This window comes from Anaerolineales bacterium (assembly GCA_003105035.1).
In the GTDB taxonomy this organism is placed as follows: domain Bacteria; phylum Chloroflexota; class Anaerolineae; order Anaerolineales; family UBA4823; genus FEB-25.
In genome coordinates this window covers 1-57671 of the sequence record PQAL01000006.1, presented here as the reverse complement: position 1 = coordinate 57671, position 57671 = coordinate 1, and the positions used below count along the sequence as shown (strand labels likewise).

Sequence of the window (57671 nt, the reverse complement as noted above, 5' to 3'; positions counted from 1 at the left end):
GGGGAAATGACTTTCGTGTGGATGCATTGAATGCAGATCCTCCTGGCCTTCATTCCCCTGGTTGCATACCTACTCATCTTTATATATCTCTATAACCGGCACCCCACTGACCTTGCCCGACGGAGTTGGATCGAAGCTGCCATCTGCTGGGGTGTCTACCTGGCCATGATGATGGAAGTCCTGAGTATCATCAAATGGATCACCGTGGCGGGGTTGGTGCTCGCCTGGATGATCCCGATCCTGCTGTTCGCCGCCTGGGCCTGGCGTAAAAAAAACCGTTCAGAGAAGATCAGCCTGCCGTCTCTCCAGCTGCCAGGTAGCTGGTGGGACCGGCTTATCCTGCTGTTGATATGCTTCGTATTAATTGCCACCGGGGTGGTCGCCTGGGTAACTCCACCGCAAACCTGGGATTCATTGACTTACCACCTCAGCCGGGTCGCGCATTGGGCACAAGACCAATCTATCTGGCATTATCCCACCGGTATCGACCGGCAGACCAGCATGCCCCCTGGGGCGGAAGAACAGATCCTGAATTTTTATGTGCTGACGCAGAGTGACCGGCTGTCCAACCTGCCTGAGTGGCTGGCGATGTTGGGCAGCGTGGTAGGAGTATCGTTAATTGCTTATTACCTGGGTGCAAAATCGAGTGGCCAATGGCTGGCAGCCGGTTTTGCGGCCACGATACCCATGGGCATCGTGGAAGCCTCCAGCACGATCAATGATTATGTAGCCACTTTTTGGGTGGTGTGCCTGGTGGTGGAAGTCCTGGCTTACCTGCGCGTGGATAATAACCGCTCCCTGGTGTTCGCCAGTCTGGCAGGTGGGCTGGCTTTACTCACCAAGCCCGTCGCTGTCCCTTTCATGGTTCCATTCATTGTCTGGCTGGCATACCTGATCATCAAGCGCCATGGGGTGTTAGGCGCTTTGAAATGGGCCGGGATTGCCATCCTGATTATCGGGCTGATCAATGCCGGATACCTGGAGCGCAACGTGGTCACCTATGGTAGCCTATCCAACCCGGTGGATTTTCAAAATCATTACAACCAGCTGCATAGCCTGCCAGGGTTCATTGCCACCACGCTTAAAAATATCGGCATGCACCTGGGGTTACCCGGCCTGGATGAGCTTAATCGGGCCTGGTTCCTGGTGATCTTGAAGATCGTGGTCAAGCTCGGACTGGACATCAACGACCCGCGCATGACCGCTCTCGGCTATTTCCAGGTGGTTGCCCCCACTACCCACGAGGATGTGACTTCCAACCCATACCATGCCTACCTGATTTTCGCCCTGTTCATCATCATGTTCTTTTTAGTCCGCAAGCATGGGCGATCATTGCTGGTGTATGGTTTGTTGGCGGCATTAACCTTCCTGCTGTTCAGCTTCATCTATAAGTGGAATGCCTTTGGTACACGTTATGACCTGGCATTTTTTGTCATATTCGCGCCAGTGGCAGGGGTGATCCTGGGGGGGTTCGAGAAGGTGAAAATCGGTCACCTGGTGACCGTGCTGCTATTTGTCGGCGCGGTGCCCTGGCTGCTGAGTATCTACTCTCGTCCTTTGGTAGGCCTTGCAGGATATTCCGAAAATAAAGGCAGTATCCTCAACACTTCTCGTATCGACTTATATTTTGCCAACGCAGCCAGTGAGCAGGCGGTTTACACGCAATTCACTGATGTGATTAAAAGCAAGGGCTGCAACCAGGTGGGGGTGATGCTGAATGGCGATGATCCTGAGTACCTGCTGTGGGTGCTCATGGGAGCCCCGCGCAGCCAGGCCAGGCTTGAGTGGATCGTCAGCGGCCCGACCGACAAATATAGCCCGGCAGATTTTCAACCCTGCGCCATCATCTGTCACGGATGCACCTTGGACCAATCCCCCTTGCGCGGGCTGGAGATTGCCCAGCAGGTGAGTGATTTATGGCTTTTCTTGCCGCCCGGGGAATAGGGTTGGAACCTGACCCTGACCAAAGATAATTCGCATGGGGGCTGATCGATTAAGGCACACAGAATGAGTGCATCGTTAAGCTATCCAGGTTAGAGCTTTCTCATCTCTCAGCAGCGAAGAGACGATGGAGGTTGGTTATAATCACCGTGTAGCGGATAATTTGCAGGCAATTTAAGGTGAATTGTCAGGAATGGATCAATCAACATAATTCGATCAAAAGGTGGGATTTGGGTAAATTTTGCAGTAATGGCACATTGGGGGAAGGGTGAAGATCATGGATACAATTCCATATACGATCGGGACGGGTACCGAAGGGGAAACATGCGATTCGTGGCAGGAGATGCTGCAATCCAGGCAACTGGTGATCGCCTCCAACCATGGGCCGGTAACTTTTCATAAGGACGAGAACGACGTTCTCCAGCCCCAGCGCAGTGGCGGAGGTGGCCTGGTAACAGCCCTCTCAGGGATAGCCCAGCATGTGGATGCCTGCTGGATCTCCAGTGCCCTGTCGGAGGAAGACAAAGCCTGGCAGGGAGGCAGCGTACCGATTGGGGATGACGGTGGCTCGATCCAGGTGCAGTTCGTCACCTCCGAGGATAGTGCCTATGATGGCTATTACAAGGTGATTGCCAACCCCCTGCTGTGGTTTTTACAACATTCCATGTGGGATATATTCCGCTCACCCACCATTGACCGCACCACCTGGCAAAACTGGCAGAATGGTTACGTGGTGGTTAACCGCTTGTTCGCCGAAGCGGTAGTCAGGCAGATCAGGGCCAGCCATCAACCTTCGCTGGTGATGCTCCAGGATTATCACCTGTACCTCGCGCCATTTTTTATCCGCCGGGTACTACGCCCGCATGCCAGCTATACGCTCACCCATTTTGTCCACATTCCCTGGCCGGGAGCGGAAGAATGGGGTTTTCTGCCACCCCGTATGCGACAGGGTATCCTGGAAGGTCTGCTCGCCGTGGACTTGTTGGGGTTCCAGACCCGGGAAGATGGCTTGAACTTTATTCGTACCTGTGAGTCACACCTGTCAAATGCGCATGTCAATTTTAAACAAGGCAGGGTGTGGTATCACAACCACACCACGCATGTGCGCGACTTCCCCATCTCGATTGATGTTGTTGCGCTTAAGCGGCTGGCTGAGTCTGACGAGGTGACCGAACAGCGAAATATGCTGTTAAACCAATATGGGGCAGTCCAGCTGATCCTGCGCATTGACCGAATCGAGCCAAGTAAAAACATCGTGCGCGGCTTCCAGGCGTTTTACGAGATGCTTGAGATGCACCCTGAGCACCGGGGTAAGGTCCAGTTCCTGGCCTTGCTGGTCCCTTCCCGCATGGAGGTGGAGGAGTATCAGACCTACCTGAATGAGCTCATGGGTGCTGCCGGGCAAGTTAATGCCAGTTTTGGAGACAGCACATGGGAGCCGGTGCGGGTACTGGTGGGAGAGAACTATCCCCGGGCGATAGCCGCCATGCAGCTGTACCACGTGCTACTGGTCAATTCCATTGCGGATGGCATGAACCTGGTAGCTAAAGAAGGCCCGGTGGTTAACCAGCAGGATGGCGTTTTGGTGCTTTCAGAACGTACCGGGGCTCGCCAGCAGCTTGAAGCGGGTGCGCTGGTCATCCCGCCACTCGACATCTCGGCGACAGCCGATGCCATGCACCACGCCCTGATCCTACCCCCGGAGGAACGCAAGCAGAAGGCAGAACGCTTGCGCACCTTGATCGAGCGGGAGGATATCGTGGATTGGCTGTGCAAACAGCTGGATACTGTGGTCAGGTTGGCTTTATGAATATTGCAATCTTGCATTATTCAGTTGCCCCGGTGGTAGGCGGGGTTGAAGCGGTCATCCAGGCTCACACCAGGCTGCTCCTGGGAGCTGGTTATCATGTCACCCTGATTGCTGGGGCCGGAGAAAAAGCCGCCCTGCCGGAAGGTGCCAGATTCATCCATATCCCGCAGATGGATTCACGCCATGCGGAGGTCCTCCGAATCAGCCAAAAGCTGGAGGCTGGTGAGGTACCAGAAAATTTTCAGGAATTATCAGCCAGCTTGCAAGCATCGCTAGAAGATGCCTTGCAAGATCAGGATGTGATCATTGCCCACAACTTGTTTACCAAGCACTTCAACCTGCCATTGACCGCTGCATTAGTGCGCTTGCAGGAACAGGAAAAGCTTAAACGCAATATCGCCTGGTGCCACGACCTCAGCTGGACCAGCCCGCATTCAAGGCGGAGCGTCCATCCGGGTTACCCGTGGGAATTGCTGCGTACGTACCTGGAGGATAGCCTATACGTGACTGTTTCAGAACACCGCCGGATGGAGCTCGCCGGGTTGTTCAACCGCCCCCCGTCACTGATCAAGGTGGTGTATGATGGAGTCGACCCAGCTGACCTGTATAGTCTCTCGCCTGAAGGGCTGGCACTGGTCAGCCAGCTAGGCTTGCTGGAGGCAGACCTGGTTTTACTGATGGCGGTACGCATCACCCAGGCAAAGAATTTTGAGCTGGCCTGGCAGGTGGTGGCTGAGCTGAAAGCCAGGGGCATCCATCTCAGGTTGGTGGTCACCGGCCCACCAGACCCACATGACCCTGGAAACATGGCTTATTACCAGAGCCTGCTGGATTTACGGCACAAGCTGGGTGTGGAGGCAGAGGTGCGCTTCGTTTATGAATCAGGTCCGCATGCCGGCAGTGGCTATATCATTGGATCATCCCTGGTAAATGAGCTCTTCCGTGTTTGTGATGTGCTGTTCATGCCCAGCCACCGCGAGGGTTTTGGCATGCCCATCCTGGAAGCGGGGCTGCTCGGCAAGCCCATCTTCACCACGGAGATCCCGGCAGCCAGTGAAATTGGCGGGCGTGATCTCACTTGCTTCCGGGCAGACGATCCACCGGAGGTGGTGGCGGGAATGATCCTGGATTGGACTAAATCCAACCCAAGCCAACACCTGCGCCAGCGTGTGCGCCAGCAATTCACCTGGCAGGCTATCTTCAATAAAGATTTCCTGCCTTTACTCACCGGAGGGGATCCAGCTTGAGGTTTACGTCGGAAAAAGAACTGAACGAATGGGTATCTGAGGCCGAACGTGTTTGGTTATTCCTGGATTATGATGGGACCCTGGCGGATTTCAACCGCACACCCGATATTATTAAGCCGGATCCGCAGCTGATCGACCTCATCCGGCGTCTGGCAGCGAAAATCAGCCTGCGTCTGGCGATTATATCGGGGAGAAGCTTGCATGATATACAGGTGTTGTTGCCAATTAAAGGGATATACCTGGCAGGCACTTATGGGATCGAAGTGCAGACCGCTGACGGAGAACGCATCCAGCGGGATGATTATGCCCTGGTGCGGCCTTATCTTGAACAGCTCAAACCGCTCTGGCAGGAGATCATCTCCGGTCGCAAGGGTTATTACCTGGAAGATAAAGGCTGGTCACTGGCCCTGCACGCCCGCTTTGCCCCTGACAAAGAATCAACCCGGATCATCTCCAGCATACAGCAGACACTGAATCAAGAATTGATCACAGATGAATACCGTTTGATCAAGCAAAAGAAGTTCCTGGAAGTATGCTCCGCCAAGGCGCATAAAGGAAAGGCAGTATCATTTTTGTTAAATAGCTTCCCGCTGCCTGGTGCACGCCTGGTTTATATCGGGGATGATGCCAATGATGGGGAAGCCTTTCAGACCATCCACGCCAAGGAAGGTGTGGCGATTGCTGTCGCACACTATTTCGGTTACATCCGTCCAACAGGTGGAGATTATGCGCTCAAATCGCCCAAGGCCGTACGCAGGTGGCTGGAAAATCTGACCCACTGGTTTTAATCAGCAAGGTCTATAAAACAGGATCCATTCACAACTTTCAAACCAGGTGCATGGCGGTAGGGGCAAAGCATTCAGATGGTACTGGTTGATGGCAGAGCATCACACCTGAATGCTTCTCCCCTACATCTTGGTCATTTCGCCGAAAGGTAGGCAATTTTGCCTATACGCGCACCCGTCAGATAGCGCTCTGATTGGGCTGCCCCTCCCCGTATAATCTGCCCACGAATCCATATGCGGAGGGTAAATCATTGAAATATCCTGCTTTCAGCCGGATGATCCCAATACTGGTGATGATGGCTTTATTATCCATTGGTTCAAGCGGCTGTGGCAGCCCATCAGCCAGCCAGTCGGGTTTGGCAATGGCCTCCATGGAAGGCATGCCTGCAGAAGTCCAATCGGCTCCAATTGTGGTACAGCAGGCTTACCAGTTCGCCGCGGCTAACCCTGAAGTATTGAAGAAGATTCCCTGCTACTGTGGCTGTGATGATCTTGGACATACCTCCAACTATGCATGCTACGTCTCAGGCGTGGATGACAGTGGCAAGATCACCTACGATTCACATGCCCTGGGTTGCTCGATCTGCGTGGACATCACCCAGGATGTGATGCGCCAGCTGAAACAGGGCCAACCTGTGTCGAAAATCAAGGCGTATATAGACCAAACTTATGCACAATACGGCCCGTCCAATATGCCGTGATCTCGGCGATGCGAGCGAATGAATTCTGATCGTTGGTGGCATTGGGTAGTATTGTTTAGCTTCGGGCTGGGGATCGCGTTTATCTCGGTTCCGGCAGGGGCTTCCACACCGGTTGAGCGGGCTTTTCATGTAGAAGCCAGCCGGTTTGAATACAGCCCGGCAGTCCTGCGAGTCAATCCCGGTGACCGGGTAACGATTGAATTGACTGCCACCGATGTGGTGCACGGGCTCGCCATTGACGGGTATAACCTGGAAACCACCGCAGACCCCGGACAGACTGCCCGGATCAGCTTCACGGCTGACAAGAGTGGTACGTTTCGCTTTCATTGCACGGTGACCTGTGGGAACATGCATCCCTTCATGACCGGCAAACTGGAAGTGGGGCGCAATACCTTCTTGTGGCGGTCGATCGGCCTGGTCAGCCTGGCATTAGTCGCTGCAGTGTGGAAGGGGCGGAAATGACCCGCCTGCAAGAGATCCGATGGCTGGGAGACCTGGAGGTTGAACGACCCGTAGCGCAGACTGCTGAACCCGCCAGCCTGACCCGCAAGGTTAACCTTTATCAGGTGCCCTGGTTGAGGGCTGTACTGCAAAGCCGCTTGCCACAGTTCACCCTGCGGATGCTCACTTTGATGGGTTTTTTAATCACCATTGTCAGCGCACTCCTCGGCCCACGCGTGGGCAGCCACAATTTTGCCATCATCATGGTATGGATTGCCTGGTGGACCACCCTGAAGCTGGTTTTCATCCCCCTGGGAGGGCGCTCGTGGTGCAGCATCTGCCCCATTGCCATGCCGGGTGACTGGCTACAGCAAGGCGGTATCTTGATTAAGGGGAAACGTAGGTATGGCTTGGGGTTACGCTGGCCAAGGCGCTTGCGCGGTTCCTGGCTTCAATCGGGTGGGTTCCTGCTGATCGGACTGTTCAGCGCGCTCACGCTGACCGACCCGCATGTCACCGGGTGGTTGCTCCTGGCAATCTTCGTTCTGGCAATTGGCATGAGCCTGGTCTTTGAAAAGCGAGCCTTCTGCAGCTACCTCTGTCCCATTGGAGGTTTCAGCGGGATGTATGCCAAGGTTGCCCCGCTCGAAGTGCAGGTGATCGATAAGCAAGTATGCCGCCAGCACGGAGATAAATCCTGCTACCAGGCATGCCCGTGGGGGATTTACCCGGTAGCGATGCAGGATGCTTCCGCCTGTGGATTGTGCATGGAATGCCTGCGGGCCTGCCCGCAGGATAACCTGGCCTTGAACCTGCGCCCATATGGCACTGACCTGGTGAAGCCAGTCCGCAATGCCCACCTGGACGAAACCTTGCTGGCGCTGGTGATGCTGGGCAGTGTGCTGGTTTTCTCGGCTGTATACCTCGGCCCATGGGGCTGGCTCAAACTGAGTGCCTTCAATATTGGCAGTCTCCCGTGGGCTATGTTTGCCTTGGGTTTCTTGATACTTAACCTGGTGGTGTTGCCAGCTGCGTTCTTTTCAGCCGTGTGGATCGAAAAGAAGATTTCCCGTTCAAGCCTGCCGATCACTAGTTTGGTTGCCAGCCAGGCACAGGCCCTGCTTCCATTGGGCCTGATGGCATGGATCGCCTTCACCGTATCATTTGCCTTGCCCAAATTAAACTATATCCTTGGGGTGCTGAATGACCCCTTCGGGTGGGGCTGGCGTCTCCTTGACCTGGTCAACCTCCCCAAGACGTTGGATGTCTCAGGTTTCAGCCCCATCCTGCAGGTGCTTCTGCTGGGGGTTGGCCTGGTTTGGGCAGCCAGGGTTGCCCAGGCGCGTTCAGGTTTGGCGAAAGCCACAAGTACTCCTATTAACCTGCCAGTTTTATTATTTTGCCTGGTCTTCAGCCTGGCCATGCTGTGGCTTTTAGTGGGTTAATCGATGAACAGGGAATGGATCGCACGCGGAGCAATCTTGGTGGGGCTGGGGTTAATCATCGCCATCCCGCTATTTCATCAGGCCCAGGGCTCGGAGGCTGTGGTATTGCATGCCCGCATGGCAGAGGCCGGGGGTTGGACCCCTGAAGACCTGGTTGTTTCAGTGGGTGAACCACTGCATTTGAAGCTGACCTCAGATGATGTGACCCACGGATTTGCGGTAGGCCAGCTCGACCAGCCCGCCGTAGACGTACGCCCAGGGGAAATGACGGATGTCACCCTGGAATTTTCGAAACCCGGGAAATACACGTTTTATTGTACACGCTGGTGCAGCCTGAACCACTGGCGCATGCGTGGCACCATCGAGGTGATTGACACGCATGCTCAACCCGAGCCTGCCTTATCACCGCTGTACGTGCAGCTTGGATTGGATATTGATGCCGATCACGCAACCAGCACGATCCCCGGGGAGATCCCCTCTGCCTGGCGGGGGGCACTGCTTCAGCGGGAAATCCCGGCAGGCTACACCAATCGCAATTATTATCTCTCGCACACCCCATTGGATTTATGGTCTGCGTTGCGGAATGAACCTGTCAATCGTGACCTATCGGACCAGCAGGTGTGGGACCTGGTAGCCTGGGTTTGGCAGACCAACACTACCCCCGCTGAGGTCCAGGCTGGCAAGCAGCTTTTCACCGCTGACTGTGCTGCCTGCCATGGGGAGGCTGGGGCAGGGGATGGGGTATTTGCCTCCCAGCTGGCGGAGGGTGCGAGCAGCCAGGCAAACAGCCAGATTGTAGGCGAGCATACCCAGCCGCCAGCAGACTTCACCGACCCGGTGAAGATGCTTTCTGCTAGCCCGGCACACCTGCAGGGCAAGCTCATCCGGGGTGGAATGGGGACTGGCATGCCTTCGTGGGGGGCGATCTTCACCAATGACCAGACCTGGGAAATTATCTCGTATTTATGGACATTTCAATTTATTCAGGAGGTTCAACCGTGAAAAAGGACAAACCAAAGATGTCTCACCGGCATCAAAAACGCACCAACCCATGGCCATTTATCTTATTGGCAGTAGGTGGCTTGTTGGTCATTGGTGCATTGATCGCCTTTAAAAAACCTGCCCCCTCCCTGGCAGCCATTAATGTTAAGGGATCACCAAGCTTGACGGTGGACCAGGAGAAGATCGACCTGGGTGACATTAAGCTGGGGAAAACTGTGAAGGTCACATTTAAGCTTACCAACGTGGGTGACCAACCCCTGCGTTTCAGTAAAGCCCCATATATAGAAGTCGCAGAAGGGTGCTGACCGCCCACACCTGCCATCGGTTCGATGGTTCTGAAACCCGGCGCAACGACAACGCTTAGCATGAGCTTCATGATGCATGAAGGTATGGATGGGCAGCATGATTTCCGTGTGCACCTGCCCAACAATGATCCTGCTTGGGGTGAGAAGACCCTGACGGTGCTGTCTAATTGGGTGCCGTGAGTTTCCGATTGAGGTCGGAATGAATAATAATCCCTGCAGCACGATCTAGTCTGGAGAGGTCATGGATGCTAATCAAACTCTGCTGGTTGTGGACCGGGACTGCGCTGAAGCAGTGGGCTGGCTGACCAACAAGATGAGCCTAGCAGGCCTGGCGGTGGTTCGCACCTTTGATTTGCAGGCCACGCGACACGTCAAAGCTGCTTGCCCCTGCCATGAGGATGGGACCGAGAAATGTGACTGCCAGATGGTGGTGCTATTTGTCTACCAGGCTAGCTGCCCGCCTGGTTGCCAGCCTCTCAGCCTGGTTGCCCACGGATATCACGGCCAGACCTGGTTTTCGTTGGTCGATAATCCTGCGCAGCGACCTGACCCTGCCCTGGAGAAAACCATTCGCAGGCTGTTCTCTATTCACTTCCAAAACGTTACTTAGCTGATCAACTCCGGCGTTAATTTTTAAGAATCTGCTTAGAGAAAAGGGGGAAACCCGCCGTAATGTTATACTTCTCCTGCTAAATATAAATGCGTAGAGATATTGTGATGACATCCACTGAAAAAAACATCCGCCTCCTGCTTGCAGATGACCATGCCATGGTGCGGGCAGGCATCCGCCAGTTCCTTGAGCGCGGAGGTGATATCCAGGTGATTGCTGAAGCAGACGATGGCGAAATGGCGAAAGAGATGATTCGCCGTGATCCACCCGATGTGGCCGTGCTGGATATCCGCATGCCCAAATCCAGCGGTATCGATGTGACCCGCTGGCTGAGGGTCAATTTTCCCAGTGTGGGTGTCCTGATCCTGACTGCCTATGATGATGACCCTTACGTGGTGGCGGTTCTTCAAGCGGGTGCCAATGGATATGTGATGAAGACGGCCTCCCCCGATGATCTCGTTGAAGCGGTGCGGGATGTGTATGCTGGGAAGTCGGTCCTCGACCCCGTGGTTACACACAAGCTCCTGGCGCACATCAGCCACCCTGGTGATGCCATGCAATTTGAGCAGCTCACCGAACGGGAGCTGGAGGTGCTTTCCTTGGTAGCGCGTGGCTATACCAATAAAGCCATTGGATTGCAGCTGGATATCAGCGATCGCACGGTTCAGGGACACCTGGCACATATCTTTAATAAGCTGCAAGCCGGAAGCCGCACCGAAGCCGTGATGCGAGCAGTCTCACTGGGCTGGATATCGCAGGCGATCGGCAATATTATTGAAGAATGACCTGGTCATGACACCCAGGGATCACAACAGAAAAAGAACCAGATTACCGGCCATGGGATTGGTGCTTCAGCTGTTTGCCATCATCCTGCTGCCTCTCACGCTTCTGCTGATCGTGATCACATTCGGCAGCCTCACCATCCATAACCAGGCGATGCGCAACATGGTGGGCGAGCGGGATGAAGCCATGGTCCGCGCAGCAGCCGCCGCATTGAACGCTCAGCTTGAAAACAGGATGAGCACAGTGGACACTCTGGCTAGCGTGTTTGCTGCCGATACCTCCCCATCCATCACCGGGACGAATACCAGCCTCACCAGCCGTGCATCAGGTTTCGACTTCGGGCTGGTAGCAATTGACCAGGCAGGGGTACCTACGACCCTGAATGGTGATTCCCAGGCCTGGCAGTCTCTAACCAGCGCATCGAGTTGGGTAGGGGTATTGAGGCAGTTAATGGAGCAGCCCGGTGAGCTCGTGATCGCTCGCCTCCCCACCAATGGAGAGCTGGTGGGTCTCGTCTCTGCCAAAACGACAGCGGACGGCTTGTTGGTTGGGGCCTTCTCCATCGACCAGCTAGCTGGCACAACCCTGGGAACAAGCCTGCCCAATAACAGTGAGCGGTCCATCCTTTTGGTAGGTACTGATTCCCAGGTGCTCTATCATACCGGTGACCTACCCGACCAGAGCCCGGATCATCCCGGTATTGCCCAGGCCTTGCAAGGCCGGAGCGGCATTGTGTACGTCAAGGTGGGTGGGGATGAGCATGTAACTGCTTATAGCCCGGTCAGTAAGGTAGGCTGGGGGCTGATCACTGAAGAATCATGGCAGGCACTTTCCACACCAACCTTACGAGCTTCACAGATAACTCCACTTGTGCTGGTTCCAATCGTGCTGATCATGTTGATTGCCCTATGGTTTGGCCTCAGCCAGGTGGTGAGACCCCTGCAAGCCCTTGAAGCACAGACAGCCACCCTGGCGGATGGCGATTTCCTATCCATTCGCCAGCCGGTTGGGGGCATTTCCGAAGTACGCCAGCTGCAAGATGAGCTGATCCAGATGGCTGACAAGGTGGATGAAGCCCAGCGCAGCTTACACGGTTATATAGGGGCGATCACCGAAGCCCAGGAAGATGAGCGGCAGCGCCTGGCACGTGAGCTGCATGACGATACGCTGCAGGCTTTGATTGCCTTAAAGCAGCGTGTGCAGCTTGCCCGTCTGGAGCAGGCACCGGAAATGGTATCCGCCAGGCCCGATATTGCTGAACTGGACGAGATCGCTACCCTCACCGAACAAACGATCGAAAACCTGCGCCGCCTCACCCGGGCGATGCGCCCAGCTTATCTGGAAGACCTGGGATTGGTGCCTGCCCTGGAAGTGCTGGCACGTGAAGCCGGCCAGGGTATGGGTTTCACGGTGGAGTTCAAGCATGTGGGTAACGAAATCCGCCTGGATGCATCTAAAGAATTAGCACTTTACAGGATAGCACAGGAAGCATTGAGCAATATCTGCCGGCACTCCCAGGCTAAGCGAGCCAGCCTCTGGATCTCCTACCTGCCGAACTCAATCAGGTTGCAGGTCGAGGATGATGGGGTGGGTTTCAACCTGCCGAGCAACCTTGCGGAGTATACCGCCAAGGGGCATTATGGTCTCCTGGGTATGCATGAACGAGCCGAGCTGGTTGGGGCGATGCTGCAAATTCGATCCACGCCTGGCAAGGGCACGAACCTATCTGTGACGATCCCTGTAGAGATAGACAGCATTGGAGAACAGGAGAATTAAGCGATGGCTGGTTACGGGATGAGCACGAAATTGAGTGGCACATTGGAAGAAGTAAAGGCTAAGGTGGTAGAAGCTCTCAAAACGCAGGGCTTCGGGGTATTGACGGAGATCGATGTGCAGAAGACGATGCAAGTTAAGTTGGGTGTGGAGTTTAAGCCCTATCTGATCCTCGGGGCTTGCAACCCACGCTTCGCTTACCGGGCACTGACCGCCGATGAATCAATCGGCTTATTGCTGCCCTGCAATGTGATCCTACGGCAGGATGCCGATGGGGTTGCTGTAGCAATCCAGGATCCGGAGGTAATGTTCAGCGTGGTGGATGAGGACATGAAACAATCCATGGCAGGTTTTCCCCAGGAAGTGAAGCAAAGCCTGCAATCGGTTTTAAGTGCATTGAGGTGAACAGTTCAATTCTGGCGCGGGAAGGAGCTGCAATCCTGCATCTGGCTGTCTGCGGAATCACTGGCCCAGTTTCATGACCGTGCAATTATTCGATAAACTATTCGGCTGATATTAAAATATATTATTAAAGGAGATGATTGTGATGGAAAAAGATCCTGTATGTGGCATGATGGTTGACCCCAAGGATGCTGCCGGAAAATCGGAATACCAGGGCAAAACGTACTATTTCTGTGGACTCGGCTGCAAGAAATCCTTCGACAAGGAACCGCAGAAATATGTCTCGGGCCAGGCAGATAAACCCAAAATGCATGCCGCCTGAAATAACCCTGTACATATCATCAGTAGTTGTAAACCATAAAACGGGCTGTCACCTAAGAAATTGTAACAGCTCGTTTCATTGGGTACCATTCCACTTGACCTGATCCTGAAAAATCCACAATTGTCCAACCACCACCTGCCCTTTTTGGACTGCCCTCTCTTTATCGTTGAAATTTCCCACAATTAATAATTGCTAAGGCTGCGTGCCTGTCTCAATTCGATAGATCGCCACTTCAGCAGCGGATTTTAAGCTGTCTAATGCAGCCAGATAGCTTGATGTATCGCCTTCGCATGAGCTGAACATGATTTGGACCAGGTATTTACCATTCACCATTTCTGTTCCATAACCCTTGCCAAGCTTACAGCCCTGTACGTTAGCATCCTTCGTTATCATGAATACATATCCATCACTATCATCGCGAAGCATGTCGATCACATCCATCGCCTCCGCTGGGAGATCCGGTTGCGCGTTCCATTCATTGGATTGGTCGACATAACCACTGAGATTGTCTTTCAAGTCCATGTAAAACCCATCTAGCATATCAGCTTTATAGGCAATAATACTGATGTAGGCAGTTTCAGACAGCCCATGAGCTCCAGTGGTGGAATAATTGCAGTTTATGTAAGGACCGTCATATATCTCATCGACGCTATTGCCAGTAGTGATCGAGTCAAATGTGATTCCGCTTGCATAGCAATCCGATTCCGTGAAGCCAGCAGGTGAATTCTGCTTGCTAGTTGGGCTTGCCGCGACTGATGGCTTGACAGGTAGGCTTGCCACGACTGCTGGTTTCCCCACCTGGCTTGGGGGTATTCCAGGCGGGTTAGTGGGAGTGGGGGTTGGAGTGAATTGGCATGCCAGACTTATCAGCAGGGGGATACTTAACAAAAAAAGAAAAATCAGGCGTTTGTTCTTCATATAGCACCTTTTAATACGGCCTTTTATGAATTCGATGGTGGTTGTTTAATTATATAGGGGGAGCGAAACCAGTCAATCGATAATGGCAGCAAATTTGCTAATCATAATTCTAAAGGAACAAATCTCTGAAGATTCTAAATGACCATACGCATCAATAAGATATGTACCTACAAACCAGAGCTGTGATTACATGGTAAATGCTCCGAGCGAGTATTTTCATACTGGCTGCACTATTTTCCCATTGAGGACAGCACCTTTTTTAAGCTTAATGGCGCATATCATAGCAAGCAATATAGCGCTTATGCCGCGATGTCTAAATGGTAAACTGTATTCGGAACCAGGAGGTGACGTATGATGTACGGTATGTTTGGTTTCGGTTGGTTGATGATGCTGTTGGTGATGGTTGTCCCCGTGCTGTTAATCATCCTTATGATTGGTTGGGCTACTGGCGGCTTTCAAAACCTGGGGAAAAACCTGAGCAGTGCCACGAATCCCATCCCAGAGCACTATTCGGCAACAAAGGAGGCATTACCTTTACAAAAAGCTGAGCGTTACTGTTCGCACTGTGGTACTGGGCTACAGTCTGATTGGAGTCACTGCCCGCAGTGTGGCGCACCGGTCGGATGAATTTCATAGGCTACTACTAGAATTTTGCCGCGCAAGGCGTAACGTCGGTGATGGACCGGCATCCAATAGCATATGAACACGACTGAACACTATATCCCTGCCATGGGCGTCCATTGGCTTACTCCTTTATATGATCCCTTGGTCAGAGGGTTCATGCGGGAGGAAGTCATCCGCAACCAGCTCATCCTTCAGGCTGATATCCTGCCAGGAATGAAAGTTCTGGACCTGGGTTGTGGCACTGCCTCCCTGACGACCCTGATCAAGCAAAGTCATGTCATGGCAAGTGTGTACGGATTGGATGCTGACTTGCAGATATTGGAGATCGCCCGTCGAAAAGCGAGCCATGCTGAGGTTGACATCCAGCTGGACCAGGGGATGGCCTATCAGCTGCCTTACCAGACTGCGATGTTTGATCGCGTGGTGAGCAGCCTGGTCTTCCATCACCTGGACACACATGAAAAGCAGCTGGCTATGGGTGAAGTGTTCCGGGTTTTAAGACCGGGTGGTAAATTCTGTTTGTTTGATATCGGCCAACCCCATAGTTTATCTACCCGTTTGGCATCGCAGGTGTTGCGCCGGATGGAGCGCGCTTCTGATAACGTGTACGGCTTATTACCTGGGATGATGGAGCGGGCTGGATTTCAGAACGTGGTTGAGATCGAACGTTTCTCCATGTTCATGGAAAGCATTTCGCTTATGCAGGGAGAAAAGCACTGACCCATACGCTCCTGAGCCAGGTTTTATAATTCCAGTTTCATCTGGCTGTGATTTTCGTCCAGTATCTCGTAACGTAGCTTTCCCCCGCAGAATTCCTCCACCAATCCCATCAACTGGCTGGCAATGGCATGCACCTCCTCCATCTCCACCGGAGGCAGGCGGTCGATGTTAATTTCAATGCTGCGCGTCTCCGGTAGGGTGAGGGTGTGATTAGCTTGCCGCCAGGTCCAGCGACGGGTGAGCACGGTGTTCCCTTCAGCAAAAATGACTTCACCAGCAGATGGGTGCTCTACTTCGGTTGACCCGAAGGGCACGAAATTCTCATTTCCAGTGGCCAGGCGTAGGCTGATATCCGCAGCCAGGTCGTCCATGGAGTGCCCACCGACCGGAACCAGGTGCTGGAGTGAGATAATGTTGCCGATATCGACCAGGGCGTTGATACTGGGTAGCTGGTCGCCTCGCAAGGCCCGCCGCGCCATGGCTTCCACAGATGGACGGAATTCACTCGGCTTGGCGCCAAATGACTTGTAAGCCTCCCGCCAGGCTTTGAAGCGTGGGTACTCCGAGACAGTCTCGATCGAGATTCTCGATCTCACCGTAGCTTCTGCATCCCGCAGCATTTGGACCAGTTCTTGCGGTGAGGCCCCATTTTGCACATCGAATGCCAGGACAACTCCCCGGGCATACCCCGGATATTTCTCAAATATCTCCGGGGCAATCGTGTATGTATAAGTAGACATGAAAATCTCCTTCACCAATAATTGAGATAGACTTCTACAAGCTCAGCGTTCTCTGGAAATCAGTGTTGGAAAGAATAACAGTCACAAATTCACTGTTTTTACACTATTCACAGTAAGTCAGCGATAAGAGCGTACAGCTCCCCAGAAAAATTTATAAGCCTGCCAGGCTAGAACCGACTTGAGCAGGGATCCCTTTCATACGTAAAAACTCCTCGACAGCGAACAGGAAGTCCACCAGGTATTCACGCGAGGCAGCCTTGCCCAGGTGCCCTACCCGGAACATCTTGCCCGATAACTCACCAAGTCCACCACCAATGGCTATACTCCGTTCAGCTACCAGCCACTGGCTCATCTCAGCAAGCTCGAATTCACTTCGCCTGCACACGCCAGTAACAATTGGCGAGGCAAAGCTATCCTCCACGAACATCTCGAAACCCAGGCTGCGCAAGCCGCTACGGATTGCGTGGCTGGCTCGGCGATACTTCTCAAAGTGCGTCTCGAGACCCTGCTCAACAATCTTTTGTAAGCTGGTCCTCGCCCCCAGGATGACATTGGTGGGGAGGGTGACCGGGGTGGGATGCCAGCTACCCCACTCAGTGGCGTAATAACGCCAGGTCTTCAAGTCGAGGTACCAGCCATGGTTGTTGTGGGGATGAGCGTCAACCAGCTGCCAGGCAGCGGGCGAGATCGTAATGAAGCCAATACCGGGCACTGCTTCCAGGCACTTGTTGGGTGTGGTCACACAGATGTCAATCCCCCACTCATCCACACGCAGGTCAGTTCCACCCAATGAGGAGACTGCATCCACGACCACGACCCTACCGGCTTGCTTGGCCACCATGGCAAGCTCGCGCAGCGGGTTGAGCACCGTCGTGCCGGTTTCGTGGTGCACCAATGCCACCACCTTCGCCTCAGGGTGAGCATTGAGCAATCTTTGCAAACCATCGGGGTCAAGCGGTTTTCCCAACGGGGCATTCAGCAATATGGTCTCCAGGCCATAACCATTAGCGATTTGCGCCAGGCGTTCTCCGAAGAAGCCGTTATTTCCAACGATGATCTTCTCACCGGTTGCCTGTAAGCTGCCAATGGCCATATCCATTAGGCTGGAAGCAGCCCCAGGGACGAAATAGATCTCATTTTTAGTTTTGAAGATCTGTTGTAGCAGCCCTTTGGTTTCGTTATAGATTTCCATCCACTGCGGTCCGTAATGGCGGATGACCGGTGTGGAGAGGCTTGCCAGCACATCTTCATCCACGTCTCCCGGTCCGGGGGTATATAGCTTAAGGTGCTTGATCATCTATTTCCTCTCCATTCACCCGTACCAGCTCTACATTTGCCAACCGTAAGAAATCCAGCGTGTTCTCATCGATGCGATATTCCTGGTCGTAAACGATCCTGACGACACCAGCATTGATCAGCATTTTTGCGCATTGGATACACGGGAAGTGGGTCACATAGCAGGTGGCACCCTTGGTGCTCACCCCGTGCAGGGCAGCCTGGATGATGGCGTTGGCTTCTGCATGAATTGTGCGTACACAGTGACCATCCACCATCAGGTGCCCGGTCTCGTCGCAGTGGGGTAAACCTGCCGGGCTGCCATTAAAGCCAGTAGTCAGGATGCGTTTCTCCAGCACCATCACCGTGCCGACGAATGCCCGGTCACAGGTACTGCGCAGGGCCACCACATGCGCAATTTTCATAAAGTAGATATCCCATTCAGGTCGCATACCGCTCTCCCATTACCAGATTAGATATCAGCAAGTGATTAATTGTAAGATGGCTGGCAGTGAATTGCAAGCCCGCATAGATACTATTATAATCATCTCACCACACCACTATGCACATCCCCTTCCGTCCCATCGCCCGTCTGCTCACCCGCACCCTGCACCCCTCACCGGAATTTCACTTATCAGCTGCACTGCCTTTGCTTCAAAAAATGCAGGGAGAGACTGACTGGCAAGGCGTGCTCGTCACTTGCAACCATTATTCCGCCTCAGATTTTCGTATATGGTGGATGGTGATAACCGTGAGTGCCATCTTCCCGGTTGACATTAACTGGTTGGTCACCTCCGGTTGGACCAATTCCGGCTGGCTTACCGGGTTCACCCACTGGCTATTTCCGCGGGGTGCCAGGCTTCTCGGTTTTACCGCCATGCCTGCCATGCCGCCCGACCCGCATCAAGCTGAACAGAGAGCCCAAGCTGTCAGGCAAGTGCTCCGCTATGCCAACCGAGATCCACACCCGGTGATTGGAATCTCCCCGGAGGGGGGCGATCAGCCTGGTGGTGTACTGGGTGAGCTACCCGCGGGGGTGGGGCGTTTCATGCTCCTAATCTCACATAAATGCCCGGTGATTCTCCCGGTGGGCGTTTGGAAAGAGGCGGGCGCCATCCAGATCGCCTTTGGCAGCCCCTTCCAGCTGGAGGTTCCGCCTGGTTTGCCCTCTGGAGAGCTGGATACGTATGTGGGCACTACCGTGATGCAGCATATCGCCACCCTCTTACCAGAGAGGCTGCGCGGTAAGTATGGTTAATTTTCAGCAATTGGTCCTTTTTTTATTTCTACCTTGCCTGCTTAGTGCGGGCGATAGCAAACAGTGGGTAATATCCCCCCATTGATAAAAAACACCCTGGCTCTGATGTGACCAGGGTGTTCCGATTTCTTCTGATTGGTGATTTGATGGAGATACTAAAGAGATCGCCTATTTAATAAATACTTGAAAAATGCTCGAGATAATGCTCATAAGTATTGCTGGCAATTACCAGCCAGGGTTTCCAATCTACCGGCATATCCTTGAAACAATGGGGGTCTTCAAGTTCTTCGTCCGTCAGGGTTTGAAGCTGGGCCAGCAGGTCGGTGAAGGCTTGTTCTTCAACCCGCCAAGCCTGGAGCAGCGAGATGGTCTGGCCTTCGGTTTTGATCAGGGCGTTCCGTTCGTCAACAGGGAGATCCCACCAGGCTGAGCCAGCCAGGGTACGTAGCTTACACATATTCACCATTTCGCGCTCGTACCAGGCCACGTGGAAGAGGGTATCGCGCAGGCTCATTTCACCAGGTTTGCGCGGGCTGGAGGTTCCAAACAGGTCAATACCCCTCCATACCTGGTGCCACTGTCTCCTTCCATTTTGAAGATTGAGTAGAAATTCAGTCTTAGTCATAGTGTAGGATTCTACTACAGACTCCTGTCATAAATGAGCCTTATTTAAGTTTTTCTTTATCTGTCTGTGGAACTTGTTCTTTTGATGCATATCAGCCTTCGTGGTTACATCTTGGATTGACAGGATCGCACATACAGGAAGCTGCTGATCAGGCACCAAAGGAATAACGCCAGGAACAGCCCAAGGCAGCTCAAGGCATAAGCATCTACGCTTGAATTGACGGTATAAAACAGGATGATTGAACCCACAGCACTGCCCAGCCCCACTACTAACAGGCGCCAGCCAGCATAAGTGTTGACCTGATACCACAGCGCTGGGTTATTCATGGTTGATGGCAGGCGGAAACCGTACAGGCCATTGGGCGGAATCTTACGGAAGATCAGTGGGACGGATAGACCTGCCAGGAGCAGGCCCCCAACAGCATACAGGGCGAGTAATATCTCCATGGGTTCTCTCGTGGATGGAAAATGAATGTCTTGCTGTCCAGCCCGATTCTATCAGTTTTCCACGAAGTCTGGCCTCACTCCATCAACACTGGCATATGTGGATGTCGAAGAAGCTATAATATGACTGCAATCCGAAGCCCATACCTTTAGGAGTAAGCCATGCCTGGTTCGCCTTCCACTTCTCCTGCTTCCTTCATCGATGAATTAGCCACATTCCGTGATGCTTTCGCCATTAGCGATCCTGATTTAATTTACCTGGATGGGAATTCGCTTGGCCGGCTGCCAAAAGCAACCCTTGAGAGCCTGGCCCAGGTGGTCAGCCAGGAGTGGGGCGAAGGTCTCATTCGGGGCTGGAACCTTAACTGGTACGCGGCCGCCTCTCGAATCGGCGATAAGATCGCCCCCTTACTCGGGGCAGCCTCCGGGCAGGTGGTGGTCACAGATACCACTTCGATAAACCTGTATAAACTGGCGATGGCAGCCCTGGCCAGGCTACCCGAGCGAAAGAAGATTGTCACCGATGAGTTAAATTTCCCCTCCGACCTGTACATCCTGCAGTCCTGCATTAACCAGCTGGGTGAAGGATACACGCTACAGCTGGTACGCTCGCATGACGGGATGACCATTGCGTTAGACGACCTGGCCGGGGCAGTGGATGAGGATACTGCTTTAGTCAGCCTCTCGCATGTAGCGTTTAAATCGGGCTTTATGTACGATGCTGAGCAGGTGACCCGGCTCGCTCACCAGGCAGGGGCACTGATGCTCTGGGATATATGCCATGCGGTGGGAGCCGTTCCGCTCGAGCTGGATGCCTGGGGAGCGGACCTGTCGGTGGGCTGTACCTATAAATATCTCAACGGGGGGCCGGGTGCCCCGGCATTCCTGTATGTGCGCCGCGACCTGCAAGACGAGCTGCAACAGCCGATCTGGGGCTGGTTCGCTGAGCGCCAGCCGTTTGCTTTCGAGCTTGACTTCACGCCTGCGCAGGGGATGCGGCGTTTCCTGGTCAGCAGCCCGCCCATCCTATCCACCCTGGCGATGGAAGCCGCGCTGGATATCGTGCTCCAGGCTGGCATTGAGCGCATCCGCCGGAAATCGATTGCCCAGACCAGTTACCTGATCGAGCTATTCGATACCCGATTAGTGCAATTGGGATTCAAGCTTGGCACCCCACGTAACCCCACCTTGCGCGGCTCCCACGTCTCCATCCGCCACCCCGAAGGGTATCGTATTAACCGGGCCCTGATCGATGAAATGAAGGTGATTCCCGATTTTCGCGAGCCCGATAACATCCGTCTGGGGATTGCCCCGTTGTACACCAGCTTTGACGAGATCCATGAAGCTGTGGAGCGGATTTGCCAGGTTGTGACCGAGAAGCGCTACCTGAAATACCCACTTCAGCGCCAGGCAGTCACCTAAGTTTTTAGGTTTTTCTGGCCAGCAGGATTTCTACGGGCAGCCCCCACATTAATTTAACCGTTTGCTTCTCAACGAATAATCCCGCCGCACGGGCCCATTCAGCTGCGTTGATCGGGCGGCAATCCACGTAAGCGGGCAGGTGAGCATGAAACCATTCGTATAGTCGAACAATCCAGTTGGGATGCCCGGTGCTGTACAGGCTCACCACTCCCAGGTGCCCACCTGTACGTAACACCCGCAGACATTCTGCTAAAACCAGTGGGATTTCTGGTGTATCGAACAGCTCCAGTGTGAAGCTCAGGAAAATGGCATCGAGACAATTATCGGGATAGGGGAGGCGTGCACCATCTCCTTCGAGTAGGCTGACCTGACCAGCCAACTTTTTATTGACCAGGTGTCGCCTGGCCTGGTGCAGCATGCCCGAAGATAAGTCGATGCCGTGCGCCCATCCCACATCGCCAGCCTGCTCAGCCAGGATGGCCAGGGCATGACCCGTGCCACAGCCAAGTTCCAGCACCCGCTCACCCCGGCGCACAGCCAGCATCTGTAGTCCCAGTTTCGTCAGGGGCAATTCACTGGAGCCTGCCAGCAGGTCATACACACCACTCAGGCGGTTATAGGTCTGCCTGGCAGCTGATTTCGATCTTGTCACCGGGCTGGTCGGCATAATACTACGCTCCCAGGCGTATTTTAACCGCTAAAACGCGGATAGATAATAGTTTCGTAAAACAAGTCGCTCGGATAGCTAACGTAAATGGCTGATGTTGGCATTTATCCAGGCATACTTCATCATTCTGGGTTGCCCGGATTCTGTTGATAGGAGAAAACTATGCTGTTGCTGGCCCTCCAGCTCTGGTTGCTAATTGCTATTGGCTGGCCTTTGCACTTCCACCTTGTTGCGCCCGCCCCGCTTGGCCCGGTACATCGCTGCGTCAGCCCGCTCAACGAAACTTACCGGTGTATCCCCCTCGTGATATTGGCTGGCACCCAGGCTGATGGTCAGGTGCATATCGCGCAGGAAGGTGTGCGCTTCCACCCGCTGGCGCAACTTCTCGGCCAGTTTGGCCGCCCCAGGCAGGTCGGTCTCAGTGAGCAGCATGACCAGCTCATCACCACCCCAGCGCCCCAGGTAGTCGGTGGAGCGTTTATTGCCACTCAGCACATTAATCAGCTGCTTTAAGGCTTCATCGCCGGCGTTATGCCCCAGATTGTCGTTGATGTGCTTGAAGTGATCCGCATCGATCATGAGCAGTGAAAGGGGAGTGTTGGACCGGCGGGTGCGGTTGATCGCATCACCGACCAGCCCCTCCATAAATGCATGGTTGAACAAGCCAGTTTGCCCGTCATGGATGGCCTGGCGCTGCAACTTTTCGGTGGCTTTCTTTACATTTTGCTCCTGTTGCAGGGTGAAGTGTTGCATATACAGGATACAACCAGCCAGCGTCACATATTGAATGAGCGAGAGGCTCGCGAAAAGCCCGTGGGCCAGGCCAAATATCTCTTCGTTCTCAAACGCCCCCAGGCGCATGCTGCCAACCTCGTAGATCAGTAAGGTCAAAACGCATAGGCCGGCAATCCCCAGTACTTTTTGGCGGTCCTCGAAGCCGTAGATCAGGATGGGTAGAAGCAAGGCAAAGCCCAACCCCTGGCGGGAGAGGATCAGCAGCAGGGCATGTTCCGCACCTACCGTATTCAGCTCGAGAAAGGTGAATATCACCATCAACACGGCCGGTGAGAATGCAAAGAGTGTTTTTGACCATTCGACTCGCCGGGCAGCATTCAAGCCCAGCACCAGGCAGGCCACCAGCATCCCACCCATCAGCTGGCTATATGGGTGGGTGAAGCCCAGCAGCATGAGCAGGAACGTCCCTGGGAATGATAGCAGCAGGCTGGCGAACGCGATGCGGTTCATCAATGCCAGGTTGAAGCGTTGATAGAACGGCATGCTGGTCTCGATGCCAAGTGAGAATATCCAGCCTAAGCCCTCGCGCATGATTGCTTGCGTGGAGGCTACAGACAGGGAGATTTTCTCCACCCAGGCTTGGCTGGCAAAATCATCAGTTGGGTTGTAGCTCGTTATGCTGTTCCTGGCTTCCATGATTGGCATATTCCTCTGTCGATCGGACCACAGGACGCCCCAGGAATCCCCTGGGGTTCAGGGGGCAGTCCCATGTTCCAAGCGGGAGGATGCAAGTTATGTGCTAGGAACAGCTTCCCAGCGGTGATTCGCTGTATCGGGGGTAAAAGGAAGACAGATAGTACCTGGAAAGCTAGGTTTTACCTTCAATCAAGGCCTGGCGCCGCCGCCGATATTCGATCACCGGGCCATCGCCAGGGATGAGCTTTTCGCCGATACGTAGGTCGGAGCGAAAGGGGCGCTGGGTGACAACCACGCGCTTGTCTTGATTGGCAATTAGGATATTGCTGCGGTTGCTGAAGAAATTCGTGATCTGGCGTGCGATAGGGAATTTGACGCTGTGATACGATCGAAAATATAGCTTGGTATTTTCGCCATCGATGGGGACAAAAGCCAGGATAAGGTGGAAGGTATCGCTGATCCAGTTGTGCCACAGGTTCGGGAAGATGAACTGTAGCTGAGGGTGCCTTTCAATGGGGGCGATATCACCTGCCTTCAGTGGAACCTGGCCAGTGTCCACTTCATTCTTGACCCAGATATTGAGGATGGCATCTCCTTCTTTCTGGTCTTCCATTGTGTAGCGTGGTCCATTGACGACGGTCTTATTGCCCCGCCCGATGGTGTTGTAATGAACAAACGGTACATGAACCACATCCAGCTGATTCTCGATGACCCGCGAATAGTGGGTATTCCACACGTCCGTGGTGGCGGCGTAAACCAGGTTGGGGTCATTCATGAAGTCGAAGTCAGGTAGGGCCGGGTATTCGCCGCGTGGTTCACCCCACCAGAGATAGACCAGGCCGTGTAGCTCGCGCACCGGGTAAGCCTTCGCCTTGAATACCTTGGGTACTTCGGCAGAGCGTCCATTGGCGGGGATGAGCGTGCAGCGACCGGTGGTGTCAAACTCAAACCCGTGGAAGGGGCACTGAACGCAGTCACGCATGAGCTTGCCAGCACTGAACGCTACACCGCGGTGGGGGCATTGGTCCACCAGGCAGCCTATCTTTCCCTGGCTATCGCGCCAGAATACCATTTTCTCACCCATGCGGGTGACACCGACTAACTTGCCAGGACTGATTTCCTTGGATGCGAGCACGATATACCACTGGTTAGGTATCATTAGTGACCTCTGCGTGAATTGATATCGTTGGGTTTAGAAGAAATGTGACGCGGCTTCCGGATAATAACGATACTATTATTTTATCAAATTACTTCAGGGTAATGCATGTCAACCTGGAGGAGATCTTACAGATTCGTGACCTCAATTCGGTTTGCAACGGTCTCAATGGATGCCGGGGCGCGGTACAGGGTGAGCCCAAATTCTCATCAAATCCATCCTTTAGCCCGTAGCCTAATAATCCCCTGTTTTCATTATCCACAACCAGACTTAACGGTAAACTAATAGCTTTGCCCTCCGCTTGTTGGTTAATAAAAATATTCGAGACAATTTCACCCACGGAGACAAGGCTCTCAGGATGGATAAAAGGTAAAATATCAAGTGAAACAGGATATGGAAAGCGATGCGGAGGTACAAATGATTCGCCATGATTTCTCGGCTGCCAGTTTAATTGCTGCCAATGAGGAGAACCTGGCATCCTGGCTTCTGGTGTTTAGTAAATTGGAAGGCGCTTGCTTGAACGATGTTGATGGTGTGCGGAGATCGATCACGAACATCCGTATGTCATTATTTAACAGCATCATGGATTCCCGCCTGGCAACTGAGCAGGTTGATGCGACCATCCAATACCTGCAGGCGGATGCGGAAAAACGCCAGGTGCCAATTTTGTGGTGGGTGGGTCCTTCGTCACGACCGGCTGACCTGGCAGACCGGCTGGTGAAGCGTGGTTTTACCATCGATGAGGATGGACCAGGCATGGCAGTCGAGCTGGAAAAGCTGAATGAGAGCCTGCCTCGGCCGGAGGGTCTGGCTATCAAGCCTGCCCAGGATGATGATGGTTGGCAGGCATGGTGCCGCGCACTAGCAGCCGGGTTCCAAATTCCTTCTGAACGGGTGGAATTTGTGGAAAGCTCCTGGTGCCACCTGTTCAGCATTGCAGATCCAGCTGTCACCCAGGCGTACACGGCCTGGTTGGACGGTGTGCCAGTCGCGACATCCCTGTTACAGCTGGGTGGAGGTGTTGCTGGGATTTACGCAGTCGCCACTGCCCCTGAAGCCCGCCGGCAGGGGATTGGCGCACAGGTGACGCTCTACCCCCTGTTGCAGGCCCGGGCACTGGGCTATCGGATCGGCATCCTGCAGGCCTCCGAGATGGGCCTGCCGGTATACCGCTCATTGGGCTTCCGGGAATGCTGCCGGATTACTTCCTACAGCTGGGCAGCAGGTAAACCCAAGAGCATTGAAGGTTAACAAGGAGCAAGGATCTACCAAATCATCTGATCAATCATAAGGAGGTGTCTATGAACAGGCAATTCCGAAAAATCGGTTTGGTATTTGCGGGGCTCACCAGCCTGGCAGCGGGGGGTTATGCCTACTTGCGTCACACGTTCCTGCCTCAGACCAGCGGAACCGCACAGATCAAGGGGATTGAAGACCCGGTGGAGGTGATCCGTGACCGTTGGGGAATCCCCCATATTTACGCAAAAAATGAAATGGACCTGGTGTTCGCCCAGGGATTCGTCCACGCCCAAGACCGACTGTGGCAGATGGATTTTCAGCGACGCCTGGTGGCTGGACGGCTGGCTGAAATCCTGGGCGAGGTGGCCTTGCCGCTCGACCGCTGGATGCGCATCCTGGGGATGCGCAGGGCTGCCACCAGAGATGAACAGATAATTCCAGATAAAATCCGGGGTCTCATCGATGCCTACACGGCTGGGGTCAATGCCTGGATCAACCGCGGACATTACCCAATCGAGTTTACACTATTACGCTACCAGCCCGAACCCTGGACGGTGGCCGATTCGCTCGCCTGGGGTAAGATGATGGCCTGGACGCTCTCCGTCAATTGGGAAAGCGAGCTCTTGCGGGCGCAGCTGATCGCACGCTTGGGACCTGAAAAGGCTGCTGAGCTGGAACCGGAGCCTGATTCGAATGAACCCTATGTTATCCCCCCTGGGGTGGATTACTCCACAGTCGGTCATCTCGCTTCCGATCGGGCGAAGGCAGCCCGGCGGTTCACCGGGCCAGCTGGTGAACATGGTTTAGGCAGCAACAACTGGGTGCTGTCAGGTTTGCATACCGCCTCCGGTAAACCCCTGCTGGCCAACGATATGCACCTGCAAATGGGTATCCCGGCCATTTGGTACGAGAACCACCTGGTAGGCGGCGAGCTGGAGCTGGCGGGGGTCTCTTTGCCCGGGGTGCTGGGGATTATCGCCGGGCACAACCAGCACGTCGCCTGGGGGTTCACCAACGGCTTCCCCGATGTTCAGGACTTGTATCTTGAACATCTCAACCGCACCGAGCAAGGTCAGGTGCAATATGAATATCAGGGCCAGTGGCTGGATGCTGAGGTATTGCAGGAGCCTATCCGGATCAAAGGAGGGCAAACGGTCACCCAGGAAGTGATCATCACCCGCCACGGACCTATCATCAACCAGCTGGCGCCTGATCTGGTTGGTGAGACTCCCCTGGCCTTACGCTGGACTGCCTTGGATGCTGAGCAGTTATTCACTGCCTTGTTTGGGATGAATCGGGCCAAAAATTGCCTCGAATTTCGTGAAGCGCTGCGTTCCTGGGGCACCCCGTCTCAGAATACGGTGTACGCCGACACCCAGGGCAACATCGCCTATAACCTGACCGGCAGGGTGCCTATCCGTATGCGGGGCGATGGGCGGGTGCCTGTCCCCGGCTGGACCGGTGAATACGAATGGAGCGGCTTTATCCCCTTCGATGAGCTGCCCCAGCTTTATAACCCTCCCCAGGGCTATATCGTTACCGCTAACAACCGCCAGGTGGATCACAGCTACCCGAATTTCCTGGGTAGCGACTACATCTCCGCCAACCGTGCCCGGCGAATCAAGGAGCTAATCGAAGCCAATCCGAAGATCGATATCGCTTACATCCAGCGCATGCATTTTGACCAGGTTTCGCCTCATGCCCGGACGGTCGGAGCCTTGCTGGGTGGGCTCACCACTAATGACCCCGAGCTAAAAATCGTGGTTGAGGCGATGAAGAAGTGGGATGGCAACCTATCCCCTGCCAGCCCTGAAGCCAGCGTATATGAGGTGTTTTATCGCCGCCTGGTCCTGCTGCTGACCTCGCCCAGGCTGGGTGACCTGGCCATCTGCTACCTGGGCAAGGGTCCCACTCCAATATTGGCAGAAACCAGCATTTTCGGAGAGCGTGCCTTTGAATGGCTGCTCCATGAAGCCAGCGCACAGGATTCGGTCTGGTTCGGGAAAATGGATGGAGAAAGTCGGGACGAGCTGCTGCGCATGGCTTTGCGAGAGGCTGTGGATGAGCTGAAAGGTCGCTTTGGTGCCTCGATGGAAAATTGGTCCTGGGGCAAGCAGCATAAGCTACGCTTTGCCCACACCCTGGGTAGCGTGAAACCGCTTAACTTGCTCTTGAACCGCGGTCCCTACCCGGTGGGTGGTGATGGCAATACTATCTGGAATACATTCACGGGGTACCATGACCTGGCATCCGATGCCGTGGTTGGCCCGCCGTTCCGTTTCATCGCCGACCTGGGAGACCTGGAGCACTGCCAGGGGTTGCTTGCCCCGGGCCAGTCGGGCCATCCGTTCAGCAAGCATTACGCCGACCAGATCAAAGCCTGGTTCAACCGCGGCTACCATCCGATGATCTTCAATCGCCAGGAAGTGGATAAGGCTACTGAAGCTAAACTGACCCTGCTACCCAGCTAAGCTTGCGATGAATCCATCACGAATGTACAGGTAATGCTTGACAAATATTGTGCAGGGGCTCAGCGTCGCTGAGCCCTTGTGATTACGGCCCTATGAGCCTACGATACCCAACCCAAAATGAGGTAACCTCAACCATCAAAGCACTACATTAGCACTCCCATTTCATCAGGTCTATGGGTTTTGTTTCTTCGCCAGCTCAATCGCGTCTTCCAGGGTCAAAGTGCGCCCGTCTGCCCACAATTTTTCGAACTCGGTTTCACCGAGCCGCTCACGGACTGTAGCAATGAGCGGTTCATATACCTTGCGGGAGAATTCAGTCATTACCACATTGAGCTTCTCGGCTGCAGCTTTAGACGCCCCAAACAGGCGTGCGGCGCGTTCATCCTGCCCTGTCAGGGCAGCGATGCCTGAATTACCGTCAATATACAATAAGTGCCCACTGATATCTTTCATATCATCAAATATCTCCAGGCATTCATCAAATAACGCCCTGGCCTGGACGGCATCGCGTTCCTTTAGAAAGACCTGGCCCAAACGGTACAGCGTCCAGACGAGGCCACTTCGAAATCCCATTTGCCTGCGAATTTGAGCGCACTCCGTCAACATCACCCTGGCTTTGGGGTATTCTCCTTCCATGAATGCCAACCGGGAGAGAGATTCGAGCGCAAAGGAGATGCAATTTGGAAAATTCTCCTGCCGGGCTAACTCAAGTGATTGTTCAAGATGCATTCGGCCCATTTTGAGATTTCCACTATTGCATAGCGATTCGCCCAACTGCCAGAGGCTTCCCGCAATACCATCATTGTCGCCGAGCTCACGCGAGATTGCCAGGCGTTGTTCCGCGTAATAGCGTAACTGCGCCCAATCACCCCGCCGTAAATTATTAACAGCCAGGACATGCGTTATAAGCGAAACCAGTTTTTTATCGCCCAGCTCTTTTGCCATTTCCAGGGCCGATTCCAGTAAATCCTGTGCATGTTGGTAATCCTCCAGGTAAGTAGCCCGATCACCAGCGAAGTAGAGCGCCATGGCTTTCATCTTCCCGGGTGGCCAGGATTCCGCCATAATCGATATGCGCTCGATCCAGCTGTTAAATTCGAAATTCCGAGAAGTAAAATCAATAAACATACCTAATGAATTTGCCAGCAAGATGGCTGATTCCGGGTCACATGAAAGGGCATATTCCATGCTGGTGCGTAAGTTGTCAAACTCAGCATCAAATCGCCTTATCCACTCTGGATCTCCTATCCATGTGTAAGGTTCTCCCTGCAGGGCGAGTTTTAGGAAATATGCCAGGTGCTTATCCCTTAGCGATGCCAGCTCACCGGTAGCCTGCAGCTTCTCCAGGGCGTACTGCCGCACCGTCTCCAGGAAACCATAGCGGTTCTCACCATTCCACTCCTGCACGCTCACCAGCGAATGGTCGACCAGTGCGCTGAGCAGATCCATCACCTGGGAAGCTGAAATATCATGTTCTGCTGGCGCGCTGGTGGCATCCTCAGCACAAATCGCCTCCGCGGCCTCCAGGGTGAAACTGCCGGGAAACACTGCCTGGCGGTTGAACATGATGCATTCAGCTGAGCTGAGAAGGTCATAGCTCCAGTCGATGGCAGCCCGCAGGGTTTGCTGGCGGGGCAGGAGGGTGCGGCTACCGCCGGTCAGCAGGTTGAATCGATCGCCCAACCGTGCTGAAATTGAAGCTGGAGATAAGTGGCGTGTCCGTGCCGCTGCCAGCTCGATGGCCAGCGGGATACCATCCAGGTGGGTGCAGATTTGTGCCACAGCGGGCGCGTTCTCGCTGGTGATGCTGAAAGAAGGTTGTATTGCTGATGCGCGATCAATAAACAAGCGCACGGCATCATACTGGGCCAGGGTAAGTACCGTTTGGGTGCGTTTGGGGTCGGGGAGTGCCAGCGGTTGTACAGGGTAGGTTCGTTCACCCCCCAGGTTCAAGTGTACCCGGCTGGTGGCAAGGATCTTCAGCTCTGGAGCGCTGCGCATAAGTAATTCCGCCAGCTGAGCAGAGGCTTCAACCAGGTGCTCACAGTTATCCAAAATGAGCAACATGTGTTCCTCGCGCACATGCTCCACCAGCAGGTCAGATAATGGCCTGTCGGGCTGTTCGCGCACGCCCAGGACGGCGGTAACCGTACTCTGCACCAGGGCAGGATCATGCAGTGGTGCAAGCTCGACCAGCCACACTCCGCCGGGAAATTCGTCAATTAGGTCAGCTGCCACCTGTAATGCCAGGCGGGTCTTGCCTGTTCCACCGGTCCCAGTTAAGGTGAGCAGGTGGGTGCTGCTGAGCAACTTCTTGATCTCGGCCATCTCATGTTCACGGCCGATGAAGCTGGTCAGCTGAACGGGCAGGTTGTGTGGGTGAACATCGAGGGTTTTAAGGGGTGCGAAGTCGGTCAGCAGGCCAGGCGCAAGCACCTGGAAGATCTGCTCCGGGCGGATCAGGTCCTTCAAGCGCCGGGGACCCATGTCGCGCAGGCTCACATCTTGGGGCAGGTGGTCACGCACCAGCTCGGCGGTGGGGAGTGAGACCAGGATCTGCCCACCATGCCCGGCAGACAGCAGGCGAGCAGCACGGCTCAATGTCAGGCCGGAGGCATATTCGCCTGAAGTGTAGTCACCCACTTTCAGCTCAGCCTGCCCGGTGTGTAGGGCCATGCGCACCTTGATGATACCCGTCTCCCCCCATTTTTCAGCCAGCAGGGCGTGCTGTGCCTCGATAGCTGCCTCCAGCCCGGCACAGGCGGTGGGGAACGCCGCACAGAAGGCATCCCCGATGATCTGGAAGACGTAACCACCCTGGTTGGCGATGGCCTCATTCAGCAGGGCGTGGTGACGTTGGAGGGCTGTCTGCATGGTTTCAGGATGCTGCTGCCACAGCCTGGTACTGCCCGCGATATCGGTGAATAAGAAAGTAATTGTCCCAACCGGTGCAACTGTCATAGCCGAGTCTCCCCACTAGAGCCAGGCAACTATGAAAACCCCACAATCGTAATTAACCATATCATATTTCTAAATTTATTTTCGTTGGATAGTTTAGTTTTGAATAGGCGTGGGTTGTATCAATAAGTGAGAATAGTTATTAACCATCAAACAAAAAAACTTTCACCAGCAGCAGGAAGGGTTAAATTACCAATAAGTAAATCTGCAACCCTGCGTATGGTAAACGCAATTCTCAGATATGAACAGGACATGCCCAACTAAGGAGACTAATTTCTGATCAAGATATCCAGTCCAATACCCTGTGCCACAGGCCAATCAGCGGCAGGAACCAGGGCTTCCCATTGTATAAACCGAGCGGCGCAGTGGGGAAGCTATAAGAGGAATAGGGTAAGTCTGCCACTGTACCGTCCAGCATGGCGTCTGCCACCCGCTTACCGATATGGGTGCCCAGGGCCACCCCGTGCCCGGCAAAGCCCAGTGCATAATGCACTCCCTCCAGCTGACCAGTATGCGGCATCTGGTCAAATGAGAAATCCAGGGTGCCGCCCCAGGCATATTCGACATCGGTTTTTTTCAGCTGTGGAAATATTTTCACCATCTCTCGCTGTAGGATTTTCGCACTCGAGCGGATGGTCGACTTTGTTTCAGGGAAGAAAGCCGCCCTGCCTCCGAAGACCAAGCGGTTGTCATCCGATAATCGATAATAGTTGAGAAAATGCTTGTAATCGAACACCATCCGCCGGTGCGGGATGAGCTGCGCGGCGAGGACCTCAGGCAGCGGTTGCGTGGCGATGATATACGATCCAATCGGGATGATACGGCGCTGCAATTGCGGGGTGGCTGGACCGGTGTAACCGCCGGTAGTGACCAGTACCTGGCCGGCTGCCAGATCGCCCCGCGTGGTTTTGAGCTGGAACCCGGCAGGTGTCCGCCGGATCTCCAGTAACCTGGTTGCTGGGCATAGCTGGGCCCCAGCCCGCTCGGCGGCATGAGCCAGGCCAGCAGCGTATTGCCCTGGGTTCAACCCTGCGCTGGTCTCATCCACCAGGCCACCATAATATACCTGTGAGCCGATCTCAACTTGCAGGTCTTCCCGGGAGATGAGGTGTGTCTGAAAGTTATATTGGCTGGCAAGCCGATCTGATTCATGCTGCAAGCCGGTATAATGTGCCGGCTTGTTCGCCAGCAAAAGCGAGCCGCTGCGGGCAAATCCACACTCGATCTGCTCCTCCTGCACGATCTGCTCCACGGTATCCAGCGAGGCGATTGAATCCTCGAACAGCTGGTGGGTTAAGTCCTTTCCATAGCGGTCTTCCACCGTTTCAACGTCCAGCTTGAGCCCGCTGAGGGCCATGCCGCCATTGCGCGAGCTGGCACCCCACCCGATGCTTTCCGCCTCGAGCAGCGCGGTGGCAGCGCCACGTTTAGCCAGCTGGTGGGCAGCCGAGACCCCCGGGATGCCCCCACCGATCACAGCCACATCCACTCGCCCCGGCAGGCTTGTCAGCGCATCACCCGCCGGCATCTCAACAGTATCGTGCCAGTAAACTTTTTCTTTAATCGGCATAGGTACCTCCTTAAACCGAAGTTTATCGTGGGTTGGGTTGAGTGGAGTGCTTTTCTCCACGAAACCCAACGCTTAACATCAGATCAACGCGCCTTCCCCCTCCGAATAAATCCTGGTAATCTCTCGCCAAACTCCGGTCACTTGTATCAAGTGGTCCTCTTGCACACTTATCAGCTTGTCATAATCCGTTGGCCAGATTAAAAAGCTTATCCGCATACTCGATGATCAACTCCAGCATGGCCAGCATCGAACGCCATTCCAGCGGGATGCCTTCTTCTCCGTAATACGCGCCAGCCAGCTGGCCGTAAATGGCAGCGGTGGTGTCGGCATCTTCACCCAGGTTGGCAGCCAGAAGAGCCCCCTCCTGGAAGGAGTCCGAATGGTAAAAAGCCCACAAGGCTGCTTCCAGGCTGCGCACCACATAACCGCTGCCCTGGATTTCCGGCGGTTGCTTGTGCTTGAAGGAACCCGCCGCCACCTGGCGGATCTCGGGATCCAGCCTGCTGAGTGACTCCAGGGTTTGAGCATCGACGAAGTCCCAGGCGGCGGGTGGTGACAGCAGGGATTCCTTCGGAACGCCGAGCAAGACGCCTACGGTGACCATTCCGAAGTAACGGCAGGCATCCAGCGCCTGTGGGGCAGCATGCGTGGTGCGTGAAGCATCCGCACAGCGTGCCAAGGCTTTGCTGGGCTGTCGAGCATAGAACATGGGCACCGGCGCAAGGCGCATTAATGAGCCGTTGCCAGCGCTGTACCTCGCTGCAAGTCCGGGATAAGGTTCACTCGTGCGCTCGAAACGGCGTAATGCTTCTGAGGTAGTTCCACCGATATCGAAGAAACGTCCATTGGAGGAGAGGTAGCCGGTATGCCACCAGCGCAGGTAGCGTTCCAGCTGGTCAACCGGGTCAAAACCGCCCTTTTGGATCAGGCTCTCGGCCAGGCACAGCGCCATGGAGGTGTCATCAGTCCACTCACCCGCAATAAGGTGAAATGGTCCACCCCCAACCAGATCGGAGATGGGGATGAAGCTGCCTGGTGGCTTAAATTCGAGCGCCGTACCCAGGGCATCTCCGGCAGCTAAGCCCAGCAGGCAGCCGCGATGGCGAGAACGGGCGAGGGCACGAGGAAGAACTGGAGACATTGTCTGCGCAACCTTTTGGGCTGTTCGGCGTTAACTATTAAAGCAGGACGAGGAGGAAAAACATGAATTTGGGATCTAAAAAACTATTCCGTAGCCGCACGAACCGCATGATCTTTGGGGTGTGCGCCGGGCTGGCTGAATTCTTTGGCATCGATCCGACCATCGTCCGGTTAGTATTCGTGGCGGGCACCCTCCTGTGGTTTGGCACGTTTCTCCTTCTGTATCTGATCATGTTCATCGTCGTGCCGGAGGAGCCCCTCTAATCTGGCTAGATCTTCTTACGCAACATCCGCATCCCATTTAGTGTTACCAACAAAGAGGCGCCCATATCGGCGAAGACTGCCATCCACAGTGTTGTCAGGCCCGGCAGGGTCAGTAGCAAAAACACCGCTTTTACCACCAGGCTAAAGGCGATGTTTTGTTTAATGATTGCCTGCGTCTGGCGGGCGGTCTGGATCGTGCCTGGCAGATGAGTCAGGTCATCCTGCATTAATACCACGTCAGCTGTTTCCATCGCCTGGGCCGAGCCGGCACCACCCATAGCAATCCCCGTGTCTGCAGCTGCCAGGGCTGGAGCATCATTCACCCCATCTCCCACCATGACCACCAGGCCATGTGCGGCTTGCAAGTCGCGCACTGCATTCAGCTTATCCTCCGGCAGCAAACCAGCCCGCACCTCATCCAGGCTGCCCAAAGTGAGGGCCACCCTGGCTGCCACGGTCGGGTTGTCACCGGTCAGCATCACGGTGGAGAAACGCGGGTCAATGGCTTTCAGCTGGCGCAGGGTGTCTGCTGTGGTCGGGCGTGGTGCATCTGCCACCGATACGTAACCTACCAGGTAATCATCCTTGCCCACCAGCATTACCGTCTGCCCATCGTCCATGGCAGATTGGATATCCTCGTGCAGCTGGTGATCCAGGGCATCATCTCTGGCATGGAACAGGTCATGGCTGCCGACCAGGATGCTGCTGCCGTTGGAGATGCCTTGCACACCCTGGCCTGCCAGTGATTGGACACTCTCAGCTGCCGGGTAGGTGTGGGTCAGCTGGCGCCTCTGCACTTCAGCCATGATGGCCTGTGCCAGTGGGTGCTCGGAACGCTGTTCCACGGTGGCTGCCAGAGCCAGCATATCATCACAAGCCGGGCAGCGTAGTGCATCCGGTAAACAGTCCACAGAGCGAGCGTGTGTCACCGTTGGCTGACCAACGGTCAGGGTGCCGGTCTTATCAAACGCGAACAAGCGGGCGCGTGCAAGCACATCGATGAATTTTCCACCTTTAACCAGCACACCACTGCCAGCCAGGGCCGTCAATGACGAAACCATGGTGACCGGGGTGCTGATGACCAGGGCGCATGGGCAAGCCACAATGAGCAGGGTGAGCGCCCTGTAAAGCCAGCCATGCGTACCATTGATATCGAAGAATGGTGCACCAAATAGCAGGGGAGGAATGACCGCCACGCAGGCTGCCAGGACGACTACCGCCGGGGTATACCAGGAGGCAAATCGGTCGATGGAGCGTTCCACGGGGGCACGCTGCGCCTGGGCCTGGTCCACCAGGCGCACAATGCGGCTGATGGTTGATTCAGCTGCGATTTGAGACACGCTCAGCTCAAGCACTGCCTCACCATTCAGCGTGCCGGCATACACCTTGTCTCCGGGGGCTTTCTGTACCGGCACTGATTCACCGGTCACAGGCGCCTGGTTGACCAGTGAAATGCCGCTCAGCACGTGGCCGTCTACCGGGATGCGCTCACCCGGCCGCACGATGACCCGCTCGCCGATGGCGATTTGCTCCACGGGCAGGGTCAGCTCATGCTCGCCACATTCGGGGCAGGGGCCACCTGTGTAGCCTCCCTGGCCCATATGTTCTTCGCAATCTATGCAGGGCCGCATCACGTGGGCCCGCTCGGGCTTCAGGCTGAGCAGGCTCTGTAGCGAGCGGCGGGCTTTATCGGCCGTATAGCCCTCCAGGGCTTCACCAATAGAAAACAAGAGCACCACGGTGCAGGCTTCACTGATCTCGCCGATGAACAAGGCGCCTAGAGTCGCGATACTCATCAGTAAGTCGATGGTAATCTGCCTGCCGATGAAAAGAGCCCTGACCCCGCGGTTGACGATTGGGTAACCAGCCAGGCCAGCAGCGGCTAGCTGCAGGCCGGTCTTGATCCACTGGCTGTACAGACCGCTCCCGAATAATGCAAATGGGATCGAGAGCAGCAACAAGACTGCTCCCAAAAGTGCCATGCGGGTCTGGGTGGAAGCATACAGGTAGCCTAAGAACCCAGGCAGCCGCAAGCTGCCTGCCGCTTGAGTGTTGCCATTTTGGGACTCGTTTGGATAGGCTAAGCCAGGTGTAACCACCTGGTAGCCGAGAGCTTCCACCCGCTTGACCAGTGCCTGGGGTTCAAAGCTCCCGTTGGCTTCTAAAAAACCTGTGGTGAAATTAACGTTCACCTGCTCAACCCCCTGGATGTTTGCTAAGCTCTTCTCCAGGCTAAGGGCGCAATCTGCGCAATCCATTCCCTGGATGAAGTACTTTACTTCTTTTGGTTCTGATTGCATCAATAATAGACCTTCCAACCGGCAATTGCCAATAAAATCGCCCTCATCAGCCAGGCATCTTCATGCGCTCGTCGAAAGGCGATGATCTCGATATCAATCCCGACCAACCGGGCTGCTTCCTCAAGGGTGTACGTCAACAGCTGACCTGTGCGTGGGTCGCGTTCATTACGGTAGCGCGAGAAAAGATCCATCAAGTTATAGAAATTGCTCGTATCCAGCACCCAGCGTTGGTGAATATTTTGGTAAGAGTTCTGCAAGGCCAACAGCTCGTTGGCCAGGTCATAGACGCACACTTTCTTCCCGATTAAGATTTCTTCGATGCGCGGCAGGATCTCAGCCCAACGTGGGGCATTGTCCACCATGTCATCGGTGACCCCGTGGACCTCCGTGGCTGTTGCCCGGATGTGCCGCTTAGGTTTGACCAGCTCATCCACCATCGGTTTGCCGGCGCTGTCCAGGATGGCGATCTCAACCACTTCGTCTAGCTCCAGTGCTCCGGTAGTCTTGCAATGTAGGAACAGCGGTTTCACCTGGAGCAGGTTGCGGGCTTCGAGTTGGGTCTCAAGGAGGGTCATAGGGTCTCACCAGCCATGGTTTTTGTTAACCGACTTTCTCATCTACCGATCAATTCTGAGCATGTAAAGTATCCCATGATCAGCTACTTTCTGCCATATGGTGCAAAAGTGCCCGGGTCAGCAGGCAGTCATCCACTGCGCGATGCGCATTGGGCAAACGGATGCCGCACTGCCGGCCAGCTAACTCCAGCGATTGGTAGCGGAAGGACCTGCGCATGGGATCCCAATCGCCATAAAACCGTGCGTAAAGCTGCATGACATCAAAAAAACTGCTATCGGGCAGGCTTGTACGTAGCCATGAACGCTGGTTCGACTGCTTGATCAGGCGCAGGTCGAACTCCACATTATACACCCCGATGCGCCTATCCAATAACACCTGCTCAACCTGCGGCCACACCTGGTCCCATGTGGGGGCATTGGCAAGCATGTCCATGGTGATACCATGGATGCGCCCGGCTGCCGGGTCTATCTTGCCGCGTGGCTTGACCAGTGAATCGAATAGCACCTGCTCCTGGTCATCCAGCACCCCGATTTCAATCACCTCTGCCGATTGGTGCAGGCCGGTGGTCTCAGTGTCGAGATACACCGGGTTAGCTTCAAGCAGGAGGTGGGCTTGCTGGATGGCTTCGCGGCGGTAGGTGGTATTCATTTATCCAAACACCTTGGGCGGTAGGGCTGGCTGCGCAGCTTTTTCGGCCAATAATTCCATTAAGCGGGGGTGGTCAGCATATACACCCCGGTGTGACTCGGGCAGCTCTACGGCGATGCGGCACATGATCTCCTCGGTGTCTGCCTTAAGCTGTGCATCGCGATTCTTGTTTTCCAAGGGTGGCAGGGTGAAGGTCGGGCCCACATGGGCGACAATATTCAAGCGCCGGAAATGTTTAAGACGATCAACTACCTCTTGATCGCCGCTACCGGTCACCCCTACAGGCAGGATGGGCAGGCCGGATTTGGCTGCGATGTAACTGGCGCCATCCCAACCTTCAATCAGTGAGCATGTCGGGCTGCGGGTACTTTCGGGGGCGATCACCACCACCCCACCCTTCTTCATGCGACGCAGCACTTCGCGCATGGCATTCAGGTCAGCGTTATAGCGATCTACGAAGACCGCGTCCACAGCCTGGGCCAATACGCGTGACCAGGTGTGTTCTTTGTATTTTTCAGCTACCAGCATGATGATATCCCTGCGATTTAGCATGTAGTACACCAATCCGGGGTCCAGACGCCCGATGTGGTTGGCTACGCCCACATAGCTGGTATCGTTGGGAGGCAAATTTTCCAGCCCATACACCGTGAGGCGAGAGATGATGGGCAGGATCACACGCAGTAAAAACATGACGATGGCGTAAGACATCGCCTAATTTTACCGCAATGTGTCTTTGGAAAAATGGTGCAAAGCCATCAAAACATGACAAGATTGATAGGAGGCTGGTTTACCATGAGGGTGTCCACCCTAACCTGGATTGAGCCTAAGGTATCGCCTGCATGCCATGTAATCGCCCCTCAAGCAGCTCGATATACCCCGGCGCCTCCATCTTGGTGAACATCTCCAGCGATTGACGATAAACCTGCCCAGCGTGCTCCTGGTCACCTGGTAGGTTGCGGCCCAGCAGGGCGTCCCCCAGGGAAATGAGAGCCCAGGCATGGTACCAGCGATAGCCACCGGGCTGGTAAATGTCGATCAGGGCCTGAGATGCTGAAATGGCAGCATCCCAGCGGCCTTCCTCTTTGGAAACCTCAGCTTCTGCAATGAGTTTTGCCACTTCGACTTCTTTATATACGGGTGGGACGAGACCCCGGATTGCCTCTGACAGCTGGTCGTGTGCTTCCACGATCCGTCCTTGACGCGCCATCACCACTGCCAATAAGAACCGTGATTGTAAAGGCTGGCAATTGAGAGTAATATTTTCGCGTAACGCAGTCTCAGCTTCGGAAAAGTCAACCTTAGCACCAAACCTCTGCAGGTCAAGACTGGCAAAAACAAGAAAAATATTGGTTGACGCAATGATCTGGTATTTCCTTGCTTCGCGTAAGCCTACCAGTCGTTGGCGAATATAAACAAGAAACTCAGTCCATTCACCTCTGAAAAGCAAACCCACAGGGAAAATCTCCTGGCAAAAATGATCGATGCGCGACTGTGTGGCAGTTGACTTATGCAGAATTTCCAAAAGCCTCTCTTCATAGACGGGTAACTGCCCGATATCTTTTAAGCTTTCAGCCAAATTTGGTAGCCCAAAAAGCAGAGCTTCAACATCACCGATGCGCAGATATATATTGATCACTTGCTGATGGTGTTGCATTACGGCTTCAGCGTCTGTGAAATTTTGTGAGGCTAACACACCGATATTTGTGTGCGCACGAGCAGCCGAAGACCATAAGCCATTCGCTTCACTGATCGTGATTGCCTCTTGCAAGAGCTGGATGGCTTGTTCATAATCAGGCTCGCATAAAGCCAGGGTGATCATGGCCTGTGCTTTGGCTTCTTGCGCTTCCACTTTATCACCCATCTCGATCGCCTGTTGACAGAGTGATATTACTCCATCATATTTGGCAAGGAAAAATGATGCTCGAGCTGCCTCTGCCAGCAACGCGGCCATGCCCGGGCTCTCCGGGGCACCTTCCAGCCGCCTTAGCCCCTCCTGGCAGGCTTCCCACGCTTTTCCATAATCATCCATCCAGAGAAAACTGGCCAGGCCCGCATACAGGTAAGCTGCTCCGTCTTTGTTTCCCAAATTCACACAAATCTCAATTCCTTGACGGATAAGCTCAGCTGCATCCAGTACAAATCCTTGTAGATATGTAGCATATCCCAGTCCTGCCAGGCAGCGTACCTTCTGTTCATCAACGGGAATATTCTTTAGCGCTTCTCGGAAGTATCCCTCTGCTTCCGCATTGGCGAAGGATGCCAGTGCTGCCTCTCCTGCTTGAAGGAAATAGATGGCTGCTTCTTCCTGCCTTCCAGCTAACCTCAAGTGCCCGGCAATCAGCCCGCTGTACGCTCCTTTACGGCTGGCAACTTGCTCGACCAGCCAGTCCGCTACCAACCCGTGGTATTTACGTCTCAAGCGCTTGAGCACCGATTCGTAGGTCACCTCACGCAGGATATCATGTTTGAAAAGATATTCACAGGCGTCCGCGAAAGCTGAAGCTTCCCGTCGATAGATCATCTCCCGGCTGCGCAGTGAAGTTAGTACATCTCCTACCAGCTGAGGTCTTCCGCCCTCTGCCGATTGGATGTGAGCCACCACCTGGTCCCAGAACAGGCGTCCGACCACTGAGGCCTGCTGGAGGATCTGCTGCTCCTCGGCAGGCAGGCTCTCCAGGCGCGCCTGCAGCACGCCAGTCAGGGTTGAAGGTACTTTGATCTCCGACAGACGTTGTGGCAGCACCTGCCAGGTCTCATCCCCCTTAATCACCACGCCGTCTTCCACCAGCATCTTGACCAGTTCTTCGACGTAGAACGGGTTGCCTTCGGCTCCTTCCACCACCAGGGTAAAAAGTTCAGCTGGTACCTGGTCGGCCAGCTTAAAAATTTCACTTACCAGCTGGTGGCTTTCGCGTTTGGATAGGGGTTCCAGGTTCAGGCGATGGTGGTATTCGAGTCCTTCACCCCAATAGGGGCGGCGCTCGAGCAGCGAATGCCTGGCGGCACAGGTGAAGAGCAGCGGTTGATGCTGCAAGCGCTCTGCCAGAGTGGTTAGTGTATCCAGCGAGGAGTCATCTGCCCAGTGGATGTCCTCCAGGAAGACAATCACGGGGGTGATCAAACATAATCCGATAAAATACTCACCCAGGTACATTAAACCCCGGTTACGCAGCTGCTCGGCGTCTGATAACACACCTTTGAGGTGCGGGCTGCTGCTGAAATCGAAGCCCAGCCACTGCCCCAGGATATGCGCCCGCATCTGCCCCTCATCCACTTCGGCGAAAACCTCGCTAAAACCGGCTTCAACTTTATCGCGCACGGTCTGCACGGGGTCATTTTCCTGCAGCTGGAAGCGGAACTCGAACAGGTCGCGCAGCATTGCCAGGGGCATGCCCTGAGCTTCCGGGTGTGCCCGCCCTTCATAAAAGCGTACCCGCGATGGCTGCAGGTCGATCCAGTTTTGGAACTCATACAGCAAGCGCGACTTGCCCACCCCAGCCTCACCGATGATGGTGACCACCTGCCCGCCGTGATCCTCAACGGCACCCAGGAAGGCATCCTGCAGGTACTTGAGCTCACTCGATCGCCCGACCATGCGCGTTTCCACCCCTTCCACGCCACGCGTATAGGAGCGGAAGGCACGTGGCTTGGCATTCTGAACTTGATAAACACGCACCGACTCATCAAATCCTTTGACCTTAATGGGCTCCAAGGCTACCACATTGAACACCCCGCGGATGTGCTGGTAGGTGTCATGTGAGATGAGCAAGCCACCGGGTGGGGCTGCGCTCTGCAGCCGGGCAGCCAGGTTGATGGCTGGCCCCTTGGTGGTGTCAGCTCCTTCTGTCTCACCACCCAGGAGCACCAGGCCGGTATTGACCCCCACCCGCACCCTGAACTCTTTGATACCCCACTCTGCCTCCAGCTCTCTGGCGATCTCATCAGCCACGCGCAGGATTTGCAAGCCTGCCCGTACGGCCCGTTCTGGATCGTCTTCACGCGCGGTAGGAGCTCCAAAGATGGCCATGAACCCATCCCCCATATAGCTGGTGACATGCCCGCCGTGGTCGTACACCGGCTGGGACAGACGTTTGAGGTTGCGGTCGAAGGCTTCGCTGACGTCTTCCGGGTCCATGTGCTGGATGATCGAAGTTGAGCCCACCGTGTCCATGAACAGGATGGTGAGCAGCTTGCGTTGCTGGGCTGGTTCTTCAGGCGGCGGTGATTTAGAAACTTCTAGCAGGTGGTTGAGCTCAGCCAGCTTTTCATTCAGTGGCTGTACGGCTTTATCAACAAATGCATCACCCAGCGAATCACGCTGGGCTTCCATCTGTGCGATGGTGTCCTTGAGCCGCTTGATCTGTTCTTCGATTGTTGGAGACATAGCCTTGCCTCCTGAAACCTATTCTCGCCGAGAAAAACTAAGCGATATTTCTCTAATAAAATATACCTACCTTACCATGTCAGTTGACCCAATGTACATAGAATCAAGTCGATGTTCCGGGTTGAACGCCGTGTAATCGCTCCTTCAATACCTCCATATACCCAGTCGCACCCATTTCAGTGAACATCTCCAGCGCCTGCCCGTAAGCCTGCTCCCCGCGTTCACGATCACCGGGCATATCCCGACCCACAAGCGAGTCCCCCAGGGGAATGAGGTTCCACGCCCAAGCAAAGCGATTCCCGTCTGCCTGGCATATCTTAATTCGAGCTAGGCGTTTTGAAACGGCTTCCTCCCAGCGGCCCTCTTCATTGGCAAGCTGAGCTTCCACAACTAACCTTGTCCCCTCGATATCTCTGCTTACAGGCTGGTCCAGGTTTTTAATTACTTCATCCAGCAGTTCATGCGCTTCAGCAAAGCGCTGTTGGAGAGCCAGGTTCTCTACCAGCCTCAAGCTGGACTCAATATCAGCCGAATTTATTCTTATATTCTCCTGAAGGGCAGTTTCTGCCTCCGAGAGATAATCCATACCCATAAAGATCTTGAGGGAACAACATATATGTTCCAGACCGATATTCCGGCCGGCGATTTGATTGTAGTTGGCTGTTTTTCGTGCTTCTTGTTGACTATAGCGCTGATAATCAAGTGCCTGGGACCATTCTCCTCGTGGCGATAACAAGAGTGAATTAACTTCTATCAAAAACTTATCTATCCTGGACTGAGGGGCAGTTGAGCTGCGTAAAATATCCCTCAGTGTTCCTTCAATATTTTTCAATTGCCCACGTGAGGTTAAAATTCCTGCAAGATTTTTTAAATCCCAAAACAGCCACTCGATATTACCGACATGAATTGATATGTCCACAGCATGCATTTGATGTTGATATATAATTTCACTTTGATATAAATTATCTGCAAGGTTAGCATGTGCCCGCCGAGCCTGGGCCCACAATCGGTTGGCCTCGCTGAATTCTGCCGCCTCTTTCAGGAGATGGATACGCTTGTCTAAATCCGGTGTAGCTATCGCAATCGTGATGCTGGCATCGGCCCGGGCCTCTTTCTCACATTGAAGATCAGCCATTTCAATTGCCTGCTGGCACAAGGTAATTACTTCATCAGCTGGCTTGTTTATAAAGAAAGTCGCCCTACCCGTTTCCGCCAGCAGGCGGGCCATGCCAGGGCTCTCCGGTGCACCCTCCAGCCGCAGCAGCCCCTCCTGGCAGGCCTCCCAGGCTGCCTGACAATCTTTATTCCAATGGACATAAGCCAGGCGCGCATACAGAGATGCGGTACGGTCACTGTCTCCTAAAACCAGATAGCACTCAATACTTTGCCGTAAGGTTTCAACCGCCTCATGACTGGATCCCTGTCTATATTGAGCTTCACCCAAACCCGCCAGGCAGGCTGCCTTGTGTCTATCTTCCAGAGGCTGTTCCAGCGTCTGGTGAAAGTATCCCAGCGCTTCAGCGTTGGCGTACGACTCCAACGCGGCCTGCCCTGCCTGGAGGTAATATGTACCTGCCAGTTCCTTCATGCCTGCCTGCAGCAGGTGCCCGGCGATCAGCCCGCTATACTCTCCCATACGCCCCGAAACCTGGGTGATCAGCCAGTCGGCTACTAAACCATGGTATTTACGGCGCAGGCGCTTGAGCACCGATTCGTAAGTCACCTCGCGCAGGATATCGTGCTTGAACAGGTATTCCCTGGCATCTAAAAAAGCTGATCCCTCCCGGCGATAAACCATCTCCCGGCCGCGCAGGGAGCCGAGTATATCCGGCACAGCCTGAGGGGCGCCTCCTTCCGAGGCTTGGATATATGCCACAACCTGGTCCCAAAACAGGCGGCCAACCACCGATGCCTGCTGCAAGACCTTTTGCTCATCCACTGGCAGGCTCTCCAACCTGGCCTGCAAGACACCGGTTAATGTAGGTGGAACACTGATCTCCGCCAGGCGCTCTGGCAGCACCTTCCAGATCTGCTCCCCCTTGACCACTACGCCATCCTCCACCAGCATCTTGACCAGCTCTTCGACGTAGAAGGGGTTGCCCTCGGCGCCCTCCACCACCAGGTCGAACAGCTGGGGTGGTACCTGCTCTGCGAGCTTGAGGATCTCCCCCACCAGCTGGTGGGACTCACGTTTTGAAAGCGCTTCCAGGTTAATCCGGTGATGGTAATCCAGCCCTTCTCCCCAGTAGGGACGGCGCTCGAGCAGGCTGCGCCGGGCAGCACAGACGAAAAGCAAGGGTTTATCTGTAAATCGTTCTGCCAGCCAGTTGATCGCATCCAGGCTGCTGTCATCTGCCCAATGGATATCTTCCAGGAAGACCACCAGCGGGGTTTGGGCACATAGACCTTTAAAATACTCGCCCAGGTACATGATCCCCCGGTTGCGCAGCTGCTCGGCCTCGCTCAGCACACCTTTGAGATGCGGGCTGGTGCTGAAATCGAAACCCAGCCACTGCCCCAGGATGTGGGCACGCATCTGCCCTTCGTCGCTGCTGCTAAAAACTTCTCTGAAGCCTGCTTCTACTTTTTGGCGAGCTACTTCCTGGGTATCATTCTCCTGCAGCTGGAAGCGGAACTCGAACAGGTCACGTAACATCGCCAGGGGCATGCCCTGGGCTTCCACGTGGGCTTTGCCTTCATAAAAATGCACTGCCGGTGGGGGCAGCAGCTCGAGCCAGTTCTGGAATTCATAAAGCAGGCGTGATTTGCCCACCCCGGCTTCACCGATGATGGTGACCACCTGGCCTTCGCTATCCTCGATGGCGGAGAGCATTGCATCCTGCAGGTATTTGAGCTCATCGTAGCGCCCGACCATGCGCGTCTCCACCCCTTCCACGCCGCGCGTGTAGGAGCGGAAGGCACGCGGCTTGGCGCTCAGGATGTGGTAGACCTGCACGGGCTCGTCAAAGCCCTTGACCCTGATGGGCTCCCAGGCTGCGACGTTGAACACGCCGCGGATATGCCGGTAGGTGTCGTGCGAGATGAGCAGGCCTCCAGGGGGTGCCGCGCTCTGCAAGCGGGCGGCCAGGTGGACTGCTGGGCCCTTGGTGGTATCCGCGCCTTCCGTCTCCCCGCCCAGGATCACCAGCCCGGTGTTGACCCCCACCCGCACCTTGAAATCGTGGATATCCCATTCCTTCTCCAGCTGATCTGCAATGTCACCCGCACGCTCAATGACCGCCAGCCCGGCGCGCACTGCCTGCTCCGGGTCATCTTCGTGCGCCGTGGGTGCGCCAAAGATAGCCATGAATCCATCCCCCATGTAGCTGGTGACGTGCCCGCCATGCTCGTAAACTGGCTGGGCCAGGCGCTTCAGGTTCCGGTCAAAGGCTTCGCTAACGTCTTCCGGGTCCATATGCTGGATGATGGAGGTCGAGCCTACCGTATCCATGAACAGGATGGTGAGCAGCTTGCGCTGTTGGGTGGGAATTTCGGGTGGTGCAAGATGGGAGGTTTCCAGCAGGTTGTAAAGCTCAGCCAGTTTCTGTTGCAGTGGCTCAACCGCTTTGTCGACCACTGCATCACCCAGGGCATCACGTTGGGCTTCCATCTCAGCAATGGTATCCTTGAGCCGTCCGATCTGTTCTTCGATTGTTGGAGACATAAACTTGCCTCCGCACATAAATATGGATAGAGCATTGCCAGGCACAAAAATATTGATAAGCCCCACTACAGCATGCTCTCTATTTTTATTATACAGTTTATTCATGGGTACTTCAATCCATTCTCCTGATTACCCTGGATTGATTACCCATCTCGTCGGCTGACGAAACTCAAATATCTCCTTTCAAATTCGCCATTATTCGCAACGCTGGTCTCCGTAGTGCAAAAAGCATTTACTTTGGATTTTTATTGCCACCATTAATGATGGTGGATTGACATCCATTTGTCGAAATGAGGTATGATTAATTAGCATTAATTTAAACCTTGTGGAGATCTATCCAAATAAATGACCAACACGATCCTCCAAGACCGGTGGGATGAAGGTACCTCCCAGAAATTCCTCGACTATGGGCGCTACTTCGTCCCCAAGCGCGAGGCGCAGGTGCGCATCCTGGTAGCCCTGCTCAAGGACTTGCCAAAGCCGAAGCGCATCCTTGAGCTGTGCTGTGGGGAGGGATTGCTGGCGGAGCAGATCCTGGATAAGCTCCCTGGCGCATCCTACTGGAGCCTGGATGGTAACATGGCTGCGTTTGAATTTTTCCAGCAGCACGGCTGGAATACTTCTTTCTTCCTGGAGCCTGACGAGATGGACCACCCTAACCATTTGTACGACCAGCTCAGGTGGTTCGAAGAGGCCAATTTGTGGATGTCGATGTACACTTCCTGAAGGCGGGCCATGCCCTGTTTTGTGCCCGAAAGACAGTGTAAACCATAGGAGATGAGCTAGGATGAAATCACAAGGAAAATTGGTTCTGTTGGTCATCGTGGGTGCCGACCTGCTCATCATCCTGGCGCTTCTGGGCATCCGTTTGATCAACAATCGGTCAACCGCAAAAACCACCCCCCAGGTCACACCATCGGTTGAAAATGTGCCAGGATTGGTGGTGTATGGATCGGTTCGTGGCCAAAATGGCGAGGGAATAGCTGGTGTGACCGTCTACCGCCAATATGCCAGCTACCCAGGCGTGGTGATCGCCACGACCGACGGTTCAGGTTATTACAAGTCAGATTTCTACGGCATTCCGGGCGATGAAATGGTCAGTGTGTGGGCGGAGATGAGCGGATTAAAGCTTCTGCCGGAACGGTGCTCTTGGCGGCATTATTACGGCTCGGAGGTTAAAGCGTGTGATTTTGTTGCCCAGTCCCTGGAAGTGTTCTACTTCCCGCTGGTTTTCAAGTAGATCAAGTAGAACCGAGATCTACCAACTTATTTTATTAGAAGGCTTCCATATGCTGGAGCCATCCTTTTTCATCTGCCTTAAAGTAGCTTCATCCAATGATTCCCACTGGTGAGCCAACTGTGAAATTACGCCCCGGCATGTTTTGCTATGCGTGTGGGAAATATTCTGTCAGGCGGCGCGAGCTGGTCAATTCCATTGGTTGCTCCTATGGAAGCCCAATAACAAGCTGGATCCTCGCAATCCAATAATCAAGCCAGTTTGTCACCTGTCGGAGCTTATGGAGCGGATGCCCTCTGACTGGCATCGATCTGCGAGCGCAGATAGTCGCGCTCAGCAGTCTTGCGGGCCACTTTATACTGCAACTCAGCTGCCAGCTCGCCCAGCAGGTCACGCCGCTGGTGCCTGGCCAGCTTTACATCCAGGCTGAGCTTCACGATCGGCAAGTTGCTCAGCTCGTTCATCTGCTGGCGCACTTCCCGCAACCTGGTGATGGTCCACTCGGGAGTATCTTTGGGTACTCGCGAGGTCGCTGTCTGCTTGGGCGCAGCCTGACTTGTTTCCATTCCATAGGGTAGGCTCAACCCTGCCAGCTTCATTAATGCGGGCAGGTCTCCTGCAGCATAGGCCTGGTTGATGGTTTTCATTAGGTCATCCGCCTGAGCCCGGTCAGCCGCATTGCGTGCCAGGTCGGGGTGATAGCGGCGCGCCAACCTGCGATACAGGGTTTTTATGTCTGGCAGGGTGTTGGCTTGAACTGGTGTGGCTTGGTCCTGGGATGCAGGGGTTTGCTTGAATTGCAGCTCCTGGGGAGGCAGGTTATCCAGGCGGGTGGGCCGGCCTGGCTGAGGCGCACCTGCCAGGTAGCTCATCAGCTCGCTGCCAAACAAGCGCTGCTGACGGATGTGCCGTAGCTGCTCATCGAGTGTGGTGGTGTCGGCATTGAGCTCACTCAACTGGTCGAGCAGGGCCCCCAGGCGCGTGTCTACCTGGGATTCAAAAGTACGCAGCTGCCTTTGTAACTCGGCCAGTTCCGCTTCAGCTGATTCAAGCTCGAGCCTGGCAGTATGGTAATCCTGGTCTGAGGTGCGGAACACAATCTAATTATAATCTGAGGTGGATTCTCATCTCTTAATTTCTTGAAAAATCTAAAATAATGGCTATAATTTGCGCATTACGTACAGTGAAACGAAATCCTCGCCAGGAGAAAACACCATGCAGACCGTACGCAAGATCTTAAGTGAAAAAGGCAATGAAGTTTGGAGCACCTCACCGGGCACTACCGTTTTTGACGCCTTGCAGCTCATGGCCAGTAAGGACGTTGGCGCTCTTCCGGTAGTTGAGCGCGGCAAACTCGTGGGTATCTTCTCTGAGCGTGACTATGCCCGTAAAGTCATCCTGCTGGGCAAGACCTCCAAGAAGACGTTTGTGAAAGAGGTCATGACCCCGCATGTGGTATATGCCACCCCTGATATGACCAACGAACAATGCCTGACGCTGATGACGGCCAAGCATATCCGCCACCTGCCAGTGGTGGAAGAAGAGGCCATGGTCGGCATGGTGTCGATCGGGGACCTGGTACGCTCGATCATCTCGGAACAAAAGGAGATGATCAGCCAGCTGGAGCAATACATCCTGCACTATACCAGCATCACATAGAGCTTTTTTCTTCTCAGTGGTAAACCTAATTGAGGTGTGAGTCCGTGTCGCCGGGCTTCTTAATCATTTTAAAGGCTCTCCAGGCGGGGTATCATGCTCGCAACGGGGGTATATCGTTGAGGCCAGATTTGCTGATAATGCCACCTGATGGTGTTAATAATTACAAAAGGTGATGAACATGCTTCCACCCATGCTACCGCCCATCCTCTCTCTTACACCTTCCCAGGTGACCCCTGAGCTCAAAGCTTTATTCAGCCTGGATGAGCCAGCAGGGCTACGCTGCCAGGCTGTCCTAGATGATCGTGCCGCGGGAGCGATTTTCACCGATCACCCCGAGACGCCCTCGTGGGGAGTGGTGCAGGAGGCTGCCTTTGGTTCGCTCTATTTGGGTGGCCATCCAAGCTCCGCCTTACTCGCCCAGCTGATCAGCGACCTGCGCCTCAAGGGCGATGTTCTGGTGGGCTTACGAGAAGGAGATCCGCGCTGGTCGCTCTTCCCATCCGCCCCAGATTATTCCGGATATACCCTGGAATTTACCGAGCGTGCGGCCGGCTCAGCCCTGCCTGAGGTACCTCATGGGTGCGTGTTGCGCCGTCTGGATCATTCGCTCAGTAAGCAGATCCTGGACCGCAACCTGCTCATCCGCATGTTTGGCAGCATCCAGAATGCCCTGGAATGGGGGTATGGCTTGTGCTTGTTGCAAGGTGATGAGCTATTGTGCGAAGCATTTGCCGGGCCATCGGCGGGTGAGCTGATTGAGATCGGTGTGGAAACCCAGCCCCGCCACATGCATAAAGGGTATGGGACCTTAACCTGCAGTCACCTTATTTCTTTTATGGAGCAGCAAGGCTTCAACACGTACTGGAACTGCGCCAAGCAAAACCTGCCTTCCGTAGCCCTGGCTCGCCGGTTAGGCTATCAGACGGAGAGGGAGTACCGCCTGCTGGCCTGGAACAAAATCAGTCTCTGAGTTTCTATTCAAAGAAGTATCATAAGATGAGCTCAGCGATCAAAAAGTGATTGCCTGGGCATCAACAAGTTTGCATGGTGTTTATATAGGGCATCCGGATATAGATATTACATTATCTAAAAATCCAGATGTGTAAGCATTTATCTTTATTACAATCATCAAAAATGGCGTTTTTTGGCAGTAAAGGTGCTTTTGTTGGCAGTCTTTTTGTGTAAAAATCAGTGCAAATGAGCTGGAAAGCCAAGATTTCTGCAAAATTGGATTGCACAAGGAAGTGAGCACCATGGAGAAAAAACGGAGTATCATCCAGATCGATCCAAAGCTAGTGTCTCCCTTGCATCATTCATTTTTTGATCCACTAGAGGCAACCTTGGTAGGGTGTTTAGCGGTTATGAATGGTGATGCTTGCGGGCACATCTTCACGGATAGCTTGCAAGAACCTACCTGGGTGGTTGTTCATGAAGTGGCTTTCGGAAACATGTATCTGGGTGGTGAAGTATACCGGCCTTCCATGCGTCGCCTGTTTGGCCGCTTGCGTCACATGGGGAATATCGTGGTAACCATGCGTCCTGGCGACCCGCGCTGGCAACTGTTACCGCACCGGCCGGATTATCTTCACACCAGGCTCGATTTCAGTGAGCGCTTGCCTCAGCATGGCTTGCAATTTTTCTGCAGCGTGCCTGAGGGCTGTGAGCTGCAGAGGATGGACCTGAAACTCATCGAACAGTGTTTCGCAAAGGATTTATACTTATCTATGTATGGGAATGCCCAGCAAGCTTTACGGAAAGGGTTTGGACTTTGCCTCACTCATGCTGGTGAAGTACTCAGCGAAGCCTTTGCCGGGCCAGCTGCGCATGGTTGTTGCCAGGTCGCGGCTGCCACACACGCAAGCCATCGCCGCAAAGGGTACGCCACCCTCACCTGCAATCGCCTGCTGATGGAGGTAGAGCAGCATGGCTATCACACCTACTGGAATTGTGCTGAAGGTGATCTAGCTACGATTGCGTTGGCCCGTAAGCTTGGCTATCTACCTCAAGGTGAGTGTCGCTTACAGGCGCGCTTCGATCGATATTCTTAATGGTGTTTTACCATGGTTCATTTGTCAAAATCTGAGCATCGAATAGGAGGAATCGGGACATGGCAAAAGTTGGTCTCGCTTACGATCTAATCGACCTGAATTTCATCGACGGCTCTCCCCTGGATACGTTAGCCGAGTTCGACACAAAAGAAACCATCATGGCCATTTCCCGTGCATTAGAAGCGGGCGGTCACGAAGTGATTCCTCTGGAAGCTGATGAAAAATTTGTTGATAAGTTAACCGGTAGCCGTCCGGATATTGTCTTCAATCTCGTTGAAGGACATCGTGGAGAGTGTCGCGAATCACAGGTGCCAGCGATTTGCGAGTTTTTCAACATCCCTTATACCGGGTCAGGTGTGCTGACCCTGGCTTTATGCTTGAACAAGGCACTTACCAACCAGTTTCTCCATTCACAGGGTATCTTGGTACCTCCATATCAGGTCTTTGAGACGCCCAATGAAGACATACACCTGGAGAACGACTACCCACTGATTGTGAAATTGCTGCACGAGGGTTCATCGATGGGCCTGTCGCGAAAATCAGTGGTCAAGAATGAAATTGCGTTGCGTGAACAGATAGCTTATGTGATCGAAACATATCAGCAACCAGCCATGGCACAAAAATACATCATCGGGAGAGAGTTCACCATTGGTGTGCTGGGAAACCAGGATCCGTACACCCTGCCGATCACAGAAGTGAAGTTCGATGACCCTTATGGCATCGTGACATTTTGCCCGGATGATGAAGTTTTTCCCTTGCTAGAGGACAGGTTCGGCCGAGAATTCGTGCAGGATCTCAAGCAGAAGCTCATACCCAAAAAATCCATGTGCCCAGCGGACGTCAGCCATGAGCTAGCCGGGAGGATAGTACAGACAGCTATCAGGGCATTCAAGGTGCTCGGCTGCAGGGATTGGTGCCGGGTCGATATGCGTATAGCTGAAGATGGAAGCATCTATGTGCTGGAACTTAATCCAATTGCCGGTATCGCACCGGGATACTGGCTGCCAAATTCCGCTGAGGTCGCTCACCTGGATTATTCCGCGTTCATCAATACAATCCTGGAAATTGCCTGGGCTCGTATCCATGCCAACCAGTCTGGTCTGCATCTACCTAACCGCGCAGGTGTTGAGGGGGAAGCTGCCTTCGAGGAAGGATAGTCTTTGGGGGGCAAAAGCCAGGGCAAGACCTCCCCCGTTGGCCCACTCAGCGGGGGAGGGGCTTTTTACCACTCCACCAACTTGGGCAGATTCCTGGCATTTAGGATCGTCGAGCTGACTTCCTTGGGCAGGGGGGCGATGCCAGGAAAACCAGTACAGTGTACGTATTCACTTGTCAATCTAAGCAGCTCATCCGGCTCGTAACCTGCCAATTTCTCGACGGTATCCACTCCAGCTGCATAATACAGCCGGGCACGGATACCTTTCACCCCTGGCAACCGGCTCAGGTCGCTGAGCTTTACCAGCTCCAGGATAGCCTCTGGCGGGATGCCTGCCCTGGCTGCCAGATCTGATCGGCCCGGTGAGGTCCGCCCGGCCTTCAAAATCTGGTCTGCGGTTTTCACCCCCACAGCTTCCAGCCTGGCGATGTGCTTGGGGTCGACGCTATGAAAATCTTTGAGCTTAAATGGGTTCCTTTTTTTGTTTGTCATAGCGGCTGCTTAAAGCGAATGGGATAATTACATCTGTTATGATCCTGTTCACTCCATGTCAGCCATCAGCACGTAGCAGCCTGACCACCTTCATCCACCTGGTTGCCGTCCATCTTCCCTGCGAAAAAGTCTTCCATTACTTGCAGGTACTCCCCCGATTCAAGCAGGGCAGTGCTCTTACTGCTACCTTTGTACATGTGCAGGCTGGCCCCTGGGTAAAATGCCATCAAGGTGTTGCGCAGGTCATCGGTAGTGGTGAGATCTTCTTCGGCCAGGATGATTAACGTCCGGCCCGCCCAGCTTTCCAGGTCAGTATAGGTATATTCTTGCCTGTCAAAATCCGCCAGGCGGAGATATGTGCTCATGGCGGCTTGGCGGGTTACCCTCGTTTCCAGGGTCTCGCGTATTTGGGCGGCGATGAGCAATAATTCGGGGGATGGATCTGCAGGCAACCGTCCGGTCATCTGCGTGCGCAGGATGTTTCTGACCATGGACATGGGCACCCACCTGATGATTTTCAAGGTTGGTTCCACACTGCGGGCTCTGCTCGCCACCGGCGGGTAGGCATGGGTCAGCACCAAACGGCTCACCATTTCTGCATGCCGGTGAACAAATACCTGGGCCAACATACTTCCATAGGCGCTGCCGACGACATAGCAGGGGTGGATACCTTCTTGTTCCAGTATTGCTGCAATCCCATCCGCCAGGGCGGTCATGCTGCTCAGCTCACCTGGGTAGCTGGGGCAGACCAGGCGGTAAGGTCGCCCGTCCAGCTGGAGGATTATCCGCCAGGCTGATTCAGCCGTTCCCAGGCCACCGGGCAAGAGCAGCAACGCCTGGCCAGCCGGATCACCACCCAAGATATACTCCCATTGGGTCCCATGGATAGTAGCTTGTTTAACGGGGTGTTCCTGGCGGAAGCGCATGAATTTTTCGCGCATCTCAGCCGGTACTTTGCGATAATAATCAGTCATTCGGTTTCTCCAGGAATTCGCGTAGGGTTTTGCCTCCCATCGGCCGGTCGGAGAGCAACTGACCATCGTATACCACGCCGAAAACTCCGTAGGCGGAGGGTGAGAGTGCGCGTGCTTCTCGGCTGGTCTTTAATTCAATGGTCTGGATCGCAATGCCCATCTGGGTGGCGGTATTTTCTAGTGAGTTGACGAACATATCGAGGTAGGGGCATTGGCCGGAATGGTACACCACCAGTCCCTTGGGGATGCGCTTGAGCCGGCTCTCCCAATCCTGCGGAAAGCTAGGCAATGCACCCTGCCCGAAGCGCTTTACCAGCAGCTCAAAGGATGGAGGAGCCTGGTCGACCACCTCGAAGCCATGGTGCAGGAAAAACTCCTTCTTGGCCAGCCAGGTGCTGGCACTGCTTACCACGGTGACGCCGTACATCCCCTTATTCTGAGCTTCACTGACCAGCTGGTCCAGCAGGCGGGCGCCATAGCCTTTGCCCTGCCCGCTGCCCACCACCCACATACAATGGATGACCAGGTAGCCCGGGGCGTTGACCACCCGCCAGGTGGCTTCTCCAGGGGCATATTCCACAAAACCTGCCGAGTGAGATTCTTCATAGATCATCTTAATGTGCAGCCCCTCGGCCATGCTGCTGCTCAGCCAGTCGCGCTTATGGCGATAGCCGCTGGATTTTCGTTTGCTTTTATAGCAGAAAAACCCATAACGGTCGACGTTGGAGATATCGATAGTATGGATGATGTTTTCCATGATCCTTCCTACTTTCTCCGACTGCCGAGCAGCCATCCAACCGCGAACGATCCAGCTAGGGCTGCCCACACCCATCTGAGGTCAGTTTCCATGGCCGTTGGGTAGCTGTTGTCTGGGTATTTGCTCCCTGGCACGATTGGCTGATAATCCAATGCAACCTGGTGGAGGCGGTCGCGTTTGGCAAGCATGTCTTCAAGGTCATAAGCAATTCCATATGATCTCAGCCAGGGTTTGAAATGCGAATCTCCACCAGTTTCAAATAAACGTTCTGCGATGCGCCGAAACTCAGCTTCATCGGTGACACGGCGTGCTAAGGCAGGGAGTACCACTTCTCGCTTGCTTCCGGTCACCCGCTCTGACCACACCTGGACGGTGACATGCGGGTCGGCTAATAGGTTCTGGTACCAATGGCTGCGTTCTCCCCATCCAGCACCAATGTAGATGCAACCCTCTATGGGCGTGTAAGAAAGCATCGTATGGCGAGGCTGGTGGCTTTTTCGTCCCCATGTCGTCAGGACTATCATTGCGGGGCCCAACAGGCTGCCCAGGCCCATCCGCCACCAGATCAGGGGAGTCTTGAATAATACCCGGTTTACCGAACCTTGCTTGGGATAAGCCATTACACCTGCCGTGTTTTGGGTATACCGTGTGTCATCCATGTTGGGTTCCTTTATTGCTTCTGAACCATTCGGATATCATTGCATATTGGTCTATTGTAACCCGATTGCGAATGATAAGTCGATGTCCCTGGATTGGATTTATTATATAGATGTCTTCCTGCAAATTTGAGAGAAATTTACCCTGGATGTCAAAAGCTCTCGTTTTTTAACATCCACCTTAAAGCTCCTGTGCCGGTTCTCCTGCTATTTTGGCTCAGGTGAATTAGTCACAGTCCAATTAATCGGCTGGGTGACCACCTGAGAAGACGCCATCTTTACAAGTTGACTGATCGAGGACGGTAACAGGTCTATTGTGGCTGTCTGCCTCACCAGCTCAGCAAAATTCAGCCAGACCAGCTGCCTGATTTCCTGAACAGGCATCCTGAGGTTAGCAGACAGTAGGTATTCCACCCAGATGACGCGGTGTGGGATGGCTCCCGGTGGGTCAGCCCAGCCATGATCGCTCTCCACCAGCAAGCGTTCGAGCGGCACCTGGGTGCGGAAGATGCTGTGGCGTGCCACGGCTGAGTGGACCGAGAAATAGCAGCCCAGCTCCACTGCCTGGCGGGTCTCAGCGGTCGTACCGGTCCACCAGTGCAGGATGGGTGCGATCACGGGAGTGCGTTTCAGCTCCTCCAGCATCAAGGAGGTTGATCGATAACTATGCAGGCTGACGATGCGGGGGTGCTCAGCGGCGAAGCCCAGGGCAGTGCGTAATGTGCTTAGATGCAGGTCAAGCGGCACGGCGTAGGCCTCATCCAGGCCAATCTCCCCAATGACGGCGCAATTCATGGCCAGTTGCTCGAACCGCTCGGGGTCGAACGCTTGTTGGGATTTCAGCTTGCGCGGGTGGCAGCCCACCCCCCAAGCCAGCAGGGGTTCGCTCCGCCGGGTAACCAGTTCGGCTTCCTCCAGCGAGAGGGTCATCGCCAGCACTGCCCCGATATCGGTTAGCTCTGTGCTCGTGCGCTTGGGGTTGAGGTGGGCATGGGCATCCAGGGTGGGGAGCTTGGTCATACCAGAATTATAGCCTGAGATGTGAGATTGTTTTCCGATCAGGGCCTCAGAGCTTCACTAGCCTTCGTCAAAACCTTATGATGATAATAATAAACTGGGGTAATTTCCTACAATCCTGCCAGTGGGTATATAATTCGCAGGTCGCCGAAACATTATGCTAATTCTTGGGCTACAAAGTAGTGCTACCGTAGCAAAATGGTCCACTGATCCAGGACGATGGCATAGGCACATCTATCGAATAATCACTTCACTTACCCCAGGTTTTTACCGTTATCCAGATTTACAAGGAGACAATGATCGTGCATAAGAAAAGACTACTCGGGCTTCTCCTGGTTTTCATCCTGCTCATGGGATTGGCTTTATCAGCCTGCTCGTATATCTCAGGGGCGACCCCAACATCCACCCCGGCATCGGGGCGCGATCCAGTCCTTGAACAGCGCATAGAAGCCCAGCTAGAGCAGATGGATTCTGAGGCGGTACCCATCTATCGCCAGGCAACCATAGCCATGGATGCTGGTGATTACGCCCAGGCCAAGCAGCTCTACCAACAAGTGCTTGAAATGGCTCCCGATTTTGCCACCGCCTATCGCCGCTTGGGCTATCTTGAGTCGAATGACAGTAACATTGACCGTGCTATTGAGCTGATGCAGAAGGCCCTGGCCCTCGAGCAAGATGGATACAACCAGAGTGCCCTGGCGATGGTCCTGCTTCAACGAGCAGGACCTTATGACTACCAGGAAGCCTTCGACCTGGCCTCACAAGCTGTGCAGCTCATCCCGGAAGATGAGCAGGCGGTGGTTGCCTGGCTGCTGTCGGCATCTGCGGTAACTGATATTGAGGTAATGCGCCAGGCGGATGAGCGCTTGTTGCAGGTAGCACCTGACAATCCCCTCGGCCATTATGAGGCAGGCTTGCTGGCTGCAAATGATGGAAAATGGGAAAAAGCCGAGAGAGAATTGCTACTTTCTAAAAAACTGGGCTTTTCATCTGTTGCTGTTCAATCGACCCTGGATAGCGGCATATCGAAATATGCCCTGGTTATCCGGCTGGTACGCCTTGGTGTATTCGCTATGGGGTTGTGGTTCTTCGGCTTCGTTTTCCTGTTTTTAGCCGGGGCGATGCTGAGTAAAGCCACGTTGAAGACGGTAGCTACCTCTCAGTACGACCTGGCGTTAAAGATCAGCCCCAAAGAACGCAGGCTGCGCTCCATCTATCGGGCAGTGATCACCATCCTGTCAGTCTATTTCTATATCTCCATCCCATTTGTCATTGTGTTGCTTCTGCTGGTTGTGGCGGGGGCATTCTACGTGTTTACCATACTCCATACGCTGCCGATTTACCTTGCCCTGGTGCTTGTATTCATGCTGATCGGTTCGCTGTACGCCATCCTCCGCTCCATATTTACCAAAAGTCGTGAGGCAATAACGGGTAAGGAGTTATCGCGCTCCGATGCGCCTGCTTTATGGTATCTCGTTGAAGAGGTTGCCCGCAAGATGGAAGTGGAGCCTGTGCATGCCATCCAGCTTATGCCCGACGCGATGATCGGCGTTACCGAGAGGGGCAGCATTATGAAAAAAATGCGTGGGAGAAGTGCAGCGAACCCCTTTAAGTT

The 57671-nt window shown here is 54.3% G+C and carries 52 protein-coding genes and 1 other RNA gene (1 of these 53 running past the window's edge); 29 read left to right on the top strand and 24 right to left on the bottom strand.

The genetic code is table 11. From position 1 onward, the window contains the following. The 15 genes from rnpB to C3F13_04255 form a co-directional block, all read left to right on the top strand. An RNA gene (rnpB, locus tag C3F13_04325) (RNase P RNA component class A) lies at positions 1-5 on the top strand (it extends 450 nt beyond the left edge of the window). 25 nt (positions 6-30) lie between these two features. Then, positions 31-1944, top strand: coding sequence for a hypothetical protein (locus C3F13_04320; protein PWB55512.1), 1914 nt, complete (start codon positions 31-33; stop codon positions 1942-1944). 274 nt (positions 1945-2218) lie between these two features. Continuing rightward, on the top strand, positions 2219-3751 hold the full coding sequence (locus tag C3F13_04315) for a trehalose-6-phosphate synthase (GenBank protein PWB55511.1): 1533 nt from the start codon (positions 2219-2221) through the stop codon (positions 3749-3751). Continuing rightward, complete coding sequence (locus C3F13_04310; protein ID PWB55510.1) at positions 3748-4998, top strand: hypothetical protein; 1251 nt, start codon at positions 3748-3750, stop codon at positions 4996-4998. Before C3F13_04315 ends, C3F13_04310 begins: the two co-directional genes overlap by 4 nt. Then, on the top strand, positions 4995-5786 hold the full coding sequence (gene otsB, locus C3F13_04305; GenBank protein PWB55509.1) for a trehalose-phosphatase: 792 nt from the start codon (positions 4995-4997) through the stop codon (positions 5784-5786). The genes C3F13_04310 and otsB overlap by 4 nt, the downstream gene beginning before the upstream one ends. A gap of 248 nt (positions 5787-6034) precedes the next feature. Next, positions 6035-6484 carry a hypothetical protein gene (locus C3F13_04300; GenBank protein ID PWB55508.1) on the top strand — a complete coding sequence of 150 codons (450 nt, stop codon included), beginning with the start codon at positions 6035-6037 and terminating at the stop codon, positions 6482-6484. 18 nt (positions 6485-6502) lie between these two features. After that, positions 6503-6946 (top strand): hypothetical protein, encoded by a 444-nt coding sequence (locus C3F13_04295; GenBank protein ID PWB55507.1) that lies wholly within the window; start codon positions 6503-6505, stop codon positions 6944-6946. Continuing rightward, positions 6943-8370 carry a hypothetical protein gene (locus tag C3F13_04290; protein PWB55506.1) on the top strand — a complete coding sequence of 476 codons (1428 nt, stop codon included), beginning with the start codon at positions 6943-6945 and terminating at the stop codon, positions 8368-8370. Before C3F13_04295 ends, C3F13_04290 begins: the two co-directional genes overlap by 4 nt. Positions 8371-8373: 3 nt before the next feature. Beyond that, positions 8374-9372 carry a hypothetical protein gene (locus C3F13_04285; protein PWB55505.1) on the top strand — a complete coding sequence of 333 codons (999 nt, stop codon included), beginning with the start codon at positions 8374-8376 and terminating at the stop codon, positions 9370-9372. Then, positions 9336-9677: a hypothetical protein gene (locus tag C3F13_04280; GenBank protein ID PWB55504.1), complete on the top strand. Its 342-nt coding sequence runs from the start codon at positions 9336-9338 to the stop codon at positions 9675-9677. Before C3F13_04285 ends, C3F13_04280 begins: the two co-directional genes overlap by 37 nt. A gap of 241 nt (positions 9678-9918) precedes the next feature. After that, entirely contained in the window at positions 9919-10287 is a 369-nt protein-coding gene (locus C3F13_04275) for a hypothetical protein (GenBank protein ID PWB55503.1), read from the top strand. Between the two features lie 89 nt (positions 10288-10376). Then, a complete protein-coding gene (locus tag C3F13_04270) occupies positions 10377-11072 on the top strand; it encodes a DNA-binding response regulator (protein PWB55502.1) in 696 nt (231 codons plus the stop codon). After that, on the top strand, positions 11062-12846 hold the full coding sequence (locus C3F13_04265) for a hypothetical protein (GenBank protein PWB55501.1): 1785 nt from the start codon (positions 11062-11064) through the stop codon (positions 12844-12846). Before C3F13_04270 ends, C3F13_04265 begins: the two co-directional genes overlap by 11 nt. Positions 12847-12849: 3 nt before the next feature. After that, positions 12850-13248: an ABC transporter ATP-binding protein gene (locus C3F13_04260; protein ID PWB55500.1), complete on the top strand. Its 399-nt coding sequence runs from the start codon at positions 12850-12852 to the stop codon at positions 13246-13248. A gap of 142 nt (positions 13249-13390) precedes the next feature. Continuing rightward, positions 13391-13567, top strand: a complete 177-nt coding sequence (locus C3F13_04255; GenBank protein ID PWB55499.1) for a YHS domain-containing protein — start codon at positions 13391-13393, stop codon at positions 13565-13567. Positions 13568-13759: 192 nt separating this feature from the next. On the opposite strand, the gene C3F13_04250 is transcribed toward C3F13_04255, so the two are convergent. Beyond that, complete coding sequence (locus C3F13_04250) at positions 13760-14485, bottom strand: hypothetical protein (protein PWB55498.1); 726 nt, start codon at positions 14483-14485, stop codon at positions 13760-13762. Between the two features lie 351 nt (positions 14486-14836). Here C3F13_04250 and C3F13_04245 point away from each other — a divergent pair, with 351 nt between their 5' ends. Both C3F13_04245 and C3F13_04240 read left to right on the top strand, forming a co-directional pair. Continuing rightward, a complete protein-coding gene (locus C3F13_04245) occupies positions 14837-15112 on the top strand; it encodes a hypothetical protein (protein ID PWB55497.1) in 276 nt (91 codons plus the stop codon). 72 nt (positions 15113-15184) lie between these two features. After that, positions 15185-15829 (top strand): methyltransferase type 11, encoded by a 645-nt coding sequence (locus C3F13_04240; protein ID PWB55496.1) that lies wholly within the window; start codon positions 15185-15187, stop codon positions 15827-15829. A gap of 23 nt (positions 15830-15852) precedes the next feature. Here C3F13_04240 and C3F13_04235 read toward each other — a convergent pair whose 3' ends face one another. From C3F13_04235 to C3F13_04225, 3 genes are all read right to left on the bottom strand, one after another. Further along, positions 15853-16569 (bottom strand): cytoplasmic protein, encoded by a 717-nt coding sequence (locus C3F13_04235; GenBank protein PWB55495.1) that lies wholly within the window; start codon positions 16567-16569, stop codon positions 15853-15855. 151 nt (positions 16570-16720) lie between these two features. Then, a complete protein-coding gene (locus C3F13_04230) occupies positions 16721-17866 on the bottom strand; it encodes a hypothetical protein (GenBank protein ID PWB55494.1) in 1146 nt (381 codons plus the stop codon). After that, positions 17850-18296, bottom strand: a complete 447-nt coding sequence (locus C3F13_04225; protein ID PWB55493.1) for a dCMP deaminase — start codon at positions 18294-18296, stop codon at positions 17850-17852. Before C3F13_04225 ends, C3F13_04230 begins: the two co-directional genes overlap by 17 nt. Before the next feature lie 110 nt (positions 18297-18406). Between C3F13_04225 and C3F13_04220 the strand changes: the two genes are divergently transcribed. Then, positions 18407-19102, top strand: coding sequence for a hypothetical protein (locus C3F13_04220; GenBank protein ID PWB55492.1), 696 nt, complete (start codon positions 18407-18409; stop codon positions 19100-19102). A gap of 172 nt (positions 19103-19274) precedes the next feature. On the opposite strand, the gene C3F13_04215 is transcribed toward C3F13_04220, so the two are convergent. Then, positions 19275-19727, bottom strand: coding sequence for a hypothetical protein (locus C3F13_04215; protein ID PWB55491.1), 453 nt, complete (start codon positions 19725-19727; stop codon positions 19275-19277). 104 nt (positions 19728-19831) lie between these two features. After that, complete coding sequence (locus C3F13_04210; protein ID PWB55490.1) at positions 19832-20173, bottom strand: hypothetical protein; 342 nt, start codon at positions 20171-20173, stop codon at positions 19832-19834. Between the two features lie 159 nt (positions 20174-20332). On the opposite strand from C3F13_04210, the gene kynU reads away from it, so the two are divergent. After that, the gene (gene kynU, locus C3F13_04205) at positions 20333-21592 is read left to right on the top strand and encodes a kynureninase (protein ID PWB55489.1); all 1260 of its coding nucleotides are present in this window, start codon (positions 20333-20335) and stop codon (positions 21590-21592) included. Between the two features lie 4 nt (positions 21593-21596). Here the strand turns inward: kynU and C3F13_04200 are convergent, their stop codons facing one another. The 3 genes from C3F13_04200 to C3F13_04190 form a co-directional block, all read right to left on the bottom strand. Further along, positions 21597-22259: a 2-heptaprenyl-1,4-naphthoquinone methyltransferase gene (locus C3F13_04200; GenBank protein ID PWB55488.1), complete on the bottom strand. Its 663-nt coding sequence runs from the start codon at positions 22257-22259 to the stop codon at positions 21597-21599. A 192-nt stretch (positions 22260-22451) separates the two neighbouring features. After that, a complete protein-coding gene (locus tag C3F13_04195; GenBank protein PWB55487.1) occupies positions 22452-23699 on the bottom strand; it encodes a hypothetical protein in 1248 nt (415 codons plus the stop codon). A 163-nt stretch (positions 23700-23862) separates the two neighbouring features. Continuing rightward, positions 23863-24849 (bottom strand): aromatic ring-hydroxylating dioxygenase subunit alpha, encoded by a 987-nt coding sequence (locus C3F13_04190; protein ID PWB55486.1) that lies wholly within the window; start codon positions 24847-24849, stop codon positions 23863-23865. 390 nt (positions 24850-25239) lie between these two features. On the opposite strand from C3F13_04190, the gene C3F13_04185 reads away from it, so the two are divergent. Both C3F13_04185 and C3F13_04180 read left to right on the top strand, forming a co-directional pair. Beyond that, positions 25240-26097 carry a hypothetical protein gene (locus tag C3F13_04185; protein ID PWB55485.1) on the top strand — a complete coding sequence of 286 codons (858 nt, stop codon included), beginning with the start codon at positions 25240-25242 and terminating at the stop codon, positions 26095-26097. Between the two features lie 50 nt (positions 26098-26147). Next, entirely contained in the window at positions 26148-28556 is a 2409-nt protein-coding gene (locus tag C3F13_04180; GenBank protein PWB55484.1) for a penicillin acylase family protein, read from the top strand. Positions 28557-28727: 171 nt separating this feature from the next. On the opposite strand, the gene C3F13_04175 is transcribed toward C3F13_04180, so the two are convergent. The 3 genes from C3F13_04175 to C3F13_04165 form a co-directional block, all read right to left on the bottom strand. Then, positions 28728-31517: an adenylate/guanylate cyclase domain-containing protein gene (locus C3F13_04175; GenBank protein ID PWB55483.1), complete on the bottom strand. Its 2790-nt coding sequence runs from the start codon at positions 31515-31517 to the stop codon at positions 28728-28730. A 277-nt stretch (positions 31518-31794) separates the two neighbouring features. Then, on the bottom strand, positions 31795-33084 hold the full coding sequence (locus tag C3F13_04170; GenBank protein ID PWB55482.1) for an FAD-dependent oxidoreductase: 1290 nt from the start codon (positions 33082-33084) through the stop codon (positions 31795-31797). A 178-nt stretch (positions 33085-33262) separates the two neighbouring features. Next, positions 33263-34225, bottom strand: a complete 963-nt coding sequence (locus tag C3F13_04165) for an ADP-ribosylglycohydrolase (protein PWB55481.1) — start codon at positions 34223-34225, stop codon at positions 33263-33265. Positions 34226-34287: 62 nt separating this feature from the next. Here C3F13_04165 and C3F13_04160 point away from each other — a divergent pair, with 62 nt between their 5' ends. Continuing rightward, on the top strand, positions 34288-34488 hold the full coding sequence (locus C3F13_04160) for a PspC domain-containing protein (GenBank protein PWB55480.1): 201 nt from the start codon (positions 34288-34290) through the stop codon (positions 34486-34488). Between the two features lie 5 nt (positions 34489-34493). Here C3F13_04160 and C3F13_04155 read toward each other — a convergent pair whose 3' ends face one another. From C3F13_04155 to C3F13_04130, 6 genes are all read right to left on the bottom strand, one after another. Further along, positions 34494-36788, bottom strand: a complete 2295-nt coding sequence (locus C3F13_04155; protein PWB55479.1) for a heavy metal translocating P-type ATPase — start codon at positions 36786-36788, stop codon at positions 34494-34496. Further along, positions 36788-37363, bottom strand: a complete 576-nt coding sequence (locus C3F13_04150; GenBank protein PWB55478.1) for a hypothetical protein — start codon at positions 37361-37363, stop codon at positions 36788-36790. The genes C3F13_04155 and C3F13_04150 overlap by 1 nt, the downstream gene beginning before the upstream one ends. A 79-nt stretch (positions 37364-37442) precedes the next feature. Further along, positions 37443-38012, bottom strand: coding sequence for a 3'-5' exonuclease (locus C3F13_04145; GenBank protein PWB55477.1), 570 nt, complete (start codon positions 38010-38012; stop codon positions 37443-37445). Continuing rightward, positions 38013-38720 (bottom strand): hypothetical protein, encoded by a 708-nt coding sequence (locus C3F13_04140; protein PWB55476.1) that lies wholly within the window; start codon positions 38718-38720, stop codon positions 38013-38015. Positions 38721-38835: 115 nt separating this feature from the next. Further along, a complete protein-coding gene (locus C3F13_04135; protein PWB55475.1) occupies positions 38836-42396 on the bottom strand; it encodes a hypothetical protein in 3561 nt (1186 codons plus the stop codon). Between the two features lie 103 nt (positions 42397-42499). Further along, entirely contained in the window at positions 42500-46165 is a 3666-nt protein-coding gene (locus tag C3F13_04130) for a hypothetical protein (protein ID PWB55474.1), read from the bottom strand. 240 nt (positions 46166-46405) lie between these two features. Here C3F13_04130 and C3F13_04125 point away from each other — a divergent pair, with 240 nt between their 5' ends. Both C3F13_04125 and C3F13_04120 read left to right on the top strand, forming a co-directional pair. Further along, on the top strand, positions 46406-46786 hold the full coding sequence (locus C3F13_04125) for a hypothetical protein (protein PWB55473.1): 381 nt from the start codon (positions 46406-46408) through the stop codon (positions 46784-46786). Between the two features lie 61 nt (positions 46787-46847). Further along, positions 46848-47300: a hypothetical protein gene (locus tag C3F13_04120; protein ID PWB55472.1), complete on the top strand. Its 453-nt coding sequence runs from the start codon at positions 46848-46850 to the stop codon at positions 47298-47300. Positions 47301-47575: 275 nt separating this feature from the next. Here C3F13_04120 and C3F13_04115 read toward each other — a convergent pair whose 3' ends face one another. Continuing rightward, on the bottom strand, positions 47576-48394 hold the full coding sequence (locus C3F13_04115) for a hypothetical protein (GenBank protein PWB55471.1): 819 nt from the start codon (positions 48392-48394) through the stop codon (positions 47576-47578). 118 nt (positions 48395-48512) lie between these two features. Here C3F13_04115 and C3F13_04110 point away from each other — a divergent pair, with 118 nt between their 5' ends. The 4 genes from C3F13_04110 to C3F13_04095 all read left to right on the top strand — a co-directional run bounded on the left by C3F13_04110 (position 48513) and on the right by C3F13_04095 (position 52161). Next, positions 48513-48956 carry a histidine kinase gene (locus tag C3F13_04110; GenBank protein ID PWB55470.1) on the top strand — a complete coding sequence of 148 codons (444 nt, stop codon included), beginning with the start codon at positions 48513-48515 and terminating at the stop codon, positions 48954-48956. Between the two features lie 172 nt (positions 48957-49128). Continuing rightward, on the top strand, positions 49129-49926 hold the full coding sequence (locus tag C3F13_04105) for a hypothetical protein (protein PWB55469.1): 798 nt from the start codon (positions 49129-49131) through the stop codon (positions 49924-49926). A 283-nt stretch (positions 49927-50209) separates the two neighbouring features. Next, positions 50210-51004 carry a hypothetical protein gene (locus tag C3F13_04100; GenBank protein PWB55468.1) on the top strand — a complete coding sequence of 265 codons (795 nt, stop codon included), beginning with the start codon at positions 50210-50212 and terminating at the stop codon, positions 51002-51004. 59 nt (positions 51005-51063) lie between these two features. Next, the gene (locus tag C3F13_04095) at positions 51064-52161 is read left to right on the top strand and encodes a hypothetical protein (GenBank protein ID PWB55467.1); all 1098 of its coding nucleotides are present in this window, start codon (positions 51064-51066) and stop codon (positions 52159-52161) included. 65 nt (positions 52162-52226) lie between these two features. Here C3F13_04095 and C3F13_04090 read toward each other — a convergent pair whose 3' ends face one another. The 5 genes from C3F13_04090 to C3F13_04070 form a co-directional block, all read right to left on the bottom strand. Continuing rightward, the gene (locus C3F13_04090; protein PWB55466.1) at positions 52227-52652 is read right to left on the bottom strand and encodes a hypothetical protein; all 426 of its coding nucleotides are present in this window, start codon (positions 52650-52652) and stop codon (positions 52227-52229) included. 65 nt (positions 52653-52717) lie between these two features. Further along, the gene (locus tag C3F13_04085) at positions 52718-53692 is read right to left on the bottom strand and encodes a hypothetical protein (protein ID PWB55465.1); all 975 of its coding nucleotides are present in this window, start codon (positions 53690-53692) and stop codon (positions 52718-52720) included. Next, complete coding sequence (locus tag C3F13_04080; protein ID PWB55464.1) at positions 53619-54458, bottom strand: GNAT family N-acetyltransferase; 840 nt, start codon at positions 54456-54458, stop codon at positions 53619-53621. The genes C3F13_04085 and C3F13_04080 overlap by 74 nt, the downstream gene beginning before the upstream one ends. Beyond that, on the bottom strand, positions 54392-55042 hold the full coding sequence (locus tag C3F13_04075) for a hypothetical protein (GenBank protein ID PWB55555.1): 651 nt from the start codon (positions 55040-55042) through the stop codon (positions 54392-54394). The genes C3F13_04080 and C3F13_04075 overlap by 67 nt, the downstream gene beginning before the upstream one ends. A 204-nt stretch (positions 55043-55246) precedes the next feature. Further along, a complete protein-coding gene (locus C3F13_04070) occupies positions 55247-56059 on the bottom strand; it encodes a hypothetical protein (protein PWB55463.1) in 813 nt (270 codons plus the stop codon). Between the two features lie 293 nt (positions 56060-56352). Between C3F13_04070 and C3F13_04065 the strand changes: the two genes are divergently transcribed. After that, a partial coding sequence (locus tag C3F13_04065; protein ID PWB55462.1) for a hypothetical protein occupies positions 56353-57671 on the top strand: 1319 nt, incomplete at its 3' end.

What these genes read in the sequence shown, in the direction of transcription:
- C3F13_04320 (PWB55512.1), top strand. Translation starts at nt 31, where the DNA reads ATGCAGATCCTCCTGGCCTTCATTCCCCTGGTTGCATACCTACTCATC.
- C3F13_04315 (PWB55511.1), top strand. Translation starts at nt 2,219, where the DNA reads ATGGATACAATTCCATATACGATCGGGACGGGTACCGAAGGGGAAACA.
- C3F13_04310 (PWB55510.1), top strand. Translation starts at nt 3,748, where the DNA reads ATGAATATTGCAATCTTGCATTATTCAGTTGCCCCGGTGGTAGGCGGG.
- C3F13_04295 (PWB55507.1), top strand. Translation starts at nt 6,503, where the DNA reads ATGAATTCTGATCGTTGGTGGCATTGGGTAGTATTGTTTAGCTTCGGG.
- C3F13_04290 (PWB55506.1), top strand. Translation starts at nt 6,943, where the DNA reads ATGACCCGCCTGCAAGAGATCCGATGGCTGGGAGACCTGGAGGTTGAA.
- C3F13_04285 (PWB55505.1), top strand. Translation starts at nt 8,374, where the DNA reads ATGAACAGGGAATGGATCGCACGCGGAGCAATCTTGGTGGGGCTGGGG.
- C3F13_04280 (PWB55504.1), top strand. Translation starts at nt 9,336, where the DNA reads ATGGACATTTCAATTTATTCAGGAGGTTCAACCGTGAAAAAGGACAAA.
- C3F13_04275 (PWB55503.1), top strand. Translation starts at nt 9,919, where the DNA reads ATGGATGCTAATCAAACTCTGCTGGTTGTGGACCGGGACTGCGCTGAA.
- C3F13_04270 (PWB55502.1), top strand. Translation starts at nt 10,377, where the DNA reads ATGCGTAGAGATATTGTGATGACATCCACTGAAAAAAACATCCGCCTC.
- C3F13_04260 (PWB55500.1), top strand. Translation starts at nt 12,850, where the DNA reads ATGGCTGGTTACGGGATGAGCACGAAATTGAGTGGCACATTGGAAGAA.
- C3F13_04255 (PWB55499.1), top strand. Translation starts at nt 13,391, where the DNA reads ATGGAAAAAGATCCTGTATGTGGCATGATGGTTGACCCCAAGGATGCT.
- C3F13_04250 (PWB55498.1), bottom strand. Translation starts at nt 14,485, where the DNA reads ATGAAGAACAAACGCCTGATTTTTCTTTTTTTGTTAAGTATCCCCCTG.
- C3F13_04245 (PWB55497.1), top strand. Translation starts at nt 14,837, where the DNA reads ATGATGTACGGTATGTTTGGTTTCGGTTGGTTGATGATGCTGTTGGTG.
- C3F13_04240 (PWB55496.1), top strand. Translation starts at nt 15,185, where the DNA reads ATGAACACGACTGAACACTATATCCCTGCCATGGGCGTCCATTGGCTT.
- C3F13_04235 (PWB55495.1), bottom strand. Translation starts at nt 16,569, where the DNA reads ATGTCTACTTATACATACACGATTGCCCCGGAGATATTTGAGAAATAT.
- C3F13_04230 (PWB55494.1), bottom strand. Translation starts at nt 17,866, where the DNA reads ATGATCAAGCACCTTAAGCTATATACCCCCGGACCGGGAGACGTGGAT.
- C3F13_04225 (PWB55493.1), bottom strand. Translation starts at nt 18,296, where the DNA reads ATGCGACCTGAATGGGATATCTACTTTATGAAAATTGCGCATGTGGTG.
- C3F13_04220 (PWB55492.1), top strand. Translation starts at nt 18,407, where the DNA reads ATGCACATCCCCTTCCGTCCCATCGCCCGTCTGCTCACCCGCACCCTG.
- C3F13_04215 (PWB55491.1), bottom strand. Translation starts at nt 19,727, where the DNA reads ATGACTAAGACTGAATTTCTACTCAATCTTCAAAATGGAAGGAGACAG.
- C3F13_04210 (PWB55490.1), bottom strand. Translation starts at nt 20,173, where the DNA reads ATGGAGATATTACTCGCCCTGTATGCTGTTGGGGGCCTGCTCCTGGCA.
- kynU (PWB55489.1), top strand. Translation starts at nt 20,333, where the DNA reads ATGCCTGGTTCGCCTTCCACTTCTCCTGCTTCCTTCATCGATGAATTA.
- C3F13_04200 (PWB55488.1), bottom strand. Translation starts at nt 22,259, where the DNA reads ATGCCGACCAGCCCGGTGACAAGATCGAAATCAGCTGCCAGGCAGACC.
- C3F13_04195 (PWB55487.1), bottom strand. Translation starts at nt 23,699, where the DNA reads ATGCCAATCATGGAAGCCAGGAACAGCATAACGAGCTACAACCCAACT.
- C3F13_04190 (PWB55486.1), bottom strand. Translation starts at nt 24,849, where the DNA reads ATGATACCTAACCAGTGGTATATCGTGCTCGCATCCAAGGAAATCAGT.
- C3F13_04185 (PWB55485.1), top strand. Translation starts at nt 25,240, where the DNA reads ATGGAAAGCGATGCGGAGGTACAAATGATTCGCCATGATTTCTCGGCT.
- C3F13_04180 (PWB55484.1), top strand. Translation starts at nt 26,148, where the DNA reads ATGAACAGGCAATTCCGAAAAATCGGTTTGGTATTTGCGGGGCTCACC.
- C3F13_04175 (PWB55483.1), bottom strand. Translation starts at nt 31,517, where the DNA reads ATGACAGTTGCACCGGTTGGGACAATTACTTTCTTATTCACCGATATC.
- C3F13_04170 (PWB55482.1), bottom strand. Translation starts at nt 33,084, where the DNA reads ATGCCGATTAAAGAAAAAGTTTACTGGCACGATACTGTTGAGATGCCG.
- C3F13_04165 (PWB55481.1), bottom strand. Translation starts at nt 34,225, where the DNA reads ATGTCTCCAGTTCTTCCTCGTGCCCTCGCCCGTTCTCGCCATCGCGGC.
- C3F13_04160 (PWB55480.1), top strand. Translation starts at nt 34,288, where the DNA reads ATGAATTTGGGATCTAAAAAACTATTCCGTAGCCGCACGAACCGCATG.
- C3F13_04155 (PWB55479.1), bottom strand. Translation starts at nt 36,788, where the DNA reads ATGCAATCAGAACCAAAAGAAGTAAAGTACTTCATCCAGGGAATGGAT.
- C3F13_04150 (PWB55478.1), bottom strand. Translation starts at nt 37,363, where the DNA reads ATGACCCTCCTTGAGACCCAACTCGAAGCCCGCAACCTGCTCCAGGTG.
- C3F13_04145 (PWB55477.1), bottom strand. Translation starts at nt 38,012, where the DNA reads ATGAATACCACCTACCGCCGCGAAGCCATCCAGCAAGCCCACCTCCTG.
- C3F13_04140 (PWB55476.1), bottom strand. Translation starts at nt 38,720, where the DNA reads ATGTCTTACGCCATCGTCATGTTTTTACTGCGTGTGATCCTGCCCATC.
- C3F13_04135 (PWB55475.1), bottom strand. Translation starts at nt 42,396, where the DNA reads ATGTCTCCAACAATCGAAGAACAGATCAAGCGGCTCAAGGACACCATC.
- C3F13_04130 (PWB55474.1), bottom strand. Translation starts at nt 46,165, where the DNA reads ATGAATAAACTGTATAATAAAAATAGAGAGCATGCTGTAGTGGGGCTT.
- C3F13_04125 (PWB55473.1), top strand. Translation starts at nt 46,406, where the DNA reads ATGACCAACACGATCCTCCAAGACCGGTGGGATGAAGGTACCTCCCAG.
- C3F13_04120 (PWB55472.1), top strand. Translation starts at nt 46,848, where the DNA reads ATGAAATCACAAGGAAAATTGGTTCTGTTGGTCATCGTGGGTGCCGAC.
- C3F13_04110 (PWB55470.1), top strand. Translation starts at nt 48,513, where the DNA reads ATGCAGACCGTACGCAAGATCTTAAGTGAAAAAGGCAATGAAGTTTGG.
- C3F13_04105 (PWB55469.1), top strand. Translation starts at nt 49,129, where the DNA reads ATGAACATGCTTCCACCCATGCTACCGCCCATCCTCTCTCTTACACCT.
- C3F13_04100 (PWB55468.1), top strand. Translation starts at nt 50,210, where the DNA reads ATGGAGAAAAAACGGAGTATCATCCAGATCGATCCAAAGCTAGTGTCT.
- C3F13_04095 (PWB55467.1), top strand. Translation starts at nt 51,064, where the DNA reads ATGGCAAAAGTTGGTCTCGCTTACGATCTAATCGACCTGAATTTCATC.
- C3F13_04090 (PWB55466.1), bottom strand. Translation starts at nt 52,652, where the DNA reads ATGACAAACAAAAAAAGGAACCCATTTAAGCTCAAAGATTTTCATAGC.
- C3F13_04085 (PWB55465.1), bottom strand. Translation starts at nt 53,692, where the DNA reads ATGGTCAGTTGCTCTCCGACCGGCCGATGGGAGGCAAAACCCTACGCG.
- C3F13_04080 (PWB55464.1), bottom strand. Translation starts at nt 54,458, where the DNA reads ATGGGTGTGGGCAGCCCTAGCTGGATCGTTCGCGGTTGGATGGCTGCT.
- C3F13_04075 (PWB55555.1), bottom strand. Translation starts at nt 55,042, where the DNA reads ATGGATGACACACGGTATACCCAAAACACGGCAGGTGTAATGGCTTAT.
- C3F13_04070 (PWB55463.1), bottom strand. Translation starts at nt 56,059, where the DNA reads ATGACCAAGCTCCCCACCCTGGATGCCCATGCCCACCTCAACCCCAAG.